This is a genomic window from Pandoraea sp. CB10b_02 (assembly GCF_002216225.1).
Classification (GTDB): Bacteria; Pseudomonadota; Gammaproteobacteria; order Burkholderiales; family Burkholderiaceae; genus Pandoraea; species Pandoraea nosoerga.
Map to the genome: position 1 here is coordinate 1 of NZ_NJGW02000027.1, position 47,679 is coordinate 47,679.

Sequence of the window (47,679 nt, forward strand, 5' to 3'; positions counted from 1 at the left end):
GGCCTGCAGCGCCTGCGCGCCCAGACGCGGATCGGCCAGATTGACGTAACGGCGCACGAATTCCGGTGCGTTCGGATCTTGCGGGGCGAGGGCCATGTGGTTCTTGACTCCAGATAAGGATGCCGACGCGCCGCGCCGGCCGAAGGTTGTTTCAGTCGTTCATGCCAATTCGCACGGCGTGCTCAACGCGTGAGCGTCGCATTGGCCGGCGTGGAAGTCTCGACGCCGTCTTCGTGCGCAACGGCAATCGGCTCGTAGGGCAGGGCGCCGTCGAGGACGTTGTGCGCCCTCGCAAAGTCGACGTCTTTTTCCCACGCGGCAACGACCAGCGTCGCCACGCAGTTGCCCAGCAAGTTGGTAATCGCCCGGGCAATGCCCACGAACCAGTCTACCGGCAGGATCAACACCAGGCCGATGACGGGAATCGCCGGAATGGCCGCCAGCGTCGCCGCCAGGATCACGATCGCCGAACCCGGAATGCCATGCGCGCCCTTGGACGTGAGCAAGGACACGAGCACCACGAGGATCAGGTCGTGCGTGGACAGCGGCGTGTTCGTCGCCTGTGCAATGAAGATGACCGCCAGGGTCAGGTAGATGGAGAAGCCGTCGAGGTTGAAGGAGTAACCCGTGGGCACCACCAGACCGACCGTCGACTTCCTGATGCCCAGCCATTCGAGCTTGCGCATCACCGCCGGCAAGACGGCGTCGGACGAGGCCGTGCCCAATACGATGGACAGCTCTTCACGGAAGTACTTGATGAACTTGAAGATGTTGAAGCCCGCCAGGCGCAACACCCCGCCGAGCACCACGGTCACGAAGACGAAGCAGCTCAGGTAGAACACGAGCACGAGCAAACCCAATTGCTTGAGCGACGCCGCGCCGTATTTGCCCGTGGTGAACGCCACCGCACCCAGCACGCCCAACGGCGCGAGCCGGATGATGAACGCCATCACGCGAAAAAAGACATGGCTCAGGTCTTCGATGAACCGGGCTACGGGCCGGCCACGCTCGCCGATGGCCGCCAACGCACACCCGAACATCACGGAGAACACGAGAATCTGCAGTATGTCGCCCTTGGCAAAGGCGTCGGTCACGGTGTTCGGAATGATCTTCAGCAAGAATCCCGCCGTATCCTTCAAGCTCTTCGCGTTCTCGGTGTACGCCGCCATCGCGCTCGGGTCGAGGCCGCGAACGTCAATGTTCATGCCCTCGCCAGGACGCGTGACCCACGCCAATACCGCGCCAATGACGAGCGCAAAGGTGGTGATGATCTCGAAATACACGACGGCCTTCACACCCACGCGGCCCACCTTGCGCAAATCGCCCGCACTCGCCATTCCGCTCACCACCACGCAGAACACGATCGGGCCAATCACCATCTTGATCAACTTCAGGAAGCCATCGCCCAACGGACGCAACGACTCTGCCAACTGCGGAAACCAAATGCCGAGCGCCACACCCACTATCAACGCTAGGACGACTCGGCCAAACAACGAACGGAACAGCTTGGGCATGGTTTGTCTCCTCTGCCTGCGCAATCGCTCTCTTGCATTGCGCAATCTCTACGTTCTCTACGTCCGACGGACAACGCTCGGGGGCTGATTTCTGTACGGCGGCTTCTCGAACAACACATCGCCAACACCCTTGCACTTCCGGCTGCTTCAACAAGTCATACCGGTCTGACCAGTGGTGTTATGGGCAATATTAGAAAGCCAATATGGTGGGGTCAAGGCGCGTCTTCTGAGGGGATTCCCTAGGAATTGGACGCAGACGGGCCGCAAGTGGGGCGTCAAGTGGGGGCGTCGAATGGGGCGCGGATGGGGCCGTAGATGGGCCGCAGAGGGGGCGCAGAGGGGGCGCAGAGGGGGCGCAGAGGGGGCGCAGAGGGGGCGCAGAGGGGGCTCAAACGGGGTCATCAAATGGCCGTCGGCGGAATGCCGTCTTCGGGCCGGAGATGCGGTTCCGGTCATGGAACCGGTGTCGTTCATGTCGCGTTGCGCCGGAACTTCGGTTTGCGCGCCGGGGTCGCATTTGCATCCGCCGCGCCCGCCTCGCGTGCGTGACGGTCCTTCGGCACGTATCGACAGGAGGCGCCATGCGAATGAAAGACACGGTTGTGCTGGTGACCGGCAGCGCGCAAGGCATCGGCCGCGCCATTGCCATTCGCCTCGCCCAGCAAGGCGCGCGTATCGTGGTGGAAGATCGCCAGGACAGCGCCATGGCGCAGCAGACGCTCGAAGCCGTGCGCACCGCCGGGAGCGACGGCTGCGTGATCGCCGGGGACGTCGGCAACGCGCAATGCGACCGTGCCATTGTCGAGCGGGCAGTCGCGAAGATGGGCCGCGTCGACGTGCTCGTCAACAATGCCGGCGTGGAAAGACGCGCCCCGTTTGTCGACGTCACCGAAGCGGATTACGACCTCGTGATGAACGTCAATCTCAAAGGCGCGTTTTTTCTCACGCAGGCGTTCGTGCGCCATCTGCGAGACACGGAACGCGGCGGGCGCATCATCAACGTCAGCTCCGTTCACGAGGAACTGCCGTTTCCGCACTTCACGAGCTACTGCGCCAGCAAGGGCGGCATGAAGATGATGATGCGCAACCTCGCCATCGAGCTCGCGCCCCTCGGCATCACGGTCAACAACGTCGCGCCCGGCGCCGTCGGCACGGCGATCAACCAGCAACTGCTCGGCAACAAGGCGCAACGCGAAGCGCTCCTCGCCAATATTCCTCTCGGACGCCTCGCCGAGCCCGGCGAAGTCGCCAACGCGGTGCTGTTTCTCGCATCGCCCGAAGCCAGCTACGTGACTGGCACTACGCTGTTCGTCGACGGGGGGCTGCTCTGGAACTACGCGGAGCAATGACGATGACGCAGGCCGCACAGCGCACGCTCGCCGCCGGCGGCATGACGCCGGACGTCGCCCACTCAGCCCCCTCGGACGTGCTCTCACCCGCCGAGCGTTATCAGGAACTGTTCGTTGCGGTCCAGAAGCAGCGCGTCTTTCCGGACAGCAAGACGTTCGTGGACTGTGTGCCCACGCGCGCGCCGCAGGAAGTGCTGCGCCGCTACCGCGAGGAGGCGGCGCAGCCCGGCTTCGATCTTTCGCGCTTCGTGGCGGCGCATTTCACGCTGGAGCGCACCCCGCCCAGCCACTATGTGTCGATCCCCGGGCAGGGGCTGGTCGAGCACATCGACGGGCTCTGGGACGTGCTCACGCGGCTGCCGCGCGCGCATCCGGCGCAAAGCTCGCTTCTGCCGCTGCCACAGCCCTATGTCGTGCCCGGCGGCCGCTTCCAGGAGCTCTATTACTGGGATTCGTACTTCACGATGCTCGGCCTCGCGCATAGCGGACGTCACGATCTGCTCGTGAACATGGCCGACAATTTCTCGTTCCTGATCGACACCTACGGTCACATTCCGAACGGCACCCGCACCTACTACCTGAGCCGTTCGCAACCCCCGGTGTACGGCCTGATGGTGGAACTGTTCGAGTCGCACGGGGTGGCGCGTGCGCTGCGCTATCTGCCGCATCTGGTGCGCGAATACCAATATTGGATGGAAGGCGAGGACGCGCTGGCCCCGGGACAGGCGCACGCCCATCTGGTCAGGCTGCCGGACGGCGCCCTGCTCAATCGCTACTGGGACGAGCGCGATACGCCGCGCGAGGAGGGCTATCTCGAAGACGTCAATACCGCCAGCCACGCCCCCAAACGTGCCGCTGGCGAGGTCTACCGCGACCTGCGCGCGGGCGCCGAGTCGGGCTGGGACTTCAGCTCGCGCTGGCTTGACGATGAGAAGGATCTGTCCTCGATTCGCACGACCGCCATTCTGCCCGTCGACCTGAACAGCTTCCTGTATGCCACCGAAGTTCACATCGCCCGGCTCAGCGGCGCCGGCGGCGACGCTGGCGCCGCCCAGGCGTTCGCGCGACGGGCGCAGGCGCGCCGGGACGCCATGACGCGCTACCTCTGGCGCGACGATCCGGGCGCTTTCGTCGACTACGACTGGCAGCGCGGCGAGCAACGCCCGGCCCTGTCGGCCGCCATGGCCGCGCCGCTCTTCGTCGGCCTGGCCTCGGCCGAACAGGCGCGCCGCTCGGCGCGCACGATAGCCGGGTTCATGGTGGCGGCGGGCGGCTTGCGCACGACGCAAAGGTCGAGCCTCCAGCAATGGGACCCGCCCAACGGCTGGGCGCCGCTGCAGTGGATCGCCATTCGGGGCCTGCGCAGGTATGGGCAAGGCGCGCTCGCCAGCGACATCGCCCAGCGCTGGCTCTCGACGGTCGGCGCGCTCTACGCCCGCGAGAGCAAGCTCGTGGAGAAGTATTCGCTACATACGAGCGATGCAATGTGCGCCAGCGGCGGGGGCGGGGGCGAATATCCGCTGCAGGACGGCTTCGGCTGGACCAACGGCGTGGTGCGCCGGCTGCTCGGCGAACATCCGGACCACCACGCCCATCGCGTGGCCGCCGCGGGCCGCCCCGCGCGCAGCGGCGACGTCCGGTGAAGTCGAGCGAAGTGCCGCGAGGTGTCGTGAAGTGCAGCGAGGTGCAGTGAGATGCATGAGACCCAATGAGACGCAATGAGACGCAATGAGGGGCGGCGCGCCGGCGGGAGTGAACCGGCAGGCGCGCCATTGCGGCCCCGGCGGTGCGGCGCAACGTGCGGCGCGCCGGCCGCGCGGGAAGGCCAGCGCGGCGATGGCCGGGGCGGCTCTCCCGACGCAGGAAGGTCGGGGCGCGTGAGGGGATTTGGCGTCGTACAATGCGCCATACGTATCCCGCAATTCCAGTGAGGCCTCATGAAGCACTCGGCGCATGCCGTCACCGACGCTGCCGTCGCGACCATTCGCGAGCGCATCGAACGCCAGGTCTACCCGGCTGGCGCCATGCTGCCCTCGCAGCGCCAGCTCGCCGAAGAACTGGCCATCAGCCGCGCCTCGCTGCGCGAAGCGCTATCGACGCTCGAAGCGCTCGGCATGGTCGCAATCCGCCCGGGCAAGGGCGTGTACGTGAACGATGCCTCGGCGCGCGTCGGCGTGGCCTGGCGCTTCGCCGACCAGATCTCGCTTGCCGACACCTACCAGCTGCGCTACGCCCTCGAAGGCTTCGCCGCCCGTCTGGCCGCCCACGCCGCCAGCCACGAGGAGATCGAGTGGCTCACGGATAACGTCGAAACGATGAGGTCCGCGCTCATCGACGGCGATGTCGACACCGCCGCCCAGCTCGATTTCGCCTTCCACCTGCGCATCGTCGGACTGGCCGGCAACGGCGCGATCGCCGACATCCTGCGCGGCAGCACGGACATCGTCATGGAGAGCCAGCGCCTGCCGTTCTACCAGCGCGAACTCGTGCTTTCCACCTATCATGAACATCTGGAGATTCTCGAGGCCCTGCGCCGGCGCGACGGCGCCGCCGCAGGCAGTGCAATGGAGCGCCATATCGTGCTGGCGGCACAGCGGGCGGGCATTCACTTCCCTATCCCCTCTGCGTATTCGTCCGCCGGCAGCCTCCCCCCTCGTGAGAACGCAGAGCGTACTGGTGCCCCACACGTTCAGCTTTGAGAAGATCGGGATTTGCGCTATACTTTGAAGGTTTTAGTCATTTAACCCTCACCCTAGCGCCTACCCGCCCGACATCTCGTCCGCAGCCCGAGCATCCGCTGTGCGCATATTCCGCGCAATTCCGGTGCCCGCGCTGATGTCATCGCTAGCGGACGATGAGGCTGGCAGCCGGGGTGAACCCTTCAGGAGTTTCCCGTGCTGCCGTCATTCCCACCCGCCATTCTCGCGCTCGCTGACGGCACGGTCTTTCGTGGGTACGCCATTGGCGCTGCCGGTCACACCATCGGTGAAGTCGTTTTCAACACCGCCATCACCGGCTATCAGGAAATCCTCACCGACCCGAGCTATGCGCAACAGATCGTCACGCTGACGTATCCGCACATCGGTAACACGGGCGTCAACGGTGAAGACGTCGAAGCCACGAAAGTCCATGCCGCCGGCCTGATCATCAAGGATCTGCCGATCCTCGAATCGAACTTCCGCGCCGACAAGACCCTGTCGCAGTACCTGAAGGACGAAGGCGTGGTTGCCATCGCCGGTATCGACACCCGCCGTCTGACCCGTATCCTGCGCGAGAAGGGCGCCCAGAACGGTTGCATTCTCGCCGGCGACGACGAAGCGAAGGCCATCTCGCTCGCCCGGTCGTTTCCGGGCCTGGCCGGCATGGACCTCGCCAAGGTCGTCTCGACTACGGAAAAGTACTCGTGGACGCAGACGGAATGGCGCCTCGGCGAAGGCTACGGTGAGCAGAAGGATCCGAAATTCCACGTGGTCGCGCTCGACTACGGCGTCAAGCGCAACATCCTGCGCATGCTCGCCGAGCGCGGCTGCAAGGTCACGGTCCTGCCCGCCCAGAGCTCGGCCGACGACGTCTTCGCGCTCAACCCGGACGGCGTGTTCCTCTCGAACGGCCCCGGCGACCCCGAGCCGTGCGATTACGCCATTGCCGCCACGAAGACGTTTCTCGAGCGCCGCATTCCGACCTTCGGCATCTGCCTGGGCCACCAGATCATGGGCCTGGCCGTCGGCGCGAGGACGCTCAAGATGAAGACCGGCCACCACGGCGCCAACCATCCGGTCAAGGACCTCGCCACGGGCCGCGTCGTGATCACGTCGCAGAACCACGGCTTCGCCGTGGACGCCGACAGCCTGCCCGCCAACGCGCGCGTGTCGCATGTGTCGCTGTTTGACGGCACGCTGCAGGGTTTCGAGATGACGGACCGTCCGGCGTTCTGCTTCCAGGGCCACCCGGAAGCCTCGCCGGGCCCGCACGACATCGGCTACCTGTTCGACCGCTTCGTGCAGTCGATGGCCGACGCGAAGCAGCCGGCCTGACACCCGACGCAACGGCAATACGGACAAGGAAACGCGCACCATGCTTGGACACTCGCTCGGCATCGTCGACCTCTGGACCTATCTGGCCGGGGTTGTCGTCGTCATCCTGCTGCCGGGGCCGAATTCGCTCTACGTGCTCGCGGTCGCGGCGCAGCGCGGCGTGCGTCAAGGCTACGCGGGTGCATGCGGCGTGTTCCTCGGCGACACCATCCTGATGACGCTGGCTGCCGCCGGCGTGGCGTCGCTGTTGCACGCGCAGCCGGCGCTGTTCTTCGTGGTGAAGTACCTCGGGGCGGCCTATCTGTGCTGGATGGGGCTGAACATGCTGCGCGGCGCACTGGCCAACCTGCGGGCCGCGCGCGCCAATCCCGGCGCCCCGGTCGCGCCGCCCAGGCGCGTGGACGCCGATCACCCCTTCAGGCGGGCGCTGTTCATCAGCCTGCTCAACCCGAAGGCGATCCTGTTCTGCGTGTCGTTCTTCATCCAGTTCGTCGACCCGGGTTATGCCTATCCGGCCGTCTCGTTCGCGGTGCTCGGCGCGATCGTACAGACCTTCAGTTTCCTTTATCTGAGCACGCTGATCCTGGTCGGTTACCGCCTGGCCGCGCACTTCCGGGCACGTCGCCGGTTGAGCGCCGGGGCAACCGGCGGCGTGGGCGCGCTGTTCGTCGGCTTCGGTGTGAAGCTCGCGACCGCGACGCTGAGTTAAATTTTTGTTGAGAACGTTATGCCAAAGCGCACAGACATCAAGAGCATCCTCATCATCGGCGCCGGCCCGATCATCATCGGTCAGGCATGCGAGTTCGACTATTCGGGCGCACAGGCCTGCAAGGCGCTGCGCGAGGAAGGCTACAAGGTCATTCTGATCAACAGCAACCCGGCCACGATCATGACCGACCCGGATACGGCCGATGTCACCTACATCGAGCCGATCACCTGGGAAGTCGTCGAGCGCATCATCGCCAAGGAACGCCCGGATGCCATCCTGCCGACGATGGGCGGCCAGACCGCGCTCAACTGCGCGCTCGACCTGCATCGCCACGGTGTGCTCGACAAGTACAAGGTGGAACTGATCGGCGCCTCGCCGGAAGCCATCGACAAGGCCGAAGACCGTCTGAAGTTCAAGGACGCAATGACCAAGATTGGTCTCGGTTCGGCCAAGTCGGGCATTGCCCATTCGATGGAGGAGGCGCTTGCCGTGCAGGCGCAGATCGCCGCGGAAATCGGCGGCAGCGGCTACCCGATGGTGATCCGCCCGTCGTTCACGCTCGGCGGCTCGGGCGGCGGCATCGCCTACAACCGCGAAGAGTTCGAAGAGATCTGCAAGCGCGGCCTGGACCTCTCGCCCACGCGCGAACTGCTCATCGAAGAGTCGCTGCTCGGCTGGAAAGAATACGAGATGGAGGTCGTGCGCGATCGCGCCGATAACTGCATCATCGTCTGCTCGATCGAAAACCTCGACCCGATGGGCGTGCACACCGGCGACTCGATCACCGTGGCGCCGGCCCAGACGCTCACCGACAAGGAATACCAGCTGCTGCGCAACGCCTCGCTCGCGGTGCTGCGCGAGATCGGCGTGGAGACGGGCGGCTCGAACGTCCAGTTCTCGATCAACCCGAAGGACGGCCGCATGGTCGTCATCGAAATGAACCCGCGCGTGTCGCGCTCGTCGGCGCTCGCCTCGAAGGCCACCGGCTTCCCGATCGCGAAGGTCGCCGCCAAGCTGGCCGTGGGCTACACGCTCGATGAATTGCGCAACGAGATCACGGGCGGCGCCACGCCGGCGTCGTTCGAGCCGACCATCGACTATGTGGTGACCAAGGTGCCGCGCTTTGCCTTCGAGAAGTTCCGCGAAGCCGACGCCCGCCTGACCACGCAGATGAAGTCGGTCGGTGAGGTGATGGCCATGGGCCGCACGTTCCAGGAATCGTTCCAGAAGGCCTTGCGCGGCCTCGAAGTCGGCGTGGACGGCCTGGACGAGAAGTCGACCGATCGCGACGAGATCGTGGCCGAAATCGGCGAGCCGGGCCCGGACCGCATCTGGTACGTCGGCGACGCGTTCCGCATCGGCATGAGCCTCGACGAGGTCTACGCCGAGACGAGCATCGATCCGTGGTTCCTCGCCCAGATCGAGGCCATCGTCAAGAAGGAAAAGGCGCTGGCCGGGCGCACGCTGGAGAGCCTGAGCACCGAAGAGCTTCGCTTTCTCAAGCAGAGCGGCTTCTCGGACCGCCGCCTGGCCAAGCTGCTGGGAACCGATCAGACCGCCGTGCGCCGTGCGCGCATCGCGCAGAAGGTTCGCCCGGTCTACAAGCGCGTGGATACCTGCGCCGCCGAATTCGCGACCAACACTGCTTACATGTACTCGACCTACGAGCAGGAGTGCGAAGCGAAGCCGACCGACAAGAAGAAGATCATGGTGCTCGGCGGCGGCCCGAACCGTATCGGCCAGGGTATCGAGTTCGACTACTGCTGCGTGCATGCCGCGCTCGCGCTGCGCGAAGACGGGTACGAGACCATCATGGTCAACTGCAACCCGGAGACCGTGTCGACTGACTATGACACGTCGGACCGCCTGTATTTCGAGCCCGTCACGCTCGAAGACGTGCTGGAAATCGTCGACCTCGAGAAGCCGGTCGGCGTGATCGTCCAGTACGGCGGCCAGACGCCGCTCAAGCTCGCCCTCGATCTCGAGGCGAACGGCGTGCCCATCGTCGGCACGAGCCCGGACATGATCGACGCGGCCGAAGACCGCGAGCGCTTCCAGAAGCTGCTGCAGGACCTCGGCCTGCGTCAGCCGCCGAACCGCACGGCGCGCACGGAAGACGAAGCGCTCGTGCTTGCCGCCGAAATCGGCTATCCGCTGGTGGTGCGTCCGTCCTACGTGCTGGGCGGGCGCGCCATGGAGATCGTGCACGAGCCGCGTGACCTCGAGCGCTACATGCGCGAGGCCGTCAAGGTGAGCAACGACAGCCCGGTGCTGCTCGATCGCTTCCTCGACGACGCGATCGAGTGCGACGTCGACTGTATCTCGGATGGCAACGACGTCTATATCGGCGGCGTGATGGAGCATATCGAGCAGGCAGGCGTGCACTCGGGCGACTCGGCCTGCTCGCTGCCGCCGTATTCGCTGTCGGCCGACACGGTCGCCGAACTCAAGCGCCAGACGGCCGCGATGGCCAAGGCCCTGAACGTGGTCGGCCTGATGAACGTGCAGTTCGCGATTCAGCAAGGCAACGGTGTGGACACGATCTACGTGCTCGAAGTGAATCCGCGCGCCTCGCGCACGGTACCGTATGTCTCGAAGGCCACCGGCCGCCAGCTCGCGAAGATCGCCGCGCGTGCGATGGTCGGCCAGTCGCTCAAGTCGCAGAACGTGACGAGCGAAGTGACGCCGCCGTACTACAGCGTCAAGGAGGCGGTGTTCCCGTTCGTGAAATTCCCGGGCGTCGATCCGGTGCTCGGACCGGAAATGCGCTCGACCGGCGAGGTGATGGGCGTAGGCCGCACGTTCGGCGAAGCGCTTTTCAAGTCGCAACTGGCCGCGGGCTCGCGTCTGCCGGCCTCGGGCACGGTGCTGCTCACGGTCAAGGACGCCGACAAGCCGCGCGCGGTCGAAGTCGCGCGCATGCTGCACGCGCTGGGCTACCCGATCGTGGCCACGCGCGGCACGGCAGCCGCCATCGAGGCGGCCGGCATCCCGGTGCGCGTGGTCAACAAGGTGAAGGACGGCCGTCCGCATATCGTCGACATGATCAAGAACGGCGAAATCGCGCTGGTCTTCACGACCGTGGACGAAACGCGCACGGCGATCGCCGATTCGCGCTCGATCCGCATGTCGGCGCAGGCACACAAGGTCACGTACTACACGACGATCTCGGGCGCCCGCGCCGCCGTGGAAGGTCTGAAGTATCTGCAGAATCTGGAGGTCTATGACCTGCAGAGCCTGCACGCCCAGTTGCCGGCCGGAACGCCGGCGGCCTGAGGGCCGACAGCCCGGCGGCGGTCCGCCGCGCCGGGCGACGTCGCAGCATGATGGCGCACCGCCGGGGAACTGATCCGGCAAAGGTGCGCCAAATACGTTTGTGAATGGCGCGAGGGCTCGGAGGTGCCGGATGACCCTGCCGGTTGGCAGCGCCGGCAACTCTGCTACACTAGCGCCATATAGGTGTCACAGCCGCGGTCAAGCGGCGTTCGCGAAAAGTGCGAATGCGGCTTTGCTGCGGCAATTTTTTTGTCTTTCGGAACAACGCGCATGAGTACCATTCCTCTGACCAAGCGGGGCGCCGAGCTGCTCAAGGATGAGCTGCACCGCCTGAAGACCGTCGAACGTCCGAACGTGATCACTGCGATTGCTGAAGCCCGTGCGCAGGGTGATCTGTCGGAAAACGCGGAATACGATGCCGCCAAGGAAAAGCAGGGCTTTATCGAGGGGCGCATTGCCGAGCTCGAGTCGAAACTGTCCGCGGCGCAGATCATCGATCCGGCGGCGCTCGACGCCGAAGGCCGCGTGGTGTTTGCCGCGACCGTCGAACTCGAAGACCTCGAGAGCGGCGGCACGGTGCAGTACCAGATCGTCGGCGACGACGAAGCAGACCTCGAGCACGGCAAGATCTCGGTGAGTTCGCCGATCGCGCGTGCGCTCATTGGCAAGTACGCGGGCGATGTGGCCGAAGTGCAGGCCCCGAGCGGCGTGCGCGAGTACGAGATCATCGATGTCCGCTACGTCTGACGCGTCCGGCGGCGCGCCCCGGCTGGAACGATTGTTCCGCCTGATCGCCACCGTCTGGTGCGGAAGCCAGTGGGCAATCGGCTATATCGTCGCGCCCACGCTCTTTGCCGTTCTGGAGTCTCGCACGGTCGCCGGCACGGTCGCCGGCAGGCTGTTTCACACGCAGGCGTGGCTCAGTTTGGTGTGCGGCGCGCTGCTCGTCTGGCTCGCCACGGCGCTCATCGCGCGCTCGGGCGACGCCGGCGTGGCGCGCGGCTACCGCGTGTTGCGCTGGCTGGCGGCGGCCATGGTGGTCTGCGTGCTGGTCAGCTGGTTCGGCCTGCAGCCGTTCATGGCGGATCTGCGCGCGCAGGCCGAAGCGGCGGGCGTAGAGATCGGTCAGTCGGCCTTCGCGGCGCGCTTCGGCATGCTGCACGGCATTTCGAGCGGCATCTATCTGGTGCAGAGCCTGCTCGGTGTCGTTTTCATCTGGCGTCAGCCGGTGCGCGGCTAAATGCCGCGGGGCGAGGGGGCAGGCCCCGGTGGGGCGCCACGATTTCCCTCGTCCATGAAAAAACGCGCCCGACATTGTCCGGGCGCGTTCTTTTGCGGGGGTGACGGCGGAGACTGACGTGGCGAACGACGTCCTTCAGTCGTTGCGCTGGCGCTTCACGCTGGTCTGGCGCTTCTTGGCGCGCTTGACGATGCCCCCCGCGGTCATGCGCTGGTTGCCGGCCACCGTGACCTTCTTGACGGTGGGGCGGCGGCCCGAATGCGGGCTGCTCTTGACGACGGTGACCGTGCGCGGCGCCCGCCCCTTGACCGTGGCGCCCGTGCCGCCGGACTTGCCACGAACGGGCGTCGAGTCTTCGTCCGGGGTGGGGCGGTAGAGCACGAGCAGCTTGCCGATGTGTTGCACCGGCGCGGCGCCGAGCTGGTCGCAAATGGTTTCGTAGATGGCAACGCGCGTGTCGCGTTCGTCGCCGAATACACGCACCTTGATCAGTTCGTGGGCCTTCAGGGCGCCGTCGATTTCCTTGAGCACCGCCGGCGTCAAGCCGTCGGCGCCGATCAGAACGACGGGATTCAGCGCATGGGCGGCGGAGCGCAAGTCGGCGCGTTGCGCCGGGGTCAGGGTCAAAGCGGGCATAGAAGACAGACGAGACAAACGAGTTAGGATGCGCCCTCGGGCGGCGGCCGGGAATTCCGGAGTTACCGGGCCGGCTCGCGGATTTTAGGCGCGCAAGGGCGTATTATCCTGCAAAAATGCAGTGCTTTTGAAGAATTATGGCAAAAAACCGTTTCAGCCACGCCTGGCTGCATGACCACATCAACGATCCCTACGTCAAAATGGCGCAGCGCGAGGGCTATCGCGCCCGCGCCGCATACAAACTCAAGGAGATCGACGAACAGGACCGGCTGATCAGGCCCGGACAGGTGGTTGTCGATCTGGGCGCCACGCCCGGCAGCTGGAGCCAGTACGTGCGCAACAAGCTGGCGGCCGGCAAGCGCGTGGACGGCGGCATCGACGGCACCATCATCGCCATGGACATCCTGCCGATGGAGCCGATCGCCGACGTGACCTTCCTGCAGGGCGACTTTCGCGAGGACAGCGTGCTCGAGGCGCTGGAGGAAATCGTGGCGGGGCGCAAAGTCGACCTTGTGCTTTCCGACATGGCCCCCAACTTGTCAGGGGTCGCAGTGGCCGACGCCGCGCGAATCGAGCATCTGTGCGATCTGGCGCTCGAGTTTGCGCAACGGCACCTGAAACCGGAGGGAGCGTTGCTGGTCAAATGTTTTCACGGCAGTGGCTACAGCCAGATCGTCGAAAAATTCAAACGCCAGTTCAAAACCGTGGCGCCGCGCAAGCCGAAGGCGTCCCGAGACAAATCTTCCGAAACGTTCATTCTTGGACGGGGTTTGAAAAATCCGGCTTGATGCCCGTCAAACCGGCGCACTGGCGCTATGGTGGCGGTAAAGAATCACTATGGCGGTGCGCCTGCGAGTGGATTAGAATGAATTCCTGGCGCGAAGCGATTTCATGAAGGAGCAACGCTTTGAACAATAATATGTTTTCCAAAGCGGCGGTGTGGTTAGTCATCGCGCTAGTCTTGTTTACTGTTTTTAAACAGTTCGACAAGCCGCACGTCCAGGAGGGCGTGACGTACTCCCAGTTCATGGACGATGCCAAGAACGGCAAGATCAAGAACGTGGTGGTGCAAGGGCGCAACCTTCAGGTCACGCCCAGCGACGGTCAGAAGTACACCATTGTGTCGCCGGGTGACATCTGGATGGTCGGCGACCTCATGAAGTACGGCGTTCAGGTGTCGGGCAAGGCCGACGACGAACCGAACGTGCTCATGTCCGCGCTCTACTACCTCGGGCCGACGCTGCTCATCATCGGATTCTGGTTCTACATGATGCGACAGATGCAGGGCGGGGGTAAGGGCGGCGCCTTTTCCTTCGGCAAGTCCCGCGCGCGCCTCATCGACGAGAATGCCAATCCGGTCACCTTCGCCGACGTCGCCGGCTGCGACGAAGCCAAGTACGAAGTCGGCGAACTGGTCGACTTTCTGAAAGACCCCCAGAAGTTCCAGAAACTCGGCGGCCGCATTCCGCGCGGTGTGCTGCTCGTCGGCCCGCCGGGAACCGGTAAGACGCTGCTCGCGCGCGCCATTGCGGGCGAAGCCAAGGTGCCGTTCTTCAGCATCTCGGGTTCGGACTTCGTGGAAATGTTCGTCGGCGTGGGCGCTGCCCGTGTGCGCGACATGTTCGAGAACGCGAAGAAGCAGTCGCCGTGTATCGTGTTCATCGACGAAATCGACGCGGTGGGCCGCCATCGCGGCGCTGGCATGGGCGGCGGCAACGACGAGCGTGAACAGACGCTGAACCAGATGCTCGTGGAGATGGACGGCTTCGAAGCCAACTCGGGCGTGATCGTGATTGCCGCGACCAACCGCTCGGACGTGCTCGACAAGGCGCTGCTGCGTCCGGGCCGCTTCGACCGTCAGGTCTACGTCGGTCTGCCGGACATCCGCGGCCGCGAGCAGATCCTGAAGGTCCACCTGCGCAAGGTGCCGATCGCCAACGACGTGGACGCGTCGGTCATCGCCCGCGGCACGCCTGGCATGTCGGGCGCCGATCTGGCCAACCTGGTGAACGAAGCTGCGCTGTTCGCGGCGCGCCGTAACAAGCGCATCGTCGAAATGCTGGACTTCGAAGACGCAAAGGACAAGATTTTCATGGGGCCGGAGCGCAAGTCGGCCGTGATGCGCGACGAGGAGCGTCGTGCCACCGCCTACCACGAGTCGGGCCATGCCGTGGTCGCCATGCTGCTGCCGGAAGCCGATCCGGTGCACAAGGTCACGATCATCCCGCGCGGCTGGGCGCTTGGTCTGACGATGCAGTTGCCGGAACACGACAAGTACTCCGAGTATCGCGACACGATGCTCACGCAGATCGCCATTCTGTTTGGCGGTCGTGCGGCCGAAGAGGTGTTCATCAACAAGATGTCGACCGGTGCGTCGAACGACTTCGAGCGCGCTACCAAGCTCGCCCGCGACATGGTGACCCGTTACGGCATGTCGGACGCCTTGGGTCCGATGGTCTACGTCGACACGGAGCAAGACTCGGTGTTTGGCCGCATGTCGGCCAAATCGGTCTCGGAGGCCACGCAGCAGAAGGTCGATGCGGAAGTTCGCCGTATCCTGGACGAGCAGTACGCGCTGGCCAAGAAACTGCTGGAAGACAACCGCGAAAAGGTCGAGTCGATGACCCAGGCCCTGATGGAGTGGGAGACGATCGACGGCGATCAGATCAACGACATCATGGAAGGCCGTCCGCCGCGTCCGCCCAAGAGCGGTCCCACGAGCGGCGGCGCTTCGGGCGGCAATCCGCCGCTCAAGCCCAGCAGCACCCCGGCAACCGTCTAAGCGGTCGCCATCTCCAGAAAGGCCGGCATTTGCCGGCCTTTTTGCATGTTGGCGGACGAGATGAACGGCAGGTAACGGGTAGCGGGTAACGGGTAACGGGCGGGGGCGATGATCGGGTGATGGATAGAGCGAGGGATAGCATCAGAGGGGGAGTGAAGGATGGGTGAGGGAAGTGACGGGGGAGGGCGGCGACCCGCGGCGCCCCGCGGCGCAAACCGTAGCGTGCGCCGGAAATCAAGGAAACACGGTGTTACCGAGTGTTTCTGCCGTCGATGCGAGGCGCGATTCCGGTAACATTACGGCCATACACCGGGCCATACACCGAGCCACGCCGGAGACCAGGCCGCGTATGGATCGGGCGTGTGGGCCGCGCCACTGGCGCTGCTGGTGTCCCGGCCGCACTCCGGCCGCACTCCGACTTACCGAACCACGAGCTTCCGAATGTCCACAGAGCCATTGCCCACCACCGCATCGCTATCGCCGGCGGCCCCGGTCGCCGACGATGGGGCGCCATCCGGCGGTGAGCCGTCGGACGCCCCCGCTAGCCCTGTCAGGCCCGACACGTTGCGGCTCGGCCCGCGCTTCGCGCTGGACGCCCGCCGCGTCCACGTCATGGGCATCCTGAACGTGACCCCCGACTCGTTTTCCGATGGCGGGCGCTTCGTCGCCCGCGACGCCGCCCTGCGCCATGCGGAGCAGCTCATCGCCGACGGTGCGGACATTCTCGACATTGGCGGCGAATCGACCCGTCCGGGCGCCGAAGCGCTGCCTGAGGACGCCGAGCTGGAGCGCGTGGTGCCGATCGTCGAAGCGCTGCGCGATTGCGGCGTGCCGCTCTCGGTCGACACGTACAAGCCCGGCGTGATGCGGGCCGTGCTCGCCGCGGGCGCCGACATGATCAACGACATTTGGGGCTTTCAGCAGCCGGGCGCCATCGACGCGGTCCGCGACAGCGAAGCCGCGCTGTGCATCATGCACATGCTGCACGACCCCAAGACGATGCAGGACGCACCGATCTATACCGACGTCGTGACCGAAGTCGCGGCGTTTCTCGACGGACGCGTCGACGCAATGCTCGCGGCCGGTGTCGCACCGCAGCGTCTTTATCTCGATCCCGGGTTCGGCTTCGGGAAGAATCTCGCGCATAATCTCGCCTTGCTCAAACACCTTCGGGTGCTCTCGCGCGACGGTTTGCCGCTGCTCGTGGGGATGTCGCGCAAGCGCATGCTAGGCGAGATCACGGGACGCGAGACGCCGACGCAGCGTCGCGCGGCGAGCGTGGCCGCAGCGATATGCGCCGCGCAACAGGGCGCGGCCATCGTTCGCGTGCATGACGTCGCCGAAACCGTCGACGCGCTCAAGGTATGGCAGGCCGTGCGCAACGCCGGGTGAGCTGGCGGGTGAGCCCAGCGGCACGGCGAAACGGAGCAAGTCCGTCAGGCGGGGACCGAACGGGGACGCTGCGCGGCGAAAATGGCGGCGCGCCGCCCAAGGGCCTTCGCCCCTGACGGCGCAAGACACGACGAAAAAGAAGGACGCGCGCTAAGGGATTGTCGTCTCTCGCGACGCTTCAACTGGGAACGAAACAACGATGAAACGACGCTATTTTGGTACCGATGGAATTCGCGGTACGGTCGGCCAGGGCCCGATCACGCCGGAATTCGTGCTGCGCCTGGGATACGCGGCTGGCCGCGTACTGGCTTGCAACCAGACGCTGGGCCGCCCGACGGTATTGATCGGCAAGGACACGCGAGTCTCGGGTTACATGCTCGAAGCCGCGCTCGAAGCGGGCTTTGCCGCCGCGGGCGTCGACACCATGATGGCCGGCCCCATGCCTACGCCGGCTGTGGCCTATCTGACCCGCGCGCTGCGCCTGGCGGCCGGCGTGGTGATCAGCGCCTCGCACAACCCGTATCAGGACAACGGCATCAAGTTCTTCTCCGCCGACGGCAACAAGCTGCCGGATGCGACGGAACTGGCCATCGAGGCCGAGCTCGACAACCCGATGGTCTGCGTGCGCTCGGAGCAGCTCGGCAAGGCGCGCCGTCTCGACGACGCCGCCGGGCGCTACATCGAGTTCTGCAAGAGCACGTTTCCGAACGAGTTCGATCTGCGCGGCATGAAAATCGTCGTCGACTGCGCGAACGGCGCGGCGTACCACATCGCCCCGCACGTCTTCCACGAACTGGGCGCGGAAGTCATCGCCATCGGCAATCAGCCGAATGGTTTCAACATCAACGAGGACTGCGGCGCAACGTCGCCCGACGCGCTCATGCGCGCGGTGCGGGCCAATCACGCGGACCTGGGCGTGGCACTGGACGGCGATGCCGACCGTCTGCAGATCGTCGACAGCGCGGGGCGCCTCTACAACGGCGACGAATTGCTGTATCTGCTGGTCAAGGACCGGCTGAACAACGGCGGCGTGCCGGGCGCCGTGGGCACGCTCATGACCAACATGGCCGTCGAAGTGGCGCTCAGGAGCCTTGGCGTGCCCTTCGTGCGAGCCAAGGTGGGCGACCGCTACGTGCTCGAGCAACTGCACAAGCATGGCTGGCAGCTCGGCGCCGAAGGCTCCGGGCACATTCTCTGCCTGGACAAGCACACCACCGGCGACGGCATCATCTCCGCGCTGCAGGTGCTCGCCGCCATCCGTCGTGCGGACAACAAGCCGCTCACCCAACTGCTCGACGGCGTGCGACTGTTTCCGCAGCACATGATCAACGTGCGAACGCCGGCCGGCTATGACTGGCAGGCCGACGCGCGCCTGGCGGCGCAGCGCGAGGCGATCGAGGCGAAGCTCGGCGACACGGGCCGCGTGCTGATCCGCGCCTCGGGCACCGAGCCGGTGCTGCGCGTGATGGTCGAGGCGCGCGACGAGGCACAGACTACGTCGTTCGCGCAGCAACTGGCCAGCATCGTCAAGACGGCCGCCTGACGTAGCAGGGCCTGGTCCGCGGGGCCGGCCGCGCATTCAACCCCCCGTTTTCTAGACGCCTTCCTTCCAGCGGTCATCCTCCCGGCGGCCCTTCCTCCCGGCGGCCTTCCTTCCGGCGGCCGCCGCCCGGACGGCCGCCACCGCCAACCGTTGCCCGGTTGCGCGACTTCCCGCCTCCTCATCCTTCCCGGCATGGGAGGCACCTTCTGTCTTCCGCCTCCTGCCTTCCACCTCCTGCCTCTGCCCGCTCCGTCCGTTTATGACAGCCGAACGGCCGCCGTCGGGGAAATTCCGACACGGCCGCGTCATTGTCATCGGCCTGACATTCACGCCGAAGATGGCGAATCGCGCTCTCCCACGCCCCCCAAACTCCCACGGGCGCCGCGCCAATAAAGGGTTTCGTCGAATCCGGGCGCCCGTGCCGACGTGCATGCACTGTGACGTTTTCGGGGCGGTTTCGTGACATTGGCATGGTGAGCTTTCACAAATGACACATTACTGTCACATTCGAACTCTATTCTTCGAGCCATCCACACGCTGTACCACACCAACTCGGAGAGATCCATGAAGCTGATGAAGACTGCGATTGCCGGCCTGGCTGGCGTTCTGTTCGCCGCTGGCGCGATTGCGGGCGAGATTACCGGTGCCGGTAGCACGTTTGCCGCTCCCATCTACACGAAGTGGGCCGACGCCTATCAGAAGGCGACCTCGAACAAGGTCAACTATCAGGGCATCGGTTCCTCGGGCGGCATCAAGCAAATTCAGGCCAAGACGGTCGATTTCGCCGGCTCGGACGCCCCGCTGACCGATGAAGAACTGGCCAAGCAGGGCCTGTTCCAGTTCCCGACGGTCGTTGGCGGCATCGTGCCGGTCATCAACGTGCCGGGCGTGAAGGCCGGCGAGCTCGTCCTGTCGGGCGAAGTGCTGGGCGACATCTACCTGGGCAAGATCAAGAAGTGGAACGACCCGGCCATCGCCAAGCTCAACCCGAAGCTCAAGCTGCCGGACACCGATATCGCCGTGGTTCGCCGCGCCGACGGTTCGGGCACGAGCTTCGTGTTCACGAACTACCTCTCGAAGGTCAACGCCGAGTGGAAGAGCAAGGTCGGCGAAGGCACCACGGTCAACTGGCCGACGGGCACGGGCGGCAAGGGTAACGACGGCGTCGCGGCCTTCGTGCAACGCCTGCCGGGCGCCATCGGCTACGTCGAGTCGGCCTACGCCAAGCAGAACAAGCTGACGTACACGGCCCTCACCAACGCCGAGGGCAAGACCGTCGAGCCCGATGCCAAGACGTTCGCCGCGGCCGCCGGCAAGGCCGACTGGTCGAAGTCGTTCTACCAGATCCTGACCAACGAGAAGGGCGCCGATTCGTGGCCGATCGTGGCCGCCACGTTCGTGCTGGTGCATCAGAAGGCGGATGCCGGCAAGGAAGCGCAAAGCGCCGACGTGCTCAAGTTCTTCGACTGGTCGTTCAAGAACGGCGTGAACACCGCCAAGGAACTGGACTACATTCCGCTGCCGGAAGACGTTCTGAAGCAGATCCGCGCGGGCTGGAAGGCGAAGGTCGCCGATTCGGCCGCCAAGGCCGGCATCTAAGCGCCTGGCAGACACCGGGCAATGGACCGCTCCGTTGCCCGGCGCCGCAACACCGGCATTCTCCGCGCCGCCTGTTCCGAAACCCGGGTCCCGATCTGGCAACGGCTGGCGGCGCGCTCACGCTGAGACGACATCATGGCAGAAGCCACCAGCCCCCTCGCAACACCGGGCGCCTCCACGCAGCGCGCTCCGTCTTCCGTAGGCGACTTTCTCTTCGCATTGCTCACCCGAGGCGCGGCGCTCGTGACGCTGCTGCTGCTCGGCGGCATCATCGTGTCCCTGATCATCAGCGCGCTGCCGTCGATCGAGAAGTTCGGCTTCGCCTTCCTGTGGACGAAGGACTGGGATCCTCCCGCGGAACAATTCGGCGCGCTCGTGCCCATCTACGGCACCATCATCACGTCGGTGATTGCGCTCATCATCGCCGTGCCGGTGAGCTTCGGCATCGCGCTTTTCCTGACTGAACTCTCGCCCGTGTGGCTGCGCCGTCCGCTCGGCACCGCCATCGAGCTGCTCGCCGCCATCCCGAGCATCGTGTACGGCATGTGGGGCCTGCTGGTCTTCGCGCCGATCTTCAGCCAGTACTTCCAGAAGCCGCTGCAGACGCTGCTCGGCAACGTGCCCGTGATCGGCGCGCTGTTCCAGGGCCCGCCGCTGGGCATCGGCATTCTGCCGGCCGGCGTGATCCTCGCGATCATGATCATTCCGTACATCGCCTCGGTCATGCGCGACGTGTTCGAGGTCACGCCCGTGCTGCTCAAGGAGTCGGCCTACGGCATTGGCTGCACGACCTGGGAAGTGATGTGGCGCGTGGTGCTGCCCTTCACGAAGACGGGTGTCATCGGCGGCATCATGCTCGGCCTGGGCCGCGCCCTGGGCGAGACGATGGCCGTGACGTTCGTGATCGGCAACACCAACCTGCTCGACAACGTCTCGCTCTACTCGCCGGGCAACAGCATCACCTCGGCGCTCGCCAACGAGTTCGCCGAAGCCGCACCGGGCCTGCACACGTCTGCGCTGATGGAGCTCGGCCTGATCCTGTTCTTCATCACCTTTGTGGTGCTGGCGCTGTCCAAGCTCATGCTGCTGCGCCTCGAGAAAAGCGAAGGTAAATAATGACCCAACAAGCGCTCGAACTGGAAACGCCCGTCGTGAAGCCTACCGACGCCTTTACCCGCGTGCGGCTGCAGGCCTACCGCCGCCGCAAGAACATCGTCGCGATCGCGCTCTCGCTCGCGGCCATGGCCTTCGGCCTGATCTGGCTGCTCTGGATTCTCTACACCACGCTCTCGCTGGGCGTGGGCGGCCTGTCGCTGTCGCTGTTTACCGAGATGACGCCACCGCCGAACACCGCAGGCGGCGGTCTCGCCAACGCCATCGTAGGCAGCCTGGTAATGGTCGGCGTGGCCACGGTCATCGGCACGCCGCTGGGCATTCTGGCCGGCGTGTACCTGGCCGAGTACGGCCAGAAGTCGTGGCTCGCGAGCATCACGCGCTTCATCAACGACATCCTGCTCTCGGCGCCGTCGATCGTGATCGGCCTGTTCGTCTATGCCCTGGTGGTCGCGCAGATGGGCCACTTCTCGGCCTGGGCCGGCATCGTGGCGCTGGCGCTGCTGCAAGTGCCGATCGTGATCCGCACCACCGAGAACATGCTCAAGCTCGTGCCGAACAACCTGCGCGAGGCCGCCTTCGCGCTCGGCACGCCGAAGTGGCGGATCATCGTGAAGATCACGCTCAAGGCGTCGATTGCCGGGATCGTGACGGGCGTGCTACTGGCCGTGGCGCGTATCGCCGGCGAGACGGCGCCGCTGCTCTTTACCGCACTGTCGAACCAGTTCTGGTCGCTGAACCTGAATCAGCCGATGGCCAACCTGCCGGTCACCATCTTCAAGTTCGCCATGAGCCCGTTCGCGGAGTGGCAGGCGCTGGCCTGGGCGGGCGTGTTCATCATCACCCTCGGGGTGCTGTTCCTGAACATTCTGGCGCGCTCGCTGTTCGCGAAGAAGTAAAGCGCCGCGCGACCTCACGACGAATACCTGACGGTAGAGACCGAACATGACGAATCCGACGCAAGAAATCAAGCTGCCCTCGAAGATCGAAGTCAAGAACCTGAACTTCTTCTACGACAAGTACCACGCGCTCAAGAACATCAACCTGCGCATTCCTGACCGCAAGGTCACGGCCTTCATCGGCCCGTCGGGCTGCGGCAAGTCCACGCTGCTGCGCACGTTCAACAAGATGTACGCCCTGTACCCCGAGCAGCGCGCCGAGGGCGAGATCAACATGGACGGCGAGAACCTGCTTACCAGCAAGCAGGACATCGCGCTGCTGCGCGCCAAGGTCGGCATGGTGTTCCAGAAGCCGACGCCGTTCCCGATGTCGATCTACGACAACATCGCGTTCGGCGTGCGTCTGTTCGAAAAGCTCTCGCGCTCGGAAATGGACGACCGCGTGGAATGGGCGCTGACCAAGGCGGCGCTGTGGAGCGAAGTGAAGGACAAGCTGCAGCAGTCGGGCTACGGCCTGTCGGGCGGTCAGCAGCAGCGCCTGTGCATCGCGCGCGGCATCGCCATCCGCCCGGAAGTGCTGCTGCTCGACGAGCCGTGCTCGGCGCTCGATCCGATTTCCACGGGCCGCATCGAAGAGCTGATCGCGGAGCTCAAGGACGACTACACCGTCGTGATCGTCACGCACAACATGCAGCAGGCCGCACGCTGCTCGGACTTCACCGCGTACATGTATCTGGGTGAGCTGATCGAATTCGGCGAAACCGAGAAGATCTTCATCAAGCCGGACCGCAAAGAGACCGAAGACTACATCACCGGCCGTTTCGGTTGATGCCCACGAGGAAATCCGCGATATGAACGACAAACACCTTTCCAGCCAGTTCGATAGCGACCTGAACCAGGTTTGCTCGCGCGTCCTCGAAATGGGCGGCGTGGTCGAATCGCAGATCGTGACGGCCATGCAGGCGCTCAACACGTTCGACCGTGCGCTGGTCGACGAAGTGATCGCCAACGAGCACCGCCTGAACACGATGGAGGTCGAGATCGACGAGGAATGCAGCAAGATCATCGCCCGCCGTCAGCCGACCGCGCGCGACCTGCGCCTGCTGCTCTCGATCTCGAAGACGATCACCAACCTCGAGCGCGCCGGCGACGAGGCCGAGAAGGTCGCCAAGCGCACGCGCCATCTGCTCGAAGACGGCGCCGCGCAGAACGTGAATTTCGCCGAGATCAAGCTCTCCGGCGAGATGGCCGCGCAATTGCTGCGCCGCACCCTGGACGCCTTTGCGCGCCTGGACGCGGTCGCCGCCGCCGACATCGTGCGCGACGACAAGGCCATCGACAATGAATTCCGCGGCTTCGTGCGAAAATTGGTCACGTACATGATGGAGGACCCGCGCACCATCTCGGCAGGCCTGGACTTCCTGTTCATTGCCAAGGCGATCGAGCGTATCGGCGACCACGCCAAGAACATCGCCGAATTCATCATTTACATTGTCAAAGGCACCGACGTCCGGCATATTTCGCGCGAGGATCTCCAGCGCAAAGTGCAAGGCGAATGAGCGCCAGACATTACTGAAGGTTTGAGAGGGAACCGATGCCCAGCAGCATTCTGATCGTGGAAGACGAGCCGGCCATTTCCGAGCTGATCTCCGTCAATCTGCAACACGCCGGTCACTATCCGATCCGGGCGTACAACGCGGAGCAGGCGCTCACGCTGATCAGCGACGTCCTGCCGGATCTGGTACTGCTCGACTGGATGTTGCCCGGCAAGTCGGGCGTGACGTTCGCGCGCGAGCTGCGCGCAAACGAGCGCACCAAGCATGTGCCGATCATCATGCTCACCGCACGCAGCGAGGAGCAGGACAAGGTGATGGGCCTGGAGATCGGCGCGGACGACTACGTGACCAAGCCGTTCTCGCCCAAGGAACTGATGGCGCGCATCAAGGCGGTGTTGCGCCGGCGCGCGCCGCAACTCACCGAGGACGTGGTGAGCGTGAACGGCCTGAAACTGGACCCGGCCACGCATCGCGTGACGAGCCATCAGTCGAGCGGCGACATCAAGCTGGACCTGGGCCCGACCGAGTTCCGTCTGCTGCACTTCTTCATGACGCACCCCGAGCGCGTGCACAGCCGTTCACAGTTGCTCGACCAGGTCTGGGGCGATCATGTGTTCGTCGAGGAGCGCACGGTGGACGTGCACATCAAGCGCCTTCGCGCCGCCCTCAAGCCGGCGGGCCACGATGCTATGATCGAGACCGTGCGCGGCAGCGGCTATCGCCTGACGAAGTCGGTCTGAAGCGGCGCCGCGCGCCGGCTCGGTAGCGATCGACAGCGATCGCCCCCCGCCGCGCCCATGCCGCTCGCCCCCGCCGGGGCAGCGAGCGGCCACCCTCCTGTGCATCGTTTATGAACATCATCTGGGCCCGTGCGCTGGCGTTTCTGATCCTGCAGGCGGCCATCTCGGTGGCCGTGGGCTGGATCTTTGGCGCGCGCGCCGGTTACGTCACTGCGATCGTCCTTCTGGTGACGCAGCTCGGTTTCAACGTCCATCACGCCCAACGTCTGTGGCGCCTGCTCGACGCGCCGGTGTACGGCGAAGTGCCGAGCGCGATCGGTCTGTGGGGCGAAATCTACTATCGGCTGCACAAGCTGGCCAAGCGCTGGCATAACCAGGTCAAGCAGGTGGAACAACAGCACGCGCGTTTCATCCAGGCGATTCAGGCATCGCCCAACGGCGTGATCATGCTCGACGAGCAAAATCAGATCGACTGGTGCAACGCGATCGCCGAGGCGCATTTCGGCATCGACGCGCGGCGCGATCTGCGTCAACAGATCACTCATCTGCTGCGCACGCCGGCGTTCGTGCACTACCTGTCTTCCGAGCGATACGACGAAGCACTGCTCATGCACCACATGGGGGTCAAGCGCAACAACGTGCTCTCGGTGCAGGTGTTTCCCTACGGCGACAACCGCAAGCTGATCATCTCGCTCGACGTGACCGACCTGGAGCGCACCGACGCCATGCGCCGCGACTTCGTCGCCAACGTGTCCCATGAGCTCAAGACGCCGCTTACGGTGCTGTCGGGCTTCCTGGAGACCGTGGGCGAGCTGCCGCTCTCGCCGGAGGAGATCCAGCGGTACGTCGAGATCATGCGACAGCAGGCGTCTCGCATGCAGAACATCGTGAACGATCTGCTCACGCTCGCCAAGCTCGAAGGCAGTGGCAAGCCGCCGGGCGACGATCGCATCGACATGGGCATGCAGATGCGCTCGTTGCGCAGCGACGCCGAAGGGCTCTCGCAGGGCCAGCACGTCATTGAAGTGGCCGGCGCCGAGGGCCTGGACCTGCGCGGTGCCGAGGGCGAACTGCACAGCGCGTTCAGCAATCTCGTGAGCAACGCGGTGCGATACACGCCGCAGGGCGGCAAGATCCGCATCGAATGGGGGGCGACGGACGATGGCGGCGCTCGCTTTGCCGTGATCGATTCGGGGCTCGGCATTCCGGCGGAACACATCCCCCGTCTGACCGAACGTTTTTACCGGATCGACCGCAGCCGGTCGCGCGATACGGGCGGCACGGGCCTGGGGCTCGCCATCGTCAAGCACGTGCTCACGCGGCACCAGGCGGATTTGCAGATCACGAGCGAGGAGGGGCGCGGCAGCACGTTTGCGATTCGCTTTCCGCCCACACGCGTGGTGCATCGCGCCCCGGTCGACGCCGCGCAAGGCGTGGCGGCGAACGGGTAGGCTCGGCGCCGCCAGCCGCCCGTGGTGGCCCCAACAGCGGCCCAAACAGCGGCCCCAACAGCGGCCCCAACAGCGGCCCCAATAGCGGCCCCAATAGCGGCCAACGACCGGTATTCAGTTGCCGGACTGTAAGTGTTGCGCGATTTCCTTCATCAGCGCCATCTGGCTGTTGAACGGCTTCTTGCCGGGGCGGCGGCGCAAATAGCTGCCGTCCGGGCGCATCATCCACGACGCCGTGTTATCGCGCAGGTGCACCATCAGCCCTTCGCGAATCACGCGCGCTTTCAGGCGCTTGTCGCGCACCGGGAACGCCACTTCCACGCGCCGGAAGAAATTACGTTCCATCCAGTCCGCACTCGAGAGCAGCACCTGCTCCTGGCCGTGCGCGTAGAAATAATAAATGCGGTGGTGCTCGAGGAACCGTCCGACGATAGAGCGCACGGTGATGTTCTCCGACAGGCCCTTCACGCCGGCGCGCAACGCGCACACGCCGCGCACGATCAGGTCGATCTTCACGCCGGCGCGCGACGCCTTGTAGAGTTCGGCGATGATGGTCGGCTCGAGCAGCGCGTTCATTTTCGCAATGATGCGGGCCTTCTTGCCGGCGGCGGCCGCTTCGGTCTCGCGGCGAATCGCTTCGAGCAGATGCGTGTGCATCGTGAACGGCGATTGCCATAACGCGTGCAGCTGCGTTTGCCGGCCGATGCCGGTGAGCTGCTGGAAAACGACGTGGACGTCCGCGCACAGTTGCTCGTCGGCCGTCATCAGGCCGAAGTCGGTGTACAGGCGCGCGGTGCGCGGATGGTAGTTGCCGGTGCCCAGGTGCGCGTAGCGCTTGAGGAAGGTCTTCTTGCCCTGGCGCGTGCGGCGCACGACGAGCAGCATCTTCGCGTGGCACTTGTGGCCGACCACGCCATAGACCACATGCGCGCCGACCGCCTCGAGCCGTGCGGCCCAGTTGATGTTCGTTTCTTCGTCGAAGCGCGCGAGCAGCTCCACCACCACCGTGACTTCCTTGCCGTTGCGCGCCGCTTCCATCAGGGCGTCCATCAGCGCGGACTCGTTGCCGGTGCGATAGATCGTCTGCTTGATGGCGACCACATCCGGGTCGCGCGCGGCCTGCAGCAGCAGTTCGAGCACAGGCTGGAAGCTGTCGTAGGGGTGGTGCAGCAGCAGGTCGCCCTGATCGATGAGATCGAACATCGCGGGCGACGCGCTCATGCGCGGCGGCAGCGCCGGCACGAACGGCACGAACTTCAAATCCGGACGATCGACCATCTCGGGCAGCGGCATGAGGCGCACGAGATTGACCGGGCCCTTGACACGGTAGCAGTCGGAGTCGGTCAGGCCGCACTCGGTTTGCAGACGCCGCACGAGCCGCGCCGGCGCGCCGGCGTCCACTTCGAGACGCACGGCGTCGCCGAGGTGGCGCGCCGGCAGTTCGCCTTGCAGGGCCGTGCGCAGGTTGGTGATTTCGTCTTCGTCGACGAACAGGTCGCTGTTGCGGGTCACGCGGAACTGATGGCAGCCCTTGGCGGTGAGCCCGGGGAACAGTTCGCTGGCAAAGCGCAGCATGAACGAGCTGAGCAGCACGAAACTGTTGGGCAGCGGGGCGAGGGCGGCGGGCATTGGCACGAGCCGGGGCAGGGCGCGCGGCGCCTGCACGATGGCGAGCTCGGCGTCGCGCCCGAAGGCGTCCTTGCCCTCGAGTTCGACGGCGAAATTCAGGCTCTTGTTGAGTACGCGCGGAAACGGGTGGGCGGGGTCCAGGCCGATCGGCGTGAGCACCGGCACGAGCTCGCGAAAGAAGTAGTCGCGGGCCCATTCGACCTGCGCGTCGTTCCATTGCCCGGACGGATGAAACGCGATGCCTTCGGCTTCGAGCTTCGGCAAAAGGCTGTCGAACATGGCGTATTGCTTTTCGACCAGCGCCTGTGCCCGCGCGCAGACTTGCGTGTAAACTTGCTGAAACGTCATACCGTCGGGCGTGAGCATGCCGGGATTTTCCCGCATTTGCTCTTTCAGCCCGGCAACGCGGATTTCGAAGAATTCATCCAGATTGCTACTCACGATACACACGAAGCGCAGGCGCTCGAGCAGTGGCGTGGCCGGATCGGCTGCCTGGGCGAGTACGCGTTCATTGAACGCCAGAATGCCCAGCTCGCGATTGAGCAGCGGGTAATTCATAGGAAACGTGCGAAAGACATTGGATTGTCGTGAATTCTTCATCCGTATTGTTACAGTTATATGACATTCACATTTGTCAACGACGTGTCATATTGGATTTGTAACGTATTCGTCATTTATTTGTCGAGTGCGCGTCATGCGTTTAATGTGATGCATCGTGCATACCGGCACTCCTCGCCCAGGCGCATCCTCACATGAGTACCCCATCGCCTTCACCAGCGCCTTGCCCAGCGCCTTTGCTCGCGGCCGTCGATCTCGGTTCGAACAGTTTTCGCCTGATCATCGGCCGGGTGGAGGAAACGTCCGCCGGGACGCAGATCTATCAGGTCGACGCCTTGCGCGAGCCGGTGCGACTTGCCGCGGGGCTGAACGCGCAGAAGTATCTCGACCATCCGTCGCAGCAGCGCGGCTGGGAGGTGCTCAAGCGTTTCGGCGAACGCCTGCGCGGTTTTCATCCCGATCAGGTGCGCGCGGTAGCGACGAACACGCTGCGCGTAGCCAAGAACGCGCAGGACTTTCTCGGCGAGGCGCAGCGTGCGCTCGGTTTCCCGATCGAAGTGATCGCCGGCCGCGAAGAGGCGCGCCTTATCTACGCCGGCGCGGCGCATTCGGTGCCGACTTGCCCGGGCAATCGCCTGGTCGTCGATATCGGCGGCGGCTCCACGGAATTCATCATCGGCCAGGATTACGAGCCGCTCATCATGGAGAGCCTGTATATCGGCTGTGTGAGTCACAGCCGGCAGTTCTTCCCGAGCGGCAATGTCGACGACTACGCCATGAAACAGGCCGAGCTGGCCGCGCGGCGTGAGATCCAGATCATCTCGGCCACCTATCGCGAGGCGGGATGGTCGCAGGCGATCGGCTCGTCGGGCACGGCGCGCGCGCTGGCCGAACTGCTCGAAGCCAACGGTTTCAACGACGGTGGCGTACACGGCTTGACGCGCGGCGGGCTGGAGCGCCTGAAGCGGGCGCTCATCAAGGCGGAGAACGCCAACCGTCTCAAGCTGGCCGGACTCAAGCAGGATCGCATTCCGGTGTTGCCCGGCGGGCTGTCGATCATGCTGTCGGTCTTCAACGAGCTCGAAGTCGAGCATATGGAGACGACGGATGCCGCGCTGCGCCTGGGCGTGATGTACGACCTGCTGGGGCGCACCCAGCATCAGGACATGCGTGCGGTGACGGTGGAGCAGTTCGTGCGCCGCTATGGCGTGGACCGCGCCCAGGCCGATCGCGTGGGCCGTCTGGCGGTGGCTTTGTACCGTCAATTGCCGGTCGATATCGACGCTGACGCTGACGCCGGCGGGCGGGGCGAAGGCGCCGAGAGCGATGGCCGCGAGGAGGGCGAGGCGCTGCTCGGCTGGGCCTCGGCGCTGCACGAGATGGGGTTGTCCATTTCCCACAGCGCATATCACAAGCACTCGGCGTATATCGGCAGCAATGCCGACATGCCGGGCTTCTCCCGGCCGGACCAGGCGCGGCTGGCGGAACTGCTGCTCGGGCATGTCGGCAAGCTGGGCAAGCTCGCGTCGCAGTCGCAGCAGGTGGATTGGCAACTTCTGTTCTGCCTGCGCCTGGCCGTGTTGTTCTGTCGGCGCCGTACCGACGCGCTGCCCGAGCGCATCGAAGTCGAGCGTCTGGCCGACGGCTTTCAGGTGTCGGTGCCGCGAACGTGGATCGACGCCAATCCGCTCACGGATTACAGCCTGCAGCGAGAGGCGCAGGAGTGGGAGAAGATCGGCATGCGATACAAGGTGGTATACGCATGAGCCTGCTTGCGTCGGCCGAGCCGCCGGACGTCCATCGACGCGGAGCCGAAGATCAATCCGCAGGTTCGCATGAGGAAAGCAAAAGCCCGGCATTGCCGGGCTTTTTCGTGCCGCCGCCATCCGACGGCATGTACTCGGGTGTGTGGGTGCAGAGCGGTGCCGGTCAGGCCTGCTTGAGTTTGTTGACGAGTTCCGGTCCGAGGAAGTGGCGCGCGTAGCGCGGGTTCATGTCGGCCAGACGGAACAGCGTGAGGAAGTCTGCGGTATTGAAGTCGGGATCCCAAGCCGGTGCGCCGCAGATGCGCGCGCCCAGGCGCAGATAGCCTTTGACCAGTGCGGGCGGCTCGACGTCGAGCGTCGATTGCAGCTCGTCGACGGGCAGGGCGATGCGGGGCACGGCGTGGTACTCGGCAGGGGCCATCGCGGTGCCCTGGAGCTTGCGATAGAGGCTCGCGGCGTAGTGCCCGCCGTCGGCCATCGGCACGCTGGCGCAGCCGAGCATCGTCTCGAGCCCGTGGCGCAGCATGTACTCGGCAAGGCCGCTCCAGAGCGCCATGATGACAGCGCCGTTGCGGTAGTCCGGGTGTACGCATGAGCGGCCGGTTTCGAGCATCTTGGGGCGCAGATGGTCGAGGCGCGAGAGGTCGAATTCCCCTTCGGAGTACAAACGGCCGAGGCGTTTGGCCTGAGCCGGGGGCAGTACGCGATAAGTGCCGACGACCTTGAGCGAGTCCTGATCGCGCACGAGCAGGTGGTCGCAATATTGGTCGTACTCGTCGACGTCAAGGCCTGCCGGACCCTTGACCGATGCGCCCATTTCTTCGGCGAAGACCTGATACCTCAGGCGTTGCGCTTCGCGAAGCTCGCTTTCGTCGTGTGCCCACGCCACAGCCAGATTCGGTTTGACAGGCGTTTCAGGGCGAGGAAGACGCCTCCGCGACGTAGGGGTCAACGAAGAAAGCGGCATGGTGGGGTTCGGCAGGTCGCGCATAAAGGCCCTTTTTGTGACGGTCGCGTTGCGACGTACTTTAAAAAGCATCAATGTCGATTCCGTGAACGGTAGGCGACAATTCTATGACAAAACTCGCAATGTCATGAGCCAGGTCCCAAGGTTCACGCCTTTCAGCGTCCGATTCGGGCGCCGTTTCGCCGACCGCGGGAGCGACGAAATTACAACAGATCGGGGTTGACGACGGCGCGCACGACGACCTGGCTCTCGTCTTCGCGTCGGCGTGAGGCAAGCCACCAGATGCCGGCCTTCTTGATGGTCCAGTAGGCCTCCTGACCCGTGATGAGCAGACTCGCGAGCTGGCCGAGGGCGGGCTGGTGACCGACGAGCACGATGGTTTGCGCGGTGCCGGGCCAGTCGATGGCGCCGAGCAGCGTCAGCGCGCTGGCGCCGGGGGCGAGGTCGCGCACGATGCGCGCGCCCGGTGTGAGCGCCTGAGCGGTCTGGACGGCGCGCACTGCCGGGCTGCAGAGGATGATGGCGTCGTCGGGCAGGCGGGGGCGCAGCCATTGGGCGGCCTTTTCGGCTTGCTTGCGACCGCGATCGGTGAGTTCGCGCGCCAGATCGGCCTGGGCGCTGAGCGCGAGGGAGGCGGGCAGGTTTTCGGCGTCGGCGTGACGCCAGAGAATCAGGTTCATCGACACGGGTTCGAACATGGTGAACCTCTCACTATGGCGGGACTTCATGGCGACGTCGTGACTGTCGGCGAGCGCCCGGCAGACAGCGGCGGCGCCGGACAGGGGACCATTGTGCCAGCGCGAGCCTGGCGGCACCGTAGTGCGTCGGTGCGTCGGTGCGTCGGTGCGAAGCGCGTCGATTTGACGCATTGCACATAACCCTCTAGAATCTCCCCTCTTTGTCGGAGCGTAGCGCAGCCTGGTAGCGCATCTGATTTGGGATCAGAGGGTCGTAGGTTCGAATCCTATCGCTCCGACCAGCAGGATTGAAGGGGTTAGCTTCGGCTAACCCCTTTTGTTTTGGCGCGAGGGCACGAGGGCGCGACAGCGGCATGATGACGCCTTCGCGCCGTCCCCTCGCGCCCAATGCGAACCCGCCATGAGCAACGTTGCAGACGCGGGAACGTGACAACGCCAAATCCTTCTGAACCCAGAACGATTGACATCAAACCGACCAACTAGTAGATTGGTTGCCAGTGTGCCTTGGCCCTGTGAATGCGTTGAAACCGTTGCACCCGCGAGGGCATTGCCAGAGGACTCATCGAGTGAGAGGACCCATGAGTATCGAGTTGTCCCCGAGAGCGCTTGAAATCGTGCAGCACACGAGGCAGTTGCTCGCCGCCGGCGGATATCACGGGTTCAGCTACGCGGATCTGTCCGAGCGAGTGCATATCGGCAAGGCCAGCATTCATCACCACTTTCCGGGCAAGGCGGATCTGGTGCTGACCGTCGTCAGGATGCACCGCGCCCAGACGCTGGAAGGACTGGCGGCGCTCGACACGCGCGTCGAAGACCCGTTGGCGCGGCTGAGCGCGTACACCGATTACTGGGCCGAGTGCATTCGCGACGCAACGTTGCCGATCTGCATTTGCGCAGTGCTTGCCGCGGAATTGCCGTTGATCCCGCCTGAGATCGCTTCCGAGGTGCGCCGCTATTTCGACGACCTCGGCACGTGGATCGCGACGGTTCTGGCCGAAGGCGCGGCGCGAATGCGATTGACGCTGTACGGCGACGCCCGCACGCAGGCCCAGACCTTCATGTCGACGGTATATGGCGCCATGCTCACGGCGCGGGCGTCGGGCAATGCCGAATCGTTTCAGGCAGTCTCACGAATGGCCATAGAACGCTTTCGCAAGTCGAATTGATCGCCGATTTGCGCGGTGGAGCGCAATAGCGCTCCTCTTTTTTCCCCATGCCACCAACCAACTAGTTGGTTGGTGCGTGATTGACAGTGTGGCACTGCCGGCCGGACATATTTCGATGCGTTCGTGCCATGCCGGCGCAGGGCTGTGCCTTCAAAAGGAGTCGTCTCATGCCTCACCCCATTTCCGCGCTGGGCGCGGCTCATACGGTTGTCAGTCTGGTGACGTTCGCGGCCGGCGTCTACAGCTTTGTCCGGCATCGGACGATCGACATCGGTACGTCGTGCGCGAAGGTTTATCTGGCGGGCATGGTCTTGTCGGTCTTTTCGTCGTTCGGCTTGTCGAGCACGGGCCGCTTCAATGCAGGGCACGCGCTGGGCATATTGGCGTTGCTTGCAACGTCGGGCGGGTGGCTGGCCCCGCGCATGCGCTTGCTGGGACGCGCACGGATGTACCTCGCCCAGTTCTCATTCACGTTCAGCTTTTTCCTGTTGCTGGTGCCGGGGATCAACGAGACGCTGACACGGCTTCCGGCAGATCGCCCTCTGGCGGCCGGACCGGAATCGCCGCTGGTGCGCGGTGCGCTGCTGGCGTGGCTGGGCATCTTCGCCTTGGGCGCCACGATCCAGCTCCTTTGGCTGCGCGCACGCCGTGCTCGCGCATAGCGTTCGCGCCGAACTCAAGCCGCCCCCGGCACGAGGGCTTGTCCGCCCGTGCCTGCAAACCGGGTGTCCTTTGCCGCCACGTACTCGACGAACTCGTTCGCGGGCACGGGGCGGCCCAGGAGAAAGCCCTGCAGCGAGTCGCAGCCCAGGTCCGTGAGGAAGGCCTGCTGCTCCGCGGTTTCCACGCCCTCCGCGACAATACGCAAATTCAGTGACTGGCCGAGTGCGACGATGGCCGACACGATAGCGGCGTCTTCCGAATCGTGTGCCAGCTCGCTGACGAACTCCCGGTCGATCTTGAGCTCCGTCGCCGGAAGGCGTTTCAGATACATCAGGCTCGAGTAGCCCGTGCCGAAATCGTCGATCGAGATCTTCACGCCCATCTCGCTGAGTTCGCGCAGGATCCGAAGGCTCGTCTCGACGTCGCGCATGGCGGTCGACTCCGTGACCTCGATGGTCAGGCAGCTCGGGTCCAGTCCGTGTCGCTCGAGCGTCGTGCGCACCGTCTCGGTGAATCGCGCATGCGCGAACTGCAGTGAAGAGACGTTGACCGACACATCCCATTTCGTGAGCCCGCGCTCGCGCCATTCCTTCATCTGACGGCAGGCTTCGTTGAGCACCCATTCCCCCAGGGGGATGATCAGGCCACCCTTTTCCGCGATGGGGATGAACTGGTCGGGCGAGATGAGGCCGCGCGACGGGTGAATCCAGCGCACCAGCGCCTCGGCGCCGGTCACCGGGCCGTCAGGGGCGACGAATTTCGGCTGGAAGTGCAGCACCAGTTCGCCGCGCGCCAGGGCCGAGCGCAGGTCCATGACGAACTGCAACTGCTCGTGTACGTTGGCGTTCATCGACGCATCGAAGAAGCAATACGTATTCTTGCCGAGCGATTTGGCGTGATACATGGCCGCGTCGGCATTCGAGAGCAACGCTGCTTCGGACACGCCGTTATCTGGGTACATCGCGATCCCCACGCTGCCCGACACGAACAGGTCGTGCCCATGCACCGAGACCGGCTTCCGGATTTCGGCGAGGAGCTTGTCTGCCAGCGTGGCGGCATCCGTCGGCTCGCTCACGTCGCCGAGCAGCACGAACTCGTCGCCACCGACGCGCGCGATGGTGTCCCGGCTTCTCACGCATTTGGAAATACGCCGCGATATCTCTTGCAGCAGAAGATCGCCAATGGCGTGGCCGAACACGTCGTTGACGGCCTTGAAGCCGTCGAGATCGACGAACATCAGCGCGAAGCGGCCGTTCGCGTTCTCCGCGCGCTGGATCGCCTGATCCATCCGGTCTTGCAGCAGTTCGCGGTTGGGAAGCTTCGTGAGCGGATCGTGGAGGGCCAGATAGGTGAGTTCCTGATTGGCTTCGGCCAGCGACTTCGCGAGTTTCGACGTCTGCGATTCGAGCCGGAAGTCGAGCACCGACACCGTCAGCGCAATGGCCAGTACGGCGAGCGTGCCGACCACCACCACGACGGCGAGCCATCCGGTGGCGCCCGTGCTGCCCGCGGCGCGGCACACGATCCCGAACGGGAACTCGGCGGCGGCCATGCCGGTGTAATGCATGCCCACGATCGCCAGGCCCATGACGACGGCGGCGCCCGCGCGAAGCTGGCGGGTCCTGGGCGAATGGCGGCGCAGGCTGAAGGCGATCCAGAGCGCGGCGCCCGAAGCGGCGATCGCGATCAGCACCGACAGGCAGAAGATCCACGGCGTGTAATGAATGCCGGGCTCCATGCGCATTGCCGCCATGCCCGTGTAATGCATGCTGGCAACGCCAATGCCCATCAGAATCGCGCCGAACGCAAGGCGGTGCCAGGGCAGCGTGTCCAGGCACACGAGCCAGAGCGCGAAGGCCGAGAAGACCACGGCGATGAGCAGTGACAGCAGCGTGATGGCGGGGTCGTAGCCGAGCGGGATGGGCAGGTCGAACGCCAGCATCCCGATGAAGTGCATCGACCAGATGCCGACGCCCATGGCGAATGCGCCACCGGCGAGCCACCACCGGGCAACCGATCCGCGAGCGCTGACAATTCGTCCCGTCATGTCCAGCGCTGTGTAGGAAGCAAGCGTCGCTACAAGAATTGACAGGGCGACCAACAGCGGATCATAGGTACTGACGTACATGAAAAATCTCTAATGAGCTTCTTGCGCCAGGGCGGGCGTCGCTGATGCCGTGCGGCGTTGCTGCCGTCCCTGGCGTCCTCGCGGTGCGAATTGGCTACTGATAGTTCGTTTTCGATCACCGCGCTTTTGCGAATCCTAACAGGATGCTTTGGAATTGCAACGCGAGGGCCCGCTCTCGTGGCGCCTGAGCGTGGTACATCCGCACGCGCGAGCAGCGACTGAGCACGTTCGGATGGACGTACTGGGAACGGTGCGTCGGAATGCTCGGGGGAATCGTCGGCCTGGCGCTCACCGCGTCGCTCCCGGACGATCCATTGCTGCGGTGGGGAGGGTGCGTGCCGTTTTCATCGGCTTGGCGCCGATGCCGCAGGGGCCCCTGAACCCGCAGGCATCTCGACGAATTCCACGAGGCGATGCCGGCCAGACGCGCCGGGCACAGCCCCGTGGCCGAAGGTACCGGCCAATCACCGCCGCGCTACGATATCGGGCGGCAAGCGTTGTCGTTTTTGCCCGGCGATTGAAAATTCTACGAGGCGGGCCTCACGTTCGGCGCCCGCCGAGACATCGCGCAAACGCTTATGCGGTATGGAATCAAGCCGTTGATTCTTCGGGGGATTCGCCGGTGCCGGCTGGTGCGCCCGGCTGAGCCGGCGCAAGGCCGGACGCCTGCCCGGCACGCCTCTTGCGAAAGCATCGGTTTTTGCTGCAGGAGGATGCCGTTTGAAAATCAGCACGCTGAGCTCGCTCAAAGCTTTCGAATCGGTCTCCCCGGCCGACTGGGTCTTCGCTGCGATCGCCGTCGCGGCAAGCTACGCCATCATGTCGGGCATCTTGCGTCTCGCGCTGGGCCGCTTCGGCGCGCTCACGCGGCGTTTGAAGTCGCCGGGCGCGAACATGTTCGCGGAAGTGCTCGGGGCGACCCGGCAATTCGTGCTGTTGTTCGCGGCGCTGCTCATTGGCCTGAAGTCGCTCGATCTCGGCAAGCGGTGGGATGCCGCCATCGTTCATTGCTGGACGGTGCTGTTCTGCCTGCAGCTCGCGCTGTGGGTCAATCGCGCGGTGAACGTGTGGCAGACGCGGCGGATGCAGCATCGCACGGCCGCGCCCGACAATCCGGTCATCGTGACGATGACGGCATGGACGCTGCGCGTGCTCGCCTGGGCGGTGCTGGTGCTCGCGATGCTGGCGAATTTCGGCGTCAACATCACCGCTTTCGTGGCCAGTCTCGGTATCGGCGGCGTGGCGGTGGCGCTGGCGGTGCAGAACGTGTTGAGCGATCTGTTCGCGTCGCTGGCCATCGGGCTGGACAAGCCGTTCGAAGTGGGCGACTTCATCGTCTTCAGCGACGTGGCGGGAACGATCGAGCGCATCGGGCTGAAGACCACCCGCATTCGCAGCCTGAGCGGCGAGGAGATCATCTGCGGCAATACCGAACTGCTCAAGAACACGCTGCATAACTACAAGCGCATGTCCGAGCGGCGCATCGTGTTTACTTTCAGCCTGTCGTACTACACCGTGCCCGACAAGCTGGCCCGCGTGCCGGCCATGGTGAAGCGCTCGGTGGAGGCGTCGGGCAAGACGCGCTTCGACCGAGCGCACTTCAAGCAATTCGGCGTGAGCTCGCTCGACTTCGAAGTCGTGTACTTCGTGCTCAGTCCCGACTACAACCTGTACATGGATCTGCAGCAGGACATCAATCTGGCGCTCATGCGCGAATTCCTGCAGGAAGACATTCGGTTCGCAATTCCGGCGAGCGTGCAGTACTACGCACAGGCGCCCGAACCGCCTGCGGACGCGGCGCCGGCGCGCTGACTCCCGGGGCGGGCGCACGCCTGCCGGCTTGTCATATTGGCGTGGTACGATCGCCCACATCCACGTGACTCACGCCGTGGCATCGATCCAGCCGGGGTTCGCCGCGAGGCGACAAGATCAGGAGGCCAACATGTCTGCCGAGCAGAAGACGTTGCATCGCGGGTTCACCATCATCACCGTTCTCGAGCGCCTGTCGAAGGGGCGGGCGCGGCTCTCGGCCAAGGTGCTGGCGAGCGACGAAGACCACAAGCGTCGCTTGGGCGGCAAGAAACTCCTGCAAGCCAAGCGCTGGTTCGATCACTACGCGGACGATCTCGCGGCGCCGGTGATCGCGGGCCTCAAGCACACCATCGATCTCGAACTGGCCGCGGCCGGCAAGGCGCCGGCAAAGGCGGACGCAAAGGCAAAAGCGCTCGCCGGGTCGGCATCGGAAGGGATGAAGGACGGCAAGGGCGGTAAGGGTGGCAAGGGCGGCAAGGGCGACAAGGGCGCCGAGGCCATCGTGGCCACCGAAGCGCCCGCAGCGGCCAAAGCCGTGAAGGCGTCCAGGGCGGCAGAAGTGGGCAAGCCTGTCAGGCTTGCGAAGGACGCCAAAGCGTCGAGGGCGATCAAGCCGATCAAGCCGATCAAGGGGGCGAAGGTGCAGGGCCCGCGCGTGGGTAACGGCGCGCCCGCGTCCGCGCCGGTGCGTCGCCCGGCATAACGTCTCTCGCAACATCTCTCGCGGTCCTGGGCACTGCGTTTTCTCGTCAACCGCCCATTCCGATCCATTCCGATCCATTCCGATCCGTTCCGACGGCGCGCGCCTCATGGCGACGCGCCGTTTTTCATTGCGCCGTTGAAACAATAATGGCGGCCGGCAACGGCATGGCGCCCGGCGTGCCCAGAGGGCATCGGACAACGGGATATGGCATGCGTAATGCCCATCATTACGTTGGCCAAATCGATCCCGGGGCGCGCGGCATATGTCGCCAATTTCATGTGTTGCAAAGGCACCACTGGCGTGCCGAGTGTGACGGGAGCGTGTCAGAATGCACCGGCTTGCACAACACCGACGGTGCTTTCCCGCGAAGGAAAGCGCCGTTTGTCGTTTGGTAAGTACTCCATTGCATATGCGGTTGCAGCAAAACGCGTCCCGCGAGGGGCGTGTGCCACCGACGTCAACGGGGGACGCCCGCCCAGGCGGGGCGAACAAATACAAGATCACTACCAAAGAGGATAACGATGAAGCGCTTCCCACTCACGGTGCTGGCTGCGGCCAGCGTTGCCGTCGCCGCACCGGCGATGGCCCAGAGCAACGTCACGCTGTACGGTGTCATCGATGCCGGTATCGGCTATGTGAACAATGTCGCGTCCGGCCTGAACGCCAAGGGCGCGCACAACGTCCAGGCCGTGAGCGGCATCGGCCAGGGCAACCGCTGGGGCCTCAAGGGCTCCGAAGATCTGGGCGGCGGCCTCAAGGCCGTCTTCCTGTTGGAAAACGGCTTCAGCCTGACCAATGGCAACTTGCTGCAGAACAGCCGCATGTTCGGCCGTCAGGCCTATGTGGGGCTGCAGAGCGCGCAGGCCGGCACGGTCACGATCGGCCGCCAGTACGACTCCGTCGTCGACTTCGTGAGCCCGATCACGTCGGCCAAGCAATGGGCCACGCAGTATGGCGCGCACGTGGGCGACATCGACAACCTCTACAACTCCTTCCGCATCAACAACTCGATCAAGTACACGAGCGCCAACTACAGCGGTTTCTCGTTCGGCGCGCTGTACGGCTTCAGCAACGAAGCCAATACGGGCAATGGCACCGGCTTCTCGCATAACAACGCGTTCAGCCTGGGCGCTTCATACGCCAACGGTCCGCTGACGGCCGCGGTTGCGTACCTGCATCTGGCGAGCCCGGGCACGGCGAATGCCGGCGGTGCGGTCACCAACGATTACTCGAGCGCGACCGACATCTTCTACACGAGCGCGGTCGAGAAGCACGATATCGCCGCGGCCGGTGTGTCGTACCAGATCCAGGCGGCCACGGTCGGGTTCGTGTACAGCTATGCGAAGGTGCGCTACGCGAACCAGTCGTCGATTCGTGTGAATACGTTCGAGCTCAACGGCAAGTACCAGGTCACGCCGAATCTGCTCGGCGGGCTCGCCTTTATCTACAGCGACGGCAGCGTGGGTGGTGCAACGGCCCTGAGCGGCATCAGCAACGGCACCAAGCCGCGCTGGTTCCAGATCAACGCGGGCGGCGTGTACGCGTTCAGCAAGCGCACCGAATCGTACCTGACGGGCGTCTATCAGCGTGCGACCGGCGATGCCGTGGTGGCGGCGATCGACAACGTGGGCGGGCCGACCGGCACTGGCGCCCAGTCGCAGATTGCCGTGATCGCGGGCCTGCGCCACAAGTTCTGATCTTTGCTGGCATCCAGCGCCCTGTTTCGGGCCGAAGACGGGGGCCGTCGCGAGCGACGGGCCCCGTTTTGCCTTGTGGGCGGGGCGTGCAATTCACGCGTTTTACGTGTATAATCCGCGTCTTGTCCAAATTTGGGCATTGCGGGAAGGGATCCTCACTGACGAACGATGAGGGTCTGCTTCGCCATCAATCAACCGTTCAGCCAGTCTGGAAGGCACGATGCGGGGCTCGCGGATCGCGGGCGTGGCGTCGAGAGCCGATCGGGAGATCGCAGAGGAGGTGAGTCGCGGTCCCGCCGGATGTGGTGTAGTGCAGTCCGTCGCACGTCCGTTCGTCGCGCCCGGCAGGAGGGGACTCCAGCGGGGCGGTGAAGGGTATCGTTGCGCGGTAAGTTAAATTTCCGGCTTTCGAGAGCCGAATCACTATACGAGATATTGCATGACCAAGATCGTTATCAAAGACGGTGAACCCGTAGAAGTCGCACTGCGTCGCTTTCGCCGCGCCATCGACGGCACGGGCCTGATCAAGGAAGTCAAGGCGCGCGCCGCTTACGAGAAGCCGACGGCCGAGCGCAAGCGCAAGAAGGCTGCCGCCGTGGCCCGCCTGCGCAAGCGCCTGCGCAGCCAGACGCTGAAGAAGAAGATGTACTGAGCGTGTCGTTGCGCCCTGGTGGCGCAGCACCATGCGAAGTGAAAAACCCGCCGTGAGGCGGGTTTTTTTATGTGCCGGGGCGACGAGCCGGTTTGATAAACTCGTCGCCTTCACCGCGGCCCGCCACCGGCCAATGCTGCGGATGCCCGACTCACGGTTCGATTCTCACGACTCGCCCACGACTCACCCACGGCTCAATTCCCCGATTCCCTATGAAAACACTGACCACCGCCGCCCTCGACGCGCTGACCCAGCAAGCGGAGCAGTCGCCGCGTCTGCGCATGAACCAGAACCTGCATGAATCGCTGGACGATCCCATCCAGCGTCTGACCATTGCGATGGAGCCGGCGACGTACATTCGTCCGCACCTTCATCGTTATACGTGGGAACTGCTCACCGCACTGCGCGGGCGGTTTGTCGTGCTGACGTTTGACGAGGCCGGTGTCGTTACGGACCGTCAGGTGCTTGGCGAGGGCGCCGTGGCGATCGAGACGCCCGCGTGCGTGCACCATACGGTGCTCTCGCTGGACCCGGGCGCGGTCATCTTCGAGGTCAAGCACGGCCCGTATCGTCCGTTCGTCGAAGCCGACTATGCGAGCTGGTCGGCGCCCGCCGATACCCGCGAAGCGGCGTCGTTCATGGAATGGGTCAAAACGGCGCAGGTGGGCGAGCGCTGGGCGACGGCCTGAGGCCCAGACGGTGCAGGTGGGGGCGGGGGGCGCCAGACATCATTGCGGCCGGCCCTGGAATTCCCCCGGCGCCATCGCGAGCCAGGCGTTCGCCGATATATCGGGTGAGCTCGCCGGTTGTGGCGCATTGGCTGGTTCAACCGCGCTAAACCAGGCTGAACGTCCGCAGCTACCGCTGCCGCCCTTCTAGGGCCGAAAGAAAAACGGGCCAGCACAATGCCGGCCCGTTTTGCACGTCGATGAAGACGATGACTTCTTCTGGCTGATTACTTCTTCCTGCGAACGGTCTTCTTCGGTGCCGGCGCGTCGTCATCCTGGACGGCGAGTTGCCCGCCGGTGCCCAGACCGCCCGCGACCGTCTGCTGCTTGTAGTTCTTCACGGCGCGCACGACATTGTTGTACGAGTCGGTGAAGGCCGCCACGATGACCTTGCCTTCGGCCGTGTTCGAGTAGCCCCCGAGCGAGCCGCCGGCCGAGCTGCCGACGATGCGACCCAGCGCGCCGAAGTCCATGGCGCTGGCGCTGCCTTCCGCGGCGGCGATCTGCACGCTCGAGCGGTTGTCGATCACCGTCAGCAGGGTGCTGGCTTCCTTCGAGTTCATGCTGCCGGCAAGTGCGCCGATGGCCGAACCGATGCCGCCCGGCAGGAGCCCGGCGATGCTCGCACCGGCGCCGCCAGCGTTGTTGTTGGTGAACGTGATCGACGGGCTGATCGCGTAATCGGCGGCCACCATCTTGCCCTTGCCGAAGTTCGACTTGCTGCGCAGTTCCCCCGAATCGTTCAGCGCGCGCTCGCCCATGATCGTGTTCATGCCGCGACCGCGGTCAACCACCACGAAGCAGTTCGACTGTTGCACCAGGAGCTTGAGCACCGGCACCGTCGAGCCGAGCTTGTACTGACCCGTCAGCACCCCGTACCAGGGCGCGGATGTATCCTCGATCACGGCGATCGTGCCCAAAGGACGGTCGCACTTTTCCAGCGTGGCGTTGGCGTTTTCCGAATTGGCGCCGCCGGCGGAGCCGGTGGCGGCGGTCTTGGCGCTGCTGCTGCCCATGTTCATGGTCGAGCAACCCGCCATGATGCCGGCTGCGAGCAGCAGGCCCGTGATTTTTGCGAGATGGTGTGCCATTTTCCTAGTTCTTTAGAATGTTGTTCTGGAAGTGGCGGCGCTGCTCTGCCCGCGGGTGCGGCGGGCTCGGCCGGGTCGGTGACGCCGCCAGATGCCAGGAGTCCAAAAAAGCAGGAGCGAAAGCGAGTTACCGTAGGACTCCTATGCTGAAATGCTCCGTAAGAACATTCCGCGCCGCATGCTAGCACGGCGGCAAACCACGGATCCCCTATCAAAAATCATGGGGATTACGAACGGATTAAGGATGGGATTGCAAGGGGCTTAGGTAAGGATTAGGTATTAACCATAATCCATTCGAACCTGTTGACGAAGATCGGCGGGGACGCGAGCGGAGTCGGGACGTCGGGCACGGAACGTGCGGTAGATCCGATGGAACGTTTTCTCCGGACGTTCGCGCTTTCTCACCGTGATCATTCTTGCGAGCGCCGATAAGAAAGCCCGGAGGCGAGGCCGGTTGGGCTGCGCGGGACGCGTGCGAGGTGGGGTTTTTGGTCCCCCCGACAGGAATCGAACCTGTATCTAGCGCTTAGGAGGCACTCGTTCTATCCATTGAACTACAGGGAGATGGACCATTCGCTGGCGTAGGCTGGTACGCGAGCGAGGGCAGAGTATAGCAAAAACGGTATCGCGATGGCCGCTTTGCTTCGCGAGCGGCGCATTCGGCATTGCATCCTGAGCGCATGCAACCTCCGGGACCACTCGGTTACCCGGTCGCCGGCGCAGAGTCCCGCACCCTCGCATCATCCCCTCAGGCCCTCCTCCTCAGGCCCTCCCTCCACCCCTTCCCTCCACACCTTTCCCTCACACCTTCCCCTCACACCTTCCCCTCACACCTTCCCCTCACACCTTCCCCTCACATCCGTCCCGCCACTCCGTCGCTTGACATGCCAGCCCCTTTCCGGAAACAATTCTGTCCATATTAAGGACGTTGAGTCCATAATATGGACATTAAAGGAGATCCCCAAATGCAATCGACGCGTCCCATCGAGCCCTCGCGGCAGGGCGGCGAGGGCGGCAGCCACCCGGCCACCATGCCGTACCAGTTTCCCAATCCCCCCGAAGCTCTGAAGGAAATCGTGCAGCCGCACGCCATTCCCGAAGATGAGCGCATATGGGTGCCGCAGGCCGAGAACGTCTGGTTCCGTCCGCTCTGCCTGAACGTATCGCAGGGCTACTGGATGAACCTGCTGCGCGTGCGCAAGTCGGGTGTGCTCTCGCGACACCGTCATCCGCAGGCGGTGCACGGCATGGTCCTCAAGGGCAAGTGGCGCTATCTCGAACACGATTGGGTCGCCACCGAGGGCAGCTACGTGTTCGAGCCGCCAGGGGAAACGCACACGCTCGTCGTGCCGGAAGACGTTGAAGAAATGATCACGATGTTCCAGGTCAACGGCGTGATGTTCTACGTCGACCCGTGGGGCCAATACATGGGCTACGAGGATGTTTTCACCAAGCTCGACATGTGTCGCAAGCACTACGAAGCCGTGGGTCTGGGCGCCGACTACGTCGACCAGTTCGTGAGGTGAGCATGGCACCGGCTCCTGTACGCGGCACACCGCGCTATGACTTTACGGGCTCGGTTGCCGTCGTGACCGGCGCGTCCGGCGGCATCGGGCTCGCGCTCGCCGGAGCGCTGGCCGGCGCCGGCGCCACCGTCGTCAACTGGGATCTCAATCCGGTCGGGCACACCGGCATCCATGGCATGGCGCTCGACATTACCGACGACGGCGCCGTCGCCAATGTCGTGCGCGACACGCTCGAACGCTTCGGGCGAATCGACGTGCTCGTGAATAACGCGGGCTTCGCGGGGCCCACCATGCCGCTCACCGAATTCGATCCGCAGGTGTGGGCGCGCGTGATCGAAGTGAACCTCACCGGCGTCTATCGCGTATGCCGTCATGTAGTGCCGTGCATGCAGGCGAACGGCTACGGCCGCATCGTCAATATCGCCTCGCTCGCCGGCAAGGAAGGTACGCCGAATGCCTCCGCCTACAGTGCGGCCAAGGCCGGCGTGATCGCAATGACGAAGTCGCTCGGCAAGGAACTGGCGAAGACGGACGTGCGCGTCAACGCCATTGCGCCGGCCGCCATCGAGACCGCGCTGCTCAATCAGATGGCGCCGCAGCACGTGCAGACGATGATCGACAAAAGCCCCATGGCGCGGCTGGGAACGGTCGATGAAGTGGCGCAGCTGGCCCTGTGGCTCGCGAGCGGCGCGTGCACATTCAGCACGGGCGCCGTGTTCGATGTGTCCGGGGGGCGCGCAACGTACTGAGTGCGCGAGCGCCGCGGCGATCGCGTCCCGCGTCCCGGCAATCGGCCTCGGCCGCACGCTCGCGCTTTTCCGACGTGTGGCGGCGCCTGGCCGTGGTTTTTATCAACACCTAAAGCTATAAGCACACTGGAGACAATCAATGGACTCTTTTCCCACACCAGCGGGACAGGCGGCTCGCACCGCCGCGGACGCCAGCGCGAAAAGCGCGCGCATCAAGCGCATGCAGTGGATCGCGGTCGTGTTTCTCACGCTCGCCGGCATGGTCAACTATCTTGATCGCAGCACGTTATCGATCGCCAACCATTCCGTTTCGCAGGAGCTCGGCCTGTCGGCTTCGGAGATGGGGCTGTTGCTCTCGTCATTCTCGCTCGCCTACGCGTTCTCGCAGTTGCCCATCGGCGTCATGCTGGACCGCTTCGGCGCACGCATCATGCTCGGCCTCGGCATGTTCATGTGGTCGGTGGCGCAGTTGGCCGGCGGCTTCGTGCACACGCTGCACCAGTTTCTCGTAGCGCGCGTGTTCCTCGGCATCGGCGAGGCGCCGCAATTTCCCGCAGGCGCGAAAGTCGTGAGCGAGTGGTTCGCCAAGCATGAGCGCGGCGGGCCGACGGGCGTGTTCGTCGCCTCCTCGACCATCGGCCCCATGATTGCACCTCCCATACTGACCGCGCTGATGCTGGCCTTCGGCTGGCGCACGATGTTCGTCATCATGGGCGCGCTTGGCATCGCGGTGGCGATCGGCTGGTACATCGTCTATCGCAACCGCAACGAGATCGCCCTGAGCCAGGCCGAGCGCGGCTATCTGGCCAGCGGCGAGCTCGAAGACAAGCGCGAGACGCGCATGACCTTCGCCGACTGGCGTGGCTTGTTCGCCCACAAGACGACGTGGGGCATGATCTTCGGCTACATGGGCGTGATCTACATGGTTTGGCTGTATCTGACCTGGCTGCCGGCGTACCTGGAACACGAACGTCACCTGTCCATCGCGAAGACCGGCTGGATTGTCTCGATTCCGTACCTCTTCGGCACGCTGGGCATGGTGGGCTCCGGCTACTTCGCCGACTGGCTGATGGGGCGCGGCGTGAAGCCGGTCACGAGCCGCAAGTGGCCGATCTGCATCGGTCTGATCGGTGCGGCCGCCTTCACGGTGCCGGCGGCGTTCACGCCCAGCACGCCGCTTGCCGTGACCTACATCAGTGCCGCCATGTTCTTCGTGAACTTCGCCAGCGGTGGCGGCTGGGCGCTGGTGAGCGTGGCAGCCCCGCGCCGCCTGGTGGGGTCGCTCTCGAGCCTGCAGAACTTCGGTGGTTACTTTGGCGGGTCGTTTGCCCCGCTGATTACCGGCATTGTCGTGGACCGCACCCATTCGTTCGTCAACGCATTGCTCATCAGCGCGGCGCTCGCCGTAGTGGCCGCATTCATTTACCTGCTGGTCGTGCGCGAGCCGATCGGCGAACGCGACGCGCCGCAGCCCCATGGCGGCCCGTCGCCCAAGGAAGCCTGAACCATGACTTATCGACCCGATCTGCTCGCCGGCAAGGTGGCCCTCGTCACCGGAGGCACGACCGGCATTGGCGCTGCCGTCGCCGCAGGCCTCGCCGCGCTCGGCGCTCGTGTGAGCGCGGCGGGCCTGCCGGCCCCGCAAGGCACGCCTGTGCCGCCGGCCGGCGTGTCCGTCGTCGCGCTCGACGTGTCCGACGACGCGAGCGTCACCCAGGTGGTCGGCGCCCATGACGCGCTCGACATCGTGGTGAACTGCGCCGGCGTGATTCGCCGCAACGCCGAACTCGACCCCGCGGTCTTCGCGCAGGTCATCGACATCAACCTCACGGGCACGATGCGCGTGTGCGCGGCGGCGCGCGAGAAGCTCCGCGCGAGCGGCGGTTGCATCGTCAATACGGCCTCGATGCTGAGCTTTTTCGGCGGCGGTCTCGTGCCCGGCTACAGCGCAAGCAAGGGAGGGGTCGCACAATTGACCAAGTCGCTGGCCATCGCCTACGCGGCCGACGGCATCCGCGTGAACGCCATTGCGCCGGGCTGGATCGCCACGCCGCTCACGCAGGCATTGCAGGAAAACGACGAACGCTCGAAGGGCATTCTGGAGCGCACGCCGATGAAGCGTTGGGGCACGCCGGAAGAGGTCGCGAACGTTGCCGTGTTCCTCACCACGCCGGCGGCCTCGTTCATGACGGGCGCCGTGGTGCCGGTGGATGGCGGCTATCTGAGCGTCTGACCCTCATTCGGCACTCATTCGGCACCCATTCGGCGCGCATTCAGGCGCGTTTGGTGAGCATTCGGTGAGCATTCGGCGCGCTCCCGCAGGCGGGGCGTCCAGGCGCTCGGCGGCGGCCCGTCCCACGCAGGGCAGGTCTTCGCCGGGCGGACGTCCTTCCGTCCCGTCCGCCGCTTCCGCTACTTCCGCTACTTCCGCTACTTCCGCTACTTCCGCTACTTCCGCTACTTCCGCCGCTTCCGCCGCTTCCGCTGCTTCCGCTGCGGCCAGTGCTTCCATTTACGGTTCCCGACGCGGCTCGCGCGCCACCATGCCAACGTCGCCGCGGCGCGCACCGCCCACCCCGGCAACGCTATAATCGCGCCTTCCGGGCATTGCCCGGTCGTGTCCGCCAGCGTCCGGCAAGCGTGTCGTTCGTCGCTCGCTGCGCGGCTGAATTGTCCGGCTTCCGAATCCTCGCACGCTGCCCGTCAGACATGCCCAAGTCCGCTACCAAACTTCCCGAGACGACTGATAACGACGCCGCACCGCTGGCCCGGCGCGAGGCGGCGGGTGCGTCGAAGGCAACAGGTACGCAGGCATTCTCGAAGTTCATGGCGGTGTTGCAATTGATCGCGGACGCCGCCGAGCCGCAGACGATTCCGCAACTGAGCCGCGCCAGCGGTTATCCGCGCCCGACCGTCTATCGCATTGTCGGTGCGCTCGTCGCCGAGGGGCTCGTCATCGAAAACCCACGCATGGGAACGCTCACGCTCGGGCCGCGCCTGATCAATCTGGCAAGTCGCAGTTGGGGCCGCTCCGACCTGCGCGTTGCCGCCGCCGATGCGCTCAAGACGTTGCGCGACACCGTGCGCGAGACGGTTCACCTGGCGGTGCCGAGCGAGCTGGGCATGGTCTACATCGAGAAACTCGAAAGCCCGCAGGCCGTGCGTATGACGTCGCGCATCGGCACGCGCGTGACACTGTATTCGAGCTCGGTCGGCAAGGCGTATCTCTGCGCATTATTGATCCGGCCCTTGCGCACTTGAAATTTTCTGCACCACCCTCAACTCGGATTCATGCAAGCAACCGACATGAGAT

Annotated in this window: 38 protein-coding genes, 2 tRNA genes and 1 pseudogene; 33 read left to right on the forward strand and 8 right to left on the reverse strand. The window is 64.7% G+C overall.

The window, feature by feature from the left end:
* Nucleotides 1-182 precede the first annotated feature (182 nt).
* Nucleotides 183-1,514 (reverse strand): C4-dicarboxylate transporter DctA, encoded by a 1,332-nt coding sequence (locus CDN36_RS20170; protein ID WP_287497717.1) that lies wholly within the window; start codon nt 1,512-1,514, stop codon nt 183-185.
* A gap of 587 nt (nt 1,515-2,101) precedes the next feature.
* Here CDN36_RS20170 and CDN36_RS20175 point away from each other — a divergent pair.
* The 8 genes from CDN36_RS20175 to CDN36_RS20210 all read left to right on the forward strand — a co-directional run bounded on the left by CDN36_RS20175 (nt 2,102) and on the right by CDN36_RS20210 (nt 12,122).
* Nucleotides 2,102-2,863 (forward strand): SDR family NAD(P)-dependent oxidoreductase, encoded by a 762-nt coding sequence (locus CDN36_RS20175; protein ID WP_287497718.1) that lies wholly within the window; start codon nt 2,102-2,104, stop codon nt 2,861-2,863.
* A gap of 2 nt (nt 2,864-2,865) precedes the next feature.
* Entirely contained in the window at nt 2,866-4,506 is a 1,641-nt protein-coding gene (gene treF, locus CDN36_RS20180; RefSeq protein WP_353846874.1) for an alpha,alpha-trehalase TreF, read from the forward strand.
* A gap of 294 nt (nt 4,507-4,800) precedes the next feature.
* On the forward strand, nt 4,801-5,562 hold the full coding sequence (locus CDN36_RS20185; RefSeq protein ID WP_150556780.1) for a FadR/GntR family transcriptional regulator: 762 nt from the start codon (nt 4,801-4,803) through the stop codon (nt 5,560-5,562).
* 195 nt (nt 5,563-5,757) lie between these two features.
* Nucleotides 5,758-6,897 (forward strand): glutamine-hydrolyzing carbamoyl-phosphate synthase small subunit, encoded by a 1,140-nt coding sequence (gene carA / locus CDN36_RS20190; protein ID WP_150556781.1) that lies wholly within the window; start codon nt 5,758-5,760, stop codon nt 6,895-6,897.
* Nucleotides 6,898-6,937: 40 nt separating this feature from the next.
* Nucleotides 6,938-7,606, forward strand: a complete 669-nt coding sequence (gene leuE, locus CDN36_RS20195) for a leucine efflux protein LeuE (protein ID WP_150556782.1) — start codon at nt 6,938-6,940, stop codon at nt 7,604-7,606.
* Between the two features lie 18 nt (nt 7,607-7,624).
* Complete coding sequence (gene carB, locus CDN36_RS20200; protein ID WP_150556783.1) at nt 7,625-10,882, forward strand: carbamoyl-phosphate synthase large subunit; 3,258 nt, start codon at nt 7,625-7,627, stop codon at nt 10,880-10,882.
* A 270-nt stretch (nt 10,883-11,152) separates the two neighbouring features.
* Entirely contained in the window at nt 11,153-11,629 is a 477-nt protein-coding gene (gene greA / locus CDN36_RS20205; protein WP_150556784.1) for a transcription elongation factor GreA, read from the forward strand.
* Complete coding sequence (locus CDN36_RS20210) at nt 11,613-12,122, forward strand: DUF4149 domain-containing protein (protein WP_150556785.1); 510 nt, start codon at nt 11,613-11,615, stop codon at nt 12,120-12,122. Before greA ends, CDN36_RS20210 begins: the two co-directional genes overlap by 17 nt.
* Nucleotides 12,123-12,257: 135 nt before the next feature.
* On the opposite strand, the gene yhbY is transcribed toward CDN36_RS20210, so the two are convergent.
* Nucleotides 12,258-12,758: a ribosome assembly RNA-binding protein YhbY gene (gene yhbY, locus CDN36_RS20215; protein ID WP_150556786.1), complete on the reverse strand. Its 501-nt coding sequence runs from the start codon at nt 12,756-12,758 to the stop codon at nt 12,258-12,260.
* Nucleotides 12,759-12,895: 137 nt separating this feature from the next.
* Between yhbY and CDN36_RS20220 the strand changes: the two genes are divergently transcribed.
* The 11 genes from CDN36_RS20220 to phoR all read left to right on the forward strand — a co-directional run bounded on the left by CDN36_RS20220 (nt 12,896) and on the right by phoR (nt 25,833).
* Nucleotides 12,896-13,546 carry an RlmE family RNA methyltransferase gene (locus tag CDN36_RS20220; protein ID WP_150556787.1) on the forward strand — a complete coding sequence of 217 codons (651 nt, stop codon included), beginning with the start codon at nt 12,896-12,898 and terminating at the stop codon, nt 13,544-13,546.
* Between the two features lie 119 nt (nt 13,547-13,665).
* Complete coding sequence (ftsH, locus tag CDN36_RS20225; protein WP_150556788.1) at nt 13,666-15,540, forward strand: ATP-dependent zinc metalloprotease FtsH; 1,875 nt, start codon at nt 13,666-13,668, stop codon at nt 15,538-15,540.
* A 612-nt stretch (nt 15,541-16,152) separates the two neighbouring features.
* Nucleotides 16,153-16,932, forward strand: a complete 780-nt coding sequence (folP, locus tag CDN36_RS20230; RefSeq protein WP_241013987.1) for a dihydropteroate synthase — start codon at nt 16,153-16,155, stop codon at nt 16,930-16,932.
* A 199-nt stretch (nt 16,933-17,131) separates the two neighbouring features.
* Nucleotides 17,132-18,475 carry a phosphoglucosamine mutase gene (gene glmM, locus CDN36_RS20235; protein ID WP_287497720.1) on the forward strand — a complete coding sequence of 448 codons (1,344 nt, stop codon included), beginning with the start codon at nt 17,132-17,134 and terminating at the stop codon, nt 18,473-18,475.
* Nucleotides 18,476-19,039: 564 nt separating this feature from the next.
* The gene (pstS, locus tag CDN36_RS20240; protein ID WP_150556791.1) at nt 19,040-20,074 is read left to right on the forward strand and encodes a phosphate ABC transporter substrate-binding protein PstS; all 1,035 of its coding nucleotides are present in this window, start codon (nt 19,040-19,042) and stop codon (nt 20,072-20,074) included.
* Nucleotides 20,075-20,209: 135 nt separating this feature from the next.
* The gene (gene pstC / locus CDN36_RS20245) at nt 20,210-21,190 is read left to right on the forward strand and encodes a phosphate ABC transporter permease PstC (protein WP_150556792.1); all 981 of its coding nucleotides are present in this window, start codon (nt 20,210-20,212) and stop codon (nt 21,188-21,190) included.
* Entirely contained in the window at nt 21,190-22,086 is an 897-nt protein-coding gene (gene pstA / locus CDN36_RS20250; protein WP_150556793.1) for a phosphate ABC transporter permease PstA, read from the forward strand. Before pstC ends, pstA begins: the two co-directional genes overlap by 1 nt.
* 46 nt (nt 22,087-22,132) lie before the next feature.
* A complete protein-coding gene (gene pstB, locus CDN36_RS20255; protein WP_023595192.1) occupies nt 22,133-22,915 on the forward strand; it encodes a phosphate ABC transporter ATP-binding protein PstB in 783 nt (260 codons plus the stop codon).
* 22 nt (nt 22,916-22,937) lie between these two features.
* A complete protein-coding gene (gene phoU, locus CDN36_RS20260; RefSeq protein WP_150556794.1) occupies nt 22,938-23,645 on the forward strand; it encodes a phosphate signaling complex protein PhoU in 708 nt (235 codons plus the stop codon).
* A gap of 35 nt (nt 23,646-23,680) precedes the next feature.
* The gene (gene phoB, locus CDN36_RS20265) at nt 23,681-24,382 is read left to right on the forward strand and encodes a phosphate regulon transcriptional regulator PhoB (RefSeq protein ID WP_010805263.1); all 702 of its coding nucleotides are present in this window, start codon (nt 23,681-23,683) and stop codon (nt 24,380-24,382) included.
* Nucleotides 24,383-24,492: 110 nt separating this feature from the next.
* Nucleotides 24,493-25,833 (forward strand): phosphate regulon sensor histidine kinase PhoR, encoded by a 1,341-nt coding sequence (gene phoR, locus CDN36_RS20270; protein ID WP_287497721.1) that lies wholly within the window; start codon nt 24,493-24,495, stop codon nt 25,831-25,833.
* A 114-nt stretch (nt 25,834-25,947) separates the two neighbouring features.
* Here phoR and ppk1 read toward each other — a convergent pair whose 3' ends face one another.
* Nucleotides 25,948-28,020 carry a polyphosphate kinase 1 gene (gene ppk1, locus CDN36_RS20275; protein WP_150556796.1) on the reverse strand — a complete coding sequence of 691 codons (2,073 nt, stop codon included), beginning with the start codon at nt 28,018-28,020 and terminating at the stop codon, nt 25,948-25,950.
* A 194-nt stretch (nt 28,021-28,214) separates the two neighbouring features.
* Here ppk1 and ppx point away from each other — a divergent pair, with 194 nt between their 5' ends.
* Entirely contained in the window at nt 28,215-29,786 is a 1,572-nt protein-coding gene (gene ppx, locus CDN36_RS20280; RefSeq protein ID WP_150556797.1) for an exopolyphosphatase, read from the forward strand.
* 163 nt (nt 29,787-29,949) lie between these two features.
* Here ppx and CDN36_RS20285 read toward each other — a convergent pair whose 3' ends face one another.
* Together CDN36_RS20285 and CDN36_RS20290 are read right to left on the reverse strand one after the other, a co-directional pair.
* Complete coding sequence (locus CDN36_RS20285) at nt 29,950-30,777, reverse strand: GNAT family N-acetyltransferase (protein ID WP_150556798.1); 828 nt, start codon at nt 30,775-30,777, stop codon at nt 29,950-29,952.
* A gap of 179 nt (nt 30,778-30,956) precedes the next feature.
* Nucleotides 30,957-31,433, reverse strand: coding sequence for a SixA phosphatase family protein (locus CDN36_RS20290; protein ID WP_150556874.1), 477 nt, complete (start codon nt 31,431-31,433; stop codon nt 30,957-30,959).
* 222 nt (nt 31,434-31,655) lie between these two features.
* On the opposite strand from CDN36_RS20290, the gene CDN36_RS20295 reads away from it, so the two are divergent.
* The 3 genes from CDN36_RS20295 to CDN36_RS20305 all read left to right on the forward strand — a co-directional run bounded on the left by CDN36_RS20295 (nt 31,656) and on the right by CDN36_RS20305 (nt 33,279).
* A tRNA-Pro gene (locus CDN36_RS20295) sits at nt 31,656-31,732 on the forward strand.
* A gap of 297 nt (nt 31,733-32,029) precedes the next feature.
* The gene (locus CDN36_RS20300; RefSeq protein ID WP_150556799.1) at nt 32,030-32,617 is read left to right on the forward strand and encodes a TetR/AcrR family transcriptional regulator; all 588 of its coding nucleotides are present in this window, start codon (nt 32,030-32,032) and stop codon (nt 32,615-32,617) included.
* A gap of 167 nt (nt 32,618-32,784) precedes the next feature.
* On the forward strand, nt 32,785-33,279 hold the full coding sequence (locus CDN36_RS20305) for a hypothetical protein (protein ID WP_287497722.1): 495 nt from the start codon (nt 32,785-32,787) through the stop codon (nt 33,277-33,279).
* A gap of 14 nt (nt 33,280-33,293) precedes the next feature.
* Here the strand turns inward: CDN36_RS20305 and CDN36_RS20310 are convergent, their stop codons facing one another.
* Nucleotides 33,294-35,408 carry a putative bifunctional diguanylate cyclase/phosphodiesterase gene (locus CDN36_RS20310; RefSeq protein WP_150556801.1) on the reverse strand — a complete coding sequence of 705 codons (2,115 nt, stop codon included), beginning with the start codon at nt 35,406-35,408 and terminating at the stop codon, nt 33,294-33,296.
* A 720-nt stretch (nt 35,409-36,128) separates the two neighbouring features.
* On the opposite strand from CDN36_RS20310, the gene CDN36_RS20315 reads away from it, so the two are divergent.
* From CDN36_RS20315 to CDN36_RS20335, 5 genes are all read left to right on the forward strand, one after another.
* Nucleotides 36,129-37,220, forward strand: a complete 1,092-nt coding sequence (locus CDN36_RS20315; protein WP_241013980.1) for a mechanosensitive ion channel family protein — start codon at nt 36,129-36,131, stop codon at nt 37,218-37,220.
* A gap of 130 nt (nt 37,221-37,350) precedes the next feature.
* Complete coding sequence (locus tag CDN36_RS20320) at nt 37,351-37,923, forward strand: hypothetical protein (RefSeq protein ID WP_287497723.1); 573 nt, start codon at nt 37,351-37,353, stop codon at nt 37,921-37,923.
* 521 nt (nt 37,924-38,444) lie between these two features.
* Nucleotides 38,445-39,620 (forward strand): porin, encoded by a 1,176-nt coding sequence (locus CDN36_RS20325; protein WP_150556803.1) that lies wholly within the window; start codon nt 38,445-38,447, stop codon nt 39,618-39,620.
* A gap of 439 nt (nt 39,621-40,059) precedes the next feature.
* Entirely contained in the window at nt 40,060-40,272 is a 213-nt protein-coding gene (gene rpsU / locus CDN36_RS20330; RefSeq protein WP_010806331.1) for a 30S ribosomal protein S21, read from the forward strand.
* A gap of 212 nt (nt 40,273-40,484) precedes the next feature.
* Nucleotides 40,485-40,961, forward strand: coding sequence for a WbuC family cupin fold metalloprotein (locus CDN36_RS20335; RefSeq protein ID WP_150556804.1), 477 nt, complete (start codon nt 40,485-40,487; stop codon nt 40,959-40,961).
* A gap of 266 nt (nt 40,962-41,227) precedes the next feature.
* Here CDN36_RS20335 and CDN36_RS20340 read toward each other — a convergent pair whose 3' ends face one another.
* Both CDN36_RS20340 and CDN36_RS20345 read right to left on the reverse strand, forming a co-directional pair.
* The gene (locus tag CDN36_RS20340) at nt 41,228-42,091 is read right to left on the reverse strand and encodes a CsgG/HfaB family protein (protein ID WP_150556805.1); all 864 of its coding nucleotides are present in this window, start codon (nt 42,089-42,091) and stop codon (nt 41,228-41,230) included.
* Between the two features lie 489 nt (nt 42,092-42,580).
* Nucleotides 42,581-42,655 (reverse strand) — tRNA-Arg (locus CDN36_RS20345).
* A gap of 467 nt (nt 42,656-43,122) precedes the next feature.
* Here CDN36_RS20345 and CDN36_RS20350 point away from each other — a divergent pair.
* From CDN36_RS20350 to CDN36_RS20370, 5 genes and pseudogenes are all read left to right on the forward strand, one after another.
* A complete protein-coding gene (locus CDN36_RS20350) occupies nt 43,123-43,617 on the forward strand; it encodes a 2,4'-dihydroxyacetophenone dioxygenase family protein (protein WP_150556876.1) in 495 nt (164 codons plus the stop codon).
* Nucleotides 43,618-43,619: 2 nt separating this feature from the next.
* On the forward strand, nt 43,620-44,366 hold the full coding sequence (locus tag CDN36_RS20355; protein WP_150556806.1) for an SDR family oxidoreductase: 747 nt from the start codon (nt 43,620-43,622) through the stop codon (nt 44,364-44,366).
* A gap of 139 nt (nt 44,367-44,505) precedes the next feature.
* Nucleotides 44,506-45,870, forward strand: a complete 1,365-nt coding sequence (locus CDN36_RS20360; protein ID WP_287497724.1) for an MFS transporter — start codon at nt 44,506-44,508, stop codon at nt 45,868-45,870.
* A gap of 3 nt (nt 45,871-45,873) precedes the next feature.
* A complete protein-coding gene (locus CDN36_RS20365) occupies nt 45,874-46,599 on the forward strand; it encodes an SDR family NAD(P)-dependent oxidoreductase (RefSeq protein ID WP_150556808.1) in 726 nt (241 codons plus the stop codon).
* 476 nt (nt 46,600-47,075) lie between these two features.
* Nucleotides 47,076-47,603, forward strand: a pseudogene (locus tag CDN36_RS20370) (IclR family transcriptional regulator); the annotation flags it as partial.
* Between the last annotated feature and the right edge of the window lie 76 nt (nt 47,604-47,679).

Bases quoted from the DNA above. Each gene is read 5' to 3' on its own strand.
- CDN36_RS20170 (WP_287497717.1), bottom strand. From the start codon at position 1,514: ATGCCCAAGCTGTTCCGTTCGTTGTTTGGCCGAGTCGTCCTAGCGTTG.
- CDN36_RS20175 (WP_287497718.1), top strand. From the start codon at position 2,102: ATGAAAGACACGGTTGTGCTGGTGACCGGCAGCGCGCAAGGCATCGGC.
- treF (WP_353846874.1), top strand. From the start codon at position 2,866: ATGACGCAGGCCGCACAGCGCACGCTCGCCGCCGGCGGCATGACGCCG.
- CDN36_RS20185 (WP_150556780.1), top strand. From the start codon at position 4,801: ATGAAGCACTCGGCGCATGCCGTCACCGACGCTGCCGTCGCGACCATT.
- leuE (WP_150556782.1), top strand. From the start codon at position 6,938: ATGCTTGGACACTCGCTCGGCATCGTCGACCTCTGGACCTATCTGGCC.
- carB (WP_150556783.1), top strand. From the start codon at position 7,625: ATGCCAAAGCGCACAGACATCAAGAGCATCCTCATCATCGGCGCCGGC.
- greA (WP_150556784.1), top strand. From the start codon at position 11,153: ATGAGTACCATTCCTCTGACCAAGCGGGGCGCCGAGCTGCTCAAGGAT.
- CDN36_RS20210 (WP_150556785.1), top strand. From the start codon at position 11,613: ATGTCCGCTACGTCTGACGCGTCCGGCGGCGCGCCCCGGCTGGAACGA.
- yhbY (WP_150556786.1), bottom strand. From the start codon at position 12,758: ATGCCCGCTTTGACCCTGACCCCGGCGCAACGCGCCGACTTGCGCTCC.
- CDN36_RS20220 (WP_150556787.1), top strand. From the start codon at position 12,896: ATGGCAAAAAACCGTTTCAGCCACGCCTGGCTGCATGACCACATCAAC.
- folP (WP_241013987.1), top strand. From the start codon at position 16,153: ATGGGCATCCTGAACGTGACCCCCGACTCGTTTTCCGATGGCGGGCGC.
- glmM (WP_287497720.1), top strand. From the start codon at position 17,132: ATGAAACGACGCTATTTTGGTACCGATGGAATTCGCGGTACGGTCGGC.
- pstS (WP_150556791.1), top strand. From the start codon at position 19,040: ATGAAGCTGATGAAGACTGCGATTGCCGGCCTGGCTGGCGTTCTGTTC.
- pstC (WP_150556792.1), top strand. From the start codon at position 20,210: ATGGCAGAAGCCACCAGCCCCCTCGCAACACCGGGCGCCTCCACGCAG.
- pstA (WP_150556793.1), top strand. From the start codon at position 21,190: ATGACCCAACAAGCGCTCGAACTGGAAACGCCCGTCGTGAAGCCTACC.
- pstB (WP_023595192.1), top strand. From the start codon at position 22,133: ATGACGAATCCGACGCAAGAAATCAAGCTGCCCTCGAAGATCGAAGTC.
- phoU (WP_150556794.1), top strand. From the start codon at position 22,938: ATGAACGACAAACACCTTTCCAGCCAGTTCGATAGCGACCTGAACCAG.
- phoB (WP_010805263.1), top strand. From the start codon at position 23,681: ATGCCCAGCAGCATTCTGATCGTGGAAGACGAGCCGGCCATTTCCGAG.
- phoR (WP_287497721.1), top strand. From the start codon at position 24,493: ATGAACATCATCTGGGCCCGTGCGCTGGCGTTTCTGATCCTGCAGGCG.
- ppk1 (WP_150556796.1), bottom strand. From the start codon at position 28,020: ATGAATTACCCGCTGCTCAATCGCGAGCTGGGCATTCTGGCGTTCAAT.
- ppx (WP_150556797.1), top strand. From the start codon at position 28,215: ATGAGTACCCCATCGCCTTCACCAGCGCCTTGCCCAGCGCCTTTGCTC.
- CDN36_RS20285 (WP_150556798.1), bottom strand. From the start codon at position 30,777: ATGCGCGACCTGCCGAACCCCACCATGCCGCTTTCTTCGTTGACCCCT.
- CDN36_RS20290 (WP_150556874.1), bottom strand. From the start codon at position 31,433: ATGAACCTGATTCTCTGGCGTCACGCCGACGCCGAAAACCTGCCCGCC.
- CDN36_RS20300 (WP_150556799.1), top strand. From the start codon at position 32,030: ATGAGTATCGAGTTGTCCCCGAGAGCGCTTGAAATCGTGCAGCACACG.
- CDN36_RS20305 (WP_287497722.1), top strand. From the start codon at position 32,785: ATGCCTCACCCCATTTCCGCGCTGGGCGCGGCTCATACGGTTGTCAGT.
- CDN36_RS20310 (WP_150556801.1), bottom strand. From the start codon at position 35,408: ATGTACGTCAGTACCTATGATCCGCTGTTGGTCGCCCTGTCAATTCTT.
- CDN36_RS20320 (WP_287497723.1), top strand. From the start codon at position 37,351: ATGTCTGCCGAGCAGAAGACGTTGCATCGCGGGTTCACCATCATCACC.
- CDN36_RS20325 (WP_150556803.1), top strand. From the start codon at position 38,445: ATGAAGCGCTTCCCACTCACGGTGCTGGCTGCGGCCAGCGTTGCCGTC.
- rpsU (WP_010806331.1), top strand. From the start codon at position 40,060: ATGACCAAGATCGTTATCAAAGACGGTGAACCCGTAGAAGTCGCACTG.
- CDN36_RS20335 (WP_150556804.1), top strand. From the start codon at position 40,485: ATGAAAACACTGACCACCGCCGCCCTCGACGCGCTGACCCAGCAAGCG.
- CDN36_RS20340 (WP_150556805.1), bottom strand. From the start codon at position 42,091: ATGGCACACCATCTCGCAAAAATCACGGGCCTGCTGCTCGCAGCCGGC.
- CDN36_RS20350 (WP_150556876.1), top strand. From the start codon at position 43,123: ATGCCGTACCAGTTTCCCAATCCCCCCGAAGCTCTGAAGGAAATCGTG.
- CDN36_RS20355 (WP_150556806.1), top strand. From the start codon at position 43,620: ATGGCACCGGCTCCTGTACGCGGCACACCGCGCTATGACTTTACGGGC.
- CDN36_RS20360 (WP_287497724.1), top strand. From the start codon at position 44,506: ATGGACTCTTTTCCCACACCAGCGGGACAGGCGGCTCGCACCGCCGCG.
- CDN36_RS20365 (WP_150556808.1), top strand. From the start codon at position 45,874: ATGACTTATCGACCCGATCTGCTCGCCGGCAAGGTGGCCCTCGTCACC.